Genomic DNA, 57671 nt, shown 5'->3' with positions numbered 1-57671 from the left:
ATTAGATAAGAAGTATGTATTACTGTCTTATTGAAATTATACTCTTTCAGCTTATCTTTAAAATTGTTAGCTTCTTTATCACTTATCTCTCTTCCCTTCCAGCCTCTGGGGTTGGTAGAGAAGATCTGAAAAGTTCCACAATCCAAATCAGCTGCTCTTTTGGGAGATTTATCTATTCCTCCAGCTATTGATACGTGAACTCCAAACTCCATACTATACCTCCTTTTGATTATGTGATATTAAAAAACATAAACCAGAAATAATCCAGCTTATGTCTTAAAGTTAATTCTTTATTTTTCTTCTTTGTCTGCTTTTGGTAAGGCATCCTTCCGTGATAGATTAATTCTACCTCTATCATCAATTTCAATAACCTTAACCATCACTTCATCTCCAACCTTAACTACATCTTCAACACTCTTAACGTGACCGTCAGCTAATTTAGAGATATGAACTAAACCATCCTTACCAGGCAAGACCTCAACAAAGGCACCAAAGTTCATTATTCTCTTAACTTCACCTAAATATATTTCACCAACTTCTACATCTTTAGTTAACTTTTCAATAATATCAACAGCTTGTTTTCCACTTTCTTGATCAGCAGCTGCAATAAAGATAGTACCATCGTCTTCAATATCGATCTGAACACCAGTTTCATCAACGATACTCTTGATAGTCTTACCACCCTTACCGATAACATCCTTTATCTTGTCTGGATCAATGCTCATACTTAAAATACTTGGAGCATAACTTGATAATTCTTCTCTAGGTTCAGAGATTACTTCTAACATTTTATCTAAGATATGAAGTCTACCAACCTTGGCTTGGTCTAAGGCTTCACCTAAAATTTTCTTAGAAACACCCTTAACTTTCATATCCATCTGTAAAGCAGTAATTCCTTCTTTAGTACCCGCTACTTTAAAGTCCATATCACCATTAAAATCTTCTAATCCTTGAATATCTGTTAGGACTGCTACATTATCATCCTCTTTCATTAATCCCATAGCAATACCTGCAACTGGAGCTTTAATAGGAACACCCGCATCCATTAAGGCTAGGGTACTTCCACAGATACTTGCTTGAGAAGTAGAACCATTTGATGATAAGACTTCAGAAACCAATCTTATTGTATAAGGAAATTCTTCTGCAGACGGTATCATAGGTCTAAGAGCTCTTTCTCCTAAAGTACCATGTCCAATCTCTCTTCTACCTGGCGAACGCATCGGACTAGTCTCTCCAACACTATAAGCAGGGAAATTATAATGATGCATATATCTTTTAGAGTCTTTTTTCTCTAAACCATCTAACATCTGCTCATCACCTGTAGCACCTAAAGTAGCAACAGTTAAAGCTTGAGTTTGACCTCGAGTAAATACTCCAGAACCATGAACTCTAGGCAAGATACCTACCTCAGACCAGATTTCTCTAACCTCATCTAGCTTTCTTCCATCAACTCTAATACCTTCGTTCAATACTAAATCTCTAATAGCTTTCTTAGTTAATTTATTTAATGTTTCACTAACTACATTCATAATATAATCTAAATCTTCACTATCTGCATATTTTTCTTTAAAGTGTTCTTTAACTTCATCTTTAACTCTATCACGATTATCTCCACGTTCATGCTTATCCTTAGTTTGCATAGCTTCAGATAGTCTATCTCCTACATACTCTGCAACCTCAGCTTCTAATTCTGGTTCATCAATTAATTCAAGTTCAACTTCAGCTTTCTCTTTACCAATAGCTTCAATTATCTTCTCTTGAAACTCTACAATCTTTTTAAGAGCTTGATGTCCAAAGTCAATTGCTTCAATCATATCCTCTTCTGATACTTCGTTAGAAGCTGCTTCAACCATCATAACAGCATCCTTGGTTCCAGCTACTGTTAAATCTAGATCACTTTCTTTGGATTGTTCACTAGTTGGATTAATAATAAATTCTCCATCTACCATACCAACGTTAACTCCAGCAATTGGCCCATCAAAAGGAATATCTGAAATTGCTAAAGCAGCAGAAGCACCAACCATAGCTGTAATATCAGGCGCATTATCTTGATCTAAAGATAATACTGTAGCAACTATCTGTACATCATTTCTAAAACCTTTTGGGAATAAAGGTCTTAAAGGACGATCAATCAAACGAGCTGCTAAAGTAGCTGCATCGCTAGGTCTCCCCTCCCTTTTAAGAAAACCTCCTGGTATCTTACCAGCTGCATATAATCTTTCCTCATAATTAATCATTAATGGGAAGTAGCTCATTCCAGGTCTTGGATCTGACATAGTTGCAGTTACCAATAATACTGTATCTCCATATCTTATTAATACTGATCCATTGGCAAGCTGAGCTAACTTTCCAGTTTCGATCGTTAACTCTCGACCTCCCCAATCAGTTGTCCATGTTTGTGTCATATTTTTTCTCCTTTCCTTGCTTTATTTATATTATGTACAAAACAAACCTATAAAAACAAATAATTTTTTACCTCAATTATACAATTATTAGCATCTACAGATTAAAATTTTTTATCCATCCTCTTAATCTATTTTAGAAAGAATAAATATAATATTAAGTAGTTTACTTTATGTAATTTTATATAAATAAAGCCTTACTTTTATTTTAGCCTTTTTAAAGGCTTTTAATTAATTCAACTAAAATTCTACCATAAAATCAATACTGTAAAACTTAAGAGCGGGAATCCCCGCTCTTAAGTTTATAGATCTTTATCGTCTAATTCCTAACTTAGCGATTAATTCACGATAATTTTCTATTTCATTATTCTTTAGGTATCTAAGCAACCTTCTTCTCTTACCAACCATTTTTAGAAGTCCACGTCTAGAGTTGTGATCCTTCTTATGAGTTTTAAGATGTTCAGTTAACTCTTTAATTCTCTCAGTTAAAAGAGCGATCTGTACCTGAGCAGAACCAGTATCACCTTCATTGATAGCATACTCATTGATAATCTCTTGCTTTCTTTCTTCGTTTAACATTAACATTCACCTCCTTATAATTTTAAAAACCCCTCTTACCAAGTTAAGCACCGGAGAAGAGCCAAACCTAGTAAAGGTTAGTCCATTTAATATTTTAGCATAATCATCTTTAAATGTAAACTCTATTTGGATAATTAATCAACAAATTAGGCTAAAGCCCGCTTTTAGTGTCGGTGTCGGTGTCAGTGTGAGTAAAACTTAAAATCAATTATTAAATAAAATTCAACAGACCAAAGCACTTAGTAATTAATTTATCAGATCTATCCTCTATTTTTTGCTCTTAAGGACTTAACTGTCAATTATCAATTATTAATTTTTAACTGTTCTTTAGCCACTCTAATATCCTCTTTTATCTTCTCTATCAACTCTTGGCTTGTAGAAAAGTTCTCCTCGCCTCTAATCCTTTCTACAAACTCTAGTTCAACTTTTTTTCCGTAGATATTTTGAGAAAAATCAAAGATATGAACCTCTATTGCAAACTCACCTTTGGCAAAAGTTGGTCTTAAACCTAAATGAACAACTCCAAGATAAGTATTATTATCTACTTTAACCCTACATGAATATACACCAGCAGGTGGAAGTACATAGTTAACAACAGGGTTTAAATTAGCTGTAGGAAAACCTAATTTTCTACCTCTCTTATCTCCTCCTACAACATGAGCTTCAATCATAAAATTTCTTCTTAATTTCTCTTTAGCCTCATTTAATTTACCCTTCTCTATTAGAGAACGAACTCTAGTGCTACTTATCTTCTTATTATTGCTCTTAAAAAAACCTACAACATTTACTCCAAAGCCTAATTTTTCACCTAATCTTTTTAATTTCTGAGGAGTACCTTGATTCCTATAACCATACCTAAAGTCTTTACCTATAATGATTTCCTTTGTTTTAAATCTCTTCAATATATAATTTAATATAAATTCCTCTGCCGGTATTCTAGAAAAATCTTTTGTGAATTTATTTAATATTATCTTATTCACACCAAACTTTTCGATTACTCTTCTCTTCTGAGACCAACTTGTTAAAGCTTTAGGGGCTTTTAAAGGAAAAAGGACATCTAAGGGGTGGGTATCAAAGGTAAATAAACCACTATCACACCCTAATTCTTTGGCCCTTTCTATTGTCAATTTTATAATCTCCTGATGACCTGAATGTACACCATCAAAGGTTCCTAAGGTCATTACTGTAGAATCACTCTTACTTTGATTATAATATATTCTCATATTAGAAAATCTCCTTCCAGAAGTAGAAACCTTTCTTAATATCAGACAAATACACGTTCTGGTTTAAATAACATCTTCTTCTCAGACCAACTATAAACTGCAATAAACTCCTCTTTAGAATTATAAATCCTAAAAGTTTTACCATCTACTAGATCTGCATCTATATCATCCTCAACCCCTTCTTCTTTTATAAAAACCCCATGAGTTAAAGGAATATCGTAGGCTGACTTAACTTTAATTGCAGGTAGATGAAACAAGCCCTTATCTAGATTAGATATTGCTTCTTCTATTCTATCCTCCTTAGATAACTGCTCTAGCTCTTCAAGGGTTAGAGATTTCTCTAAAGAAAATTCCCCCACCTGGGTTCTAACTAAAAATGACATATATGCCCCTACCCCTAAACTTTTACCTATATCTGAACATAACGTTCTTATGTAAGTTCCTTTAGAACATTCTACATCAACAAGTGCTTTATTCCCATTAAATTGAAGTAAATCTAAAGAAAATATTCTAACCTTCCTAGGATTACGCTTAATCTTCTTTCCTTGCCTTGCTAACTTATATAAAGGTTTCCCCTTATATTTAATAGCAGAATACATAGGAGGGATCTGCTCTATATCACCCTGAAAACCTTCTAAAACCTCTAAAAGATCTTCTTCTCTAATTTCAAAATCTTCTACTTTATTTGTAACTTCACCAAAAGCATCTAAGGTAGTAGTCTCTACCCCAAAGGTTATTTCAGCTCTATACTTTTTCTTAGTTTCAGTCAAAAAAGGAACCACCTTAGTGGCCCTTCCTAAACAAACAGTTAATACACCTGATGCACCTGGATCTAAAGTTCCAGCATGTCCAATCTTCTTTATACCAAAGATTCTCCTACAGATAGCAATTATATCAAAGGAAGTCATTCCTGTAGGTTTTAATACATTAACTATTCCCTTCACTTATATCACCAACCATTTCTCCTATGGCTTTAATCATTAACTTTTGAGCTTCTTCTAAACTTTCTTCAATACTACAACCTGCTGCTCGAGGATGTCCTCCCCCACCAAATTTATGGGCCAACTGATCAACTGGGAAGTATTCATTGGATCTCAAACTTACTCTAACCAAAGTTTCTTCAACCTCTTTAAAGATCAAAGCAACTTCAATCCCCTCTAAACTTCTAGGGTAATTAACCAATCCACCAGTATCATCTAATTTGGCTCCGGCCTCTTCTAATAAGCTTTGACTTATCTTTAGCCAAGCCACTTTAAGATCTCTATTAATCTCCATACTATCTAAGGCTTTGGCCCTTAACATTAGTTCCTCATACGAGTGGGTATCAAAGACCTCTTTGCATATCTTTGCTGTATCAACATCATACTCTAAAAGTTGCCCCATGATCCTATGAGTTTTAGCAGTTGTATTGGCATACTTAAAAGATCCTGTATCAGTTATCAATCCAGTAGCTAAGGCAGTAGCAATATTATTATTTACTTTAACTCCACCGATCTCCTCTATAAGATCATAAATAAGCTGAGCTGTTGCTGCTGCTTCCTCTACCAAGTTATAATCTCCAAAAGAAGGGTTATCTCCATGGTGATCAATATTAACCATTACTTTATCACCAATTAAACCTTCTACTTCTCCTACCCTTTTGATGTCACCAGCATCTAATATAAAAGCAGCATCAAATTCTAACTCCATACCCTCTTCATATCTTAGTACCTTATCAATATCAGGCAAAAAAGAGAAGGTCTTAGGGATAAGGTCATCAATAACAACTATCCCTTTCTTCCCCAAGCTCTCCAATATTAGCTTTAACCCTAAACTAGAGCCTAAGCTGTCACCATCTGGGCCAACATGGCTAGTAATTAAAAAGCTATCCTTCTCCTTAATAACTTTTATAATCTCTTCAAATTTATTACTCATCACTTTCATCTCTTTTAATATCTTCTAATATCTTAAAGACCCTAGTTCCAGTCTCAATAGAATTATCATGTCTAAAGATAATCTCAGGAGTATGACGTAACCTGATCCTTTGACCTATCTCTCTTCTAATAAACCCTGTAGAAGCCTCTAGACCATCCATAGTCTCCTCCTTATCACCATTTAAGATACTTACAAACACCTTAGCATGGCGAAGATCCCCTGAAACCTCTACATCGGTTACTGTAACAAAACCAATTCTTGGATCTTTGATATCCTTTTGCAATAAATCACTGACTTCTTTTTTTATGGACTCAGCCACACGCATAGCACGATGATTAGACATTATTTCCAACCCCCTATCAAATTATAGAGTTCTCTTGACCTCTTCAAAGTCAAAGACTTCCATAACATCTCCTTCTTTAATATCATTATATCCTTCAATTCCAATTCCACACTCATAACCTTCTCTTACTTCACGCACATCATCTTTAAACCTTTTTAGAGATGATATCTCACCCTCTTTAATAATCTTACCATCTCTTAACAGCCTTACTTGAGCATTACGACTAACCATTCCATTAGTTACATAAGCACCAGCAATCACACCTACTTTTGGTACTTTAAATGTATCTCTAACCTCAACTTGACCTAAGATAACCTCTTTATAATCAGGATCTAACAATCCTTCCATAGCATTCTTAATATCCTCAATAGCTTTATAAATTATTCGATAAGTTCTAATATCGACTTGTTCTTTCTCTGCCACCTTACGAGCATTAACACCAGGTCTTACATTAAATCCTATAATAATCGCCTTAGAAGCAGAAGCTAACATTACATCAGTTTCAGTAACTCCACCAACACCACCATGGACTATATTTACTTCAACTTCATCTGTGCTTAACTTCAATAATGACTCTTTAACAGCTTCTACTGAACCTTGTACATCAGCTTTAACAAGAATGTTTAATTCCTTAATGTCACCTTGCTGAATCTGACTAAATAGATCATCTAGATTTACTGTTGTATTTCCTGTTAATTGATCAGCACGCATCTTATTTTTACGCATCTGTGCAACATTTCTAGCGCTTTGATCATCCTCTAACACCTCTAGTAAATCTCCTGCATTAGGAACATCAGATAATCCTAAAACTTCAACAGGAGTGGCAGGTGGTGCTTCTTCTATTCTTTCACCTTTATCGTTGATCATAGCTCTAACTCTACCTGAAGCTAAACCAGCAACTATAGCATCTCCTACCCTTAATGTACCATTTTGAACTAAAACAGTAGCTACTGAACCTCGTCCCTTATCAAGCTCAGCCTCAATAATAATTCCATTTGCCGGGCGACTTGGGTTAGCCTTTAACTCTTCCATCTCAGCAGTTAATAAGATCATCTCTAATAATTCATCTAAATTCTCTTGCTGTAAAGCAGAAACAGGAACGGCAATAGTATCTCCACCCCACTCTTCTACTACTAATCCATGCTCAGTTAACTCCTGCTTTACTCTATCTGGTTGAGCATTTGGTCGGTCAATCTTATTTATCGCTATTATAATTGGAACCTGGGCAGCCTTAGCATGATTAATAGCTTCTATAGTTTGAGGCATTATACCATCATCTGCTGCTACTACTAAGATAGCTATATCAGTAGCTTGAGCACCACGAGCTCTCATAGAAGTAAAGGCCTCATGACCTGGAGTATCTAAGAAGGTAATTTTCTTCCCATCAACTTCAACCTGATAAGCACCTATATGCTGAGTAATTCCACCTGCTTCTCCTGCAGTTACTTCTGTTTTTCGTATCGCATCTAATAAAGTAGTCTTTCCGTGGTCAACGTGCCCCATTACAGTAATTACTGGGGGCCTTAATTCAAGATTTTCGTCTTTATCTTCAAAATCATTTACTAAACCATAAATATCTTCTTCCTCTTCTTCATTTTCAACCTCTTCTACCCCATAATCATATACCATAGCAACCTTCTCAACCTGCTCAAAATCTAACTCTTGGTTGATAGTAGCCATAATTCCTAAATTAATCAAATCAGCCATCAATGAATTAGGAGCAATATCTAAAGCCTCTGATAAATCCTTAACCGTCATCCCTTCTTCAAATTCAATTACATTTTCAAACCCTTCTTCTGCCTCTTCGTCTGCTCCAAGTATCACTTCTTTAACCAAGTCTGCCGTCTCCTCATCTACTGTACTCATATGACTGGTTACATCAATACCTAAGTCTTGTAACGTTTCAATTAATTCCTTATTTTCTATTCCCATATCTTCTGCTAATTTATAAATTCTTATACCCATTAACCAAGCACCTCCACAATTAATTTCTCAAAATTACCTAAATTCAAACCAACATTATATCCTAAACTACAATTAAATTCTTCTATTTCAAATATACAAATTAACCTTATTACTAAAAAACAGATTAATATGTACCTTTAAATCAAACCTGTGATTCACTCTTAATATCTATCTTCCACCCTGTCAATTTAGCAGCTAATCTAGCATTTTGACCTTCTTTACCTATAGCTAGAGATAACTGATAATCAGGTACGACAACTTGTGCTACATTATTCTCCTTATTACTCTCAACCTTTACCACCTCTGCTGGACTTAAAGCATTTGCCACAAAGACTTCAATATCTTCATTCCACTGAACAATATCTACCTTCTCGCCTTTAAGTTGATCTACAATAGCTCTAACTCTAGCACCATTTGGGCCAACACAAGCTCCTACTGCATCAACATCTTCATTATTAGAATAAACCGCTATCTTTGAACGATAACCGGCTTCTCGAGCTACCGATTTAATCTCAACAACACCATCATGAATTTCAGGCACTTCTAACTCAAATAACCTCTTTAATAAACCTGGGTGAGTTCTAGAAACTAATATGTTTGGCCCTTTAGATGTCTGATTAACTTCAACCACATATACCTTAATTCTATCGCCTGCTTCATAAAATTCACTTTCTATCTGCTCATGAGGGATTAAGACTGCTTCAGTCTTTCCTAAATCTATAATCACATTGTTTTTATGTCTTCTTTGTACAATCCCTGTCAAGATATCTCCTTCACGATTTACAAACTCTTCAAAGATTATATCTCTTTCGGCTTCACGAATTCTTTGGATAACAACTTGTTTAGCAGTTTGAGCAGCAATTCGTCCAAAGTTACCTGGAGTTACCTCTACCTCAACAATATCAGCAATCTCATAGTTTGGATTTATATCTAAAGCATCTTCTAAAGATATCTCTTGCTCATCATCAACAACTTCCTCTACTACATTTTTCTTAGCAAAGACATTTACTTCACCACTATTTTGATCTATCTGCACCTCGACATTTGATCCTGAACCAAAATCACGCCTATACGCCGACTTTAAAGCTGCTTCAATAGCATCAATCAATGTTTCTTTAGGGATCCCTTTACTCTTTTCTATATCCTCTAACGCCTGAATCAATTCCATATTCATAAGAACTCCTCCTTAAATAATCACTAAAACTCTACAGCTAACCTAGCCTGAGAAACCTTTTCCCTAGGTATGTTTAACTCTTCTCCATCTACAACTAACTTAATATTTCCTTCATCAATCCCCAACAACTCTCCATTCAACTTCTTTTCACCGTTAATTGGTGCATATGTAGATATATCTACCTTTCTACCACTAAATCTTATGAAATCTTCATCTTTCTTTAATGGACGATCAATTCCAGGGGATGATACCTCCAATAAATAAGTTTTATCTATAGGATCCTTCTTATCAAGGATATCACTTAACTCTCTACTCACACTTTGACAATCATCCAAAGAAACCCCTTCCTTCTTATCAATGAAGACTCTTAAAATCCAATCCTGCCCTTCTTTACTATACTCAATATCTACTAATTCTAGACCATTTCTATTGGCAATTGGCTCTACCAATACTTCAACAACCTCTTCTACCTTTCTTCCCATCTTACTGCCTCCTTTCTTTAATTCCTTTACTTTAATTTGCCGATAGCTTACTGATACTTATTCCACACTTTTCTCCAAGTGGAGAATAAGTATCAGTAAGCTTCTGGGCCAATTCTAACCAGTCCTAAATAAGAGATAACTTTCTTTAAGGTTTATTTCACCTTATCTTTTTAATATAAATTATCCCCAATTTTCTTATTTTTATCCTATACCTAATTCATCCTATATCAAAACTTCTATCGAATCAATAAATGATAAATACTTTGTAGACCTAATTAGCAAATTTATTAATCGCTGCCAATATATAAAGTAAAGAGTGGGCTTTAACCCACTCTTTTGACCAAATATCATTAATATGCTCATTATATTTTAGCATATTATAAAACCTTTTGCAACCTATTTAACCAAAGAGAGACAATTGATTGGTCTCGGGTAAACCATCTAAGGAACCATGCTCTTTCATAACCTCAATAACAGTCTTACTAAGAGAGGCTTGATTACTTAGATCTTCAATTGAAGTAAACTCTTTCCCTTTACGAACCTCAACTAGATTCTGTGCTGCACTATCACCTAAGCCTTGAAGGCTGATTAAAGGTGGTAACAACAGACCGTTTTCATCAATTTGAAACTCTTTAGCCTTAGACTTATATATATCCACCTTCGTAAATTCTATACCTCTTGCCATAGCTTCTAATACAATCTCCAAGACAGTTAAGGTATTCTTATCCTTTGCTGTTGCATCATTTCCTTTAGCTTTAATCTCACTTACCTTCTTTTCAATAAACTCTCTTCCATTTAATACAATCTGAGCATCAAAGTCAGAAGCCTTGATTGTAAAATAAGTATTATAAAAAGCCTTAGGGTGATGCACCTTGAAATAAGCAATTCTAAAAGCCATCATTACATAAGCAGCAGCATGGGCCTTTGGGAACATATATTTAATCCTCTTACAAGACTCAATGTACCAATCTGGAACCTTATTCTCTCTCATAAGCTCCTCTTCTTCTGCTGTTAGTCCTTTACCCTTACGAACATGCTCCATAATCCAAAAAGCCGTTGAAGGCTCTAACCCTTTATGGATTAAATAATTCATAATATCATCGCGTACCGAAATAACTTCAGATAACTCTGCTACCCCAGCCTTAATGAAATCTTGGGCATTGTTCAACCAAACATCGGTACCATGAGAGAGACCACTTATCCTTATCAACTCAGCTAATGTTGTAGGACGAGTTTCTCTTAACATTCCTCTTACAAAAGAGGTTCCAAACTCAGGTATACCTAAAGTCCCAAGCTTTACCCCAACCTCTTCTTCACTGATACCTAAAGGCTTTATGCTAGAGAATATCCCCATAGTATCAGAATCATCTAAAGGAATATCCTTTGGTTCGATTCCGGTTAAATCCTGAAGCATCCTAATACTGGTCGGATCATCATGCCCTAGTATATCAAGTTTTAAGAGATTATCATGGATTGAATGGAAATCAAAATGGGTTGTCAATGTCTCAGTCTTCATATCATTGGCTGGCTTTTGGATTGGAGTAAAATCATAAATCTCCATATCAGATGGAACAACAATCTGACCACCAGGATGCTGCCCAGTAGTTCTCTTAACACCAGTACATCCTCCAACCAACCTATTGACCTCTGCCTTTCTTAATACAAGACCATTATCCTCCATATGACCTTTAACGAAACCATAAGCAGTCCGATCAGCAATTGTGGATATGGTTCCTGCTCTATATACATAGTCTTTCCCAAAGAGAGTTTCTGTATACTTATGAACATTTGGTTGATACTCCCCAGAGAAGTTAAGGTCAATATCTGGAACCTTATCACCTTTAAATCCTAAGAAGACTTCAAAAGGAATATCAAAACCATCCTTTATCAATTCTTCTCCACATTCAGGACATTTCTTATCCTCCAAATCAACCCCTACCCCTACAGAACCATCAGTAATAAACTCTGAATATTTACAACTACACCTATAGTGTGGAGGAAGGGGGTTAACCTCTGTTATTTCTGTCATAGTAGCAGCAAAGGAAGACCCAACCGACCCTCTAGAACCTACCAAGTAGCCATCATCTAAAGATTTCTTAACCAACTTATGAGAGGTTAAGTAGATAACAGCATATCCATTACCTATAATTGAATTCAACTCTCTTTCTAAACGCTCCTCTACTAACTTTGGAAGATCATCTCCATACCATTGCCTAGCCTTTTCATAGGCCATCTTTCTAACTTCTTCATCTGCCCCATCTATAGTTGGAGTAAATAGTTTATCAGGAATTATTTCAACCTCTTCAATGCTATCTGCTATCTCCTTTGGTGTATCTATAACCAGCTCTTTAGCTACCTCTTCTCCAAAGTAAGAGAATTCATCTAACATCTCCTGAGTTGTTCTAAAGTAAAGAGGAGCCTGATCAGCAGCATCATCAAAGCCCTGCCCTTCCATTAAAACCTGACGATAAATACTATCTTCTGGATCAAGGAAATGAACATCTCCTGCTGCAACAACAGGTTTTCCTAACTTCTTCCCTAATTGATATATCTTTTTATTTATATCCCTAAGTTCTTCAAGAGAATTGACCTCTCCCTTCTCTAACAAGAACTTATTGTTTCCAATAGGTTGAATCTCTAAATAGTCATAAAACTTGGCCAATTTCTCAAGTTCGTTATCAGGCTTTCCTTTTAAAACTTCTTTATATAGTTGGCCCGCCTCACAAGCTGATCCAATCATTAACCCTTCTTTATGGGCCAACAGATCACTTTTTAGTATTCTAGGCACTCGATGGAAATTATCAATATGAGCTTTAGAGACCAACTTATATAAATTCTTTAACCCTATCTGATTCTTAACTAACAAGGTTGTATGATAAGGATAGACCCTCTTATAATCTATCTCACTAGTTAGCCTATTGATCTCCTTTAAGTTAAGCACCTTCTCTTCTTCCATTAATGAAATCAGCTCTAAGAATATCTCTCCAGTTACCTTGGCATCATCGATGGCTCGATGATGATTTTCTAAATTCTTATTAAACCTTTTAACCAACTTATTTAATTTATAACTCTTCATCTGGGGAAGTAATGCCCTAGATAAACTCAAAGTATCCAAGGCAGGGTTAGAAGCTTTATTCTTTCCTAACTTTAAAAGCTTATCATCAATAAAACCTAAATCAAAGGGCAGATTATGAGCTACCAAAGTAGCATCTCCTGAAAATTCCATAAACTCTTCCATAACTTCATCTATCGAAGGTGCTCCTTGGACCATACTATCCTTTATACCTGTTAATTCAATAATCTTATTAGGAATCTTCCTCTTTGGATCGACAAAGGTCTGATATTCATCAATTATCTTTCCACCTTTAATCTTAACAGCCCCAACCTCTATAATTTCATTCTTATGGGGGTTAAAACCGGTAGTCTCTAGATCAAAGACAACAAAGGTCTCTTCTTCTATCTTCTTATCTACTGAATTTAAGATTATAGGTTCACCATCATCAACAAGATAAGCTTCCACTCCATAAATAACCTTGATATCCTTACCCTTAGAAGCATTATAAGCATCTGGAAAGGCCTGTACAACACCATGGTCTGTAATAGCAATTGCAGGATGTCCCCATTCTTCTGCTCTATTAATTACATCTTTAACCTCTAAGACAGAATCCATAGCACTCATCTTTGTATGAAGATGAAGCTCAATTCTCTTCTCTTGGGCTTCATCTTCCTTCTTCTCTACTTTAACAGGCATAATATCATTTGCCATCATCGATAATTCTTGATCATATTTGTCATATTGTACTCTTCCTCTAACCCTTACATCTAAGCCTTTTTTGAGATTAGAAGCCAGGTCTCCTCCTTGTTTCTCAAAGACCTTAATAGTTATAGAATCGTCTCTGTCTGTTATTGAAAAGATAACTAAGTTCCTACCACTTTTTAACTCTCTAATATCAACATCAAAGATCCTACCTTCTATAGTTACATTATTATCTTCACCTACTATCTCCTTTATAGAAGTAGGTTCATTAGTAATCTTCTTCCCTAACCATATACCCGAAGAATTAGAATTACCTTTTATAGCCCCTCCTGAAGATTCTCTTTTCGAATAAGAAGCAATAAGACTATCCATATAATCACTATCTTCTTTGGCCCTCTCAGATTCAATCTTATCTAGCTCTTCTTTAAAATTCCCAACCTTAAAATCAACCTTAACTCTTTTATTATATTCCTCTTCTATTATCCTTTGGAATATAGTATTACAACCCTTTTTCTCTAATGCCTCAATAGCAACTTTATTCTTAACTTCAACTAATAATTTATTATCAACCAAGCTCCATCGAGATAACGATAACCAACCATTAGTTTGAGGAACTTCCTTTCTTACTCTACTTATTATATCTTCCCAATCTTCTTTTAAACCACCTTCTAAAGGCACTTTTGAATCATAATATTTTATCTTATACTCAAAACTATTAGATGAGAATACCTCTTTTCCTAAAGCATCAAGATCCTTTTCTATACTCAAACCTTTAGGACATTTTACACCAATCTTTAATTCATTTTTATCAACATCTACCTCTATCTGATTAAATCTAATCAACTTAGTTAAATGAGGTAAATCTGTTAGTCTATTTAGCAGTTTGTCTTTAAATAGATTATTATCTTTAGGCTTGATTATAGCCTTTGACATAAGCAATCGCTCCTTCAATCTACCTCTCTAATTTGTACTTCCTTTATACCCTCAACTTCATTTAATATCGAAAATAAATTGTTAACTTTAGCATCTCGAGGCTTCTTTACCTTGAAATTAATATAAATACTTGGATCATCATAACAGTGCTCTATACTAATATCTCTAATACTTATATTATAATCTCCAAAGATAGATCCTACCTTACCTAAGACCCCAGACCGATCAAGAGTTTTTATTCTAAATAAATATACCTTATTTATATTCATTATATTATTTTCAACTCTTGCTAATAAAGTTAATGTAAGGATCACCAATATAGTAGCAGTTATAGCACTAAGGTAAAACCCAGCTCCCAAAGCCAATCCAATACCTGAAACAGCCCATAAACCAGCAGCAGTCGTTAAGCCCTTTACAGAAAAACCTTCTCGAATAATAGTACCTGCACCTAAAAAACCAACCCCAGTCACAACTTGAGCTGCAATTCTTCCAGGATCAGCCCGACCAGTATCAAAAATTAAAGCTACATTTAACGAAACAATCATCATCAGAGTAGAACCTATAGATACTAAAATATTAGTTCTAAAGCCCGCTGGCCGCGAACTTCTTTCTCTCTCTAAACCAATTAAACCACCTAATAAACAAGATAAAACCAATCTTAACACTATTTCTTTATCATCCATAGGCTCTCCCCCCTAAAAATTATACTGTTACCCTTAAGGATAACAGTATAATTTTATCTTACCTTCTCTCTTCTTGGTATCTCCTTTAATATATCCCAATACATTTTAAGTCTTGCAGAAAAACCTTTGACTAAGCCTAATTTCTCCTCTTTCATTACATGGGATAAATCTTTCAACCTTACCTTCTCATATTTAATATCATTATTATTTATATATCTAGTTAAAGCAACCTCTACACCAAAATCTGTCATCTCTAAGTGAGGAATTTGATCTACTAAATTACGCTTTACTGCCCTTTGTCCCGATAAAAAAGGTGCTATCTTCTGAGCTAAGTCTGTTAGAATTCTTCCATCATCAAAGATACCTATACTCATCTGAATATCATCATCAAGTAAAGGAAGGATCAAAGAGTTAATATGCTCCTCTTGTAAACCTAATAGATCAGCATCTAAAAATAAGATTATATCTCCTTTAGACCTATCAACTCCAATCCTCATAGCTGCTCCTTTACCTCTATTTTCTTTTAACGCTATCACCTGGGCACCTGCTTGAGAAGCTATCTGAGCAGTATCATCGATAGACCCATCACTTACTACAATCACCTTATCTATAAGTTTGTGATTCCCAACTTGATTTACAACACCCTCAATAGTATCCTCTTCATTATAGGCTGGAATCACAGCAGTAATTTGCATTTTAGCTCAACTCCCTAATTTTAATTTAGGCCTTTTATTATCTTCTTAATTGATGACAAACAATTTTCAAGATCAATCTCTAACTCTTCCCCTGTCTGTCTAAGCTTAACTTCTAACTTACCTGCTTTCAAAGAACGTGCTCCTAAAGTTATACGAATAGGACATCCAATTAGATCAGCATCATTAAACTTAACACCAGCTCGTTCTTTTCTATCATCTAAGAGAGTATCTATGCCTGATTCCTTTAGCTCTTCATATACCCTTTCTCCTTCTTCTAAGACTTCATCATTTTTACCCATAAGTAATATTTCTACCATATATGGGGCCAACGCCTTAGGCCACTTAATTCCATATTCATCACTATTTTGTTCAATTGTGGCTGCAATAGTCCTAGTAATACCAATTCCATAACATCCCATAACCATAGTTTGAGCTTTACCGTTTTCATCTAAGAAGGTAGCTCCTAGTGGCTCACTATACTTCTTACCTAACTTAAAGACCTGACCAACCTCAATACCAGGTGTTAATTTAAGCTCACCTTCACAGTGTAAGCACTGATCACCCTCTCTAACCTCTCTAATATCTCCTACCAATTCAACTTCAAAATCACGCTCAGGATTAACATTTAAATAGTGCTTATCTTCTTTGTTACCTCCTGAAGCCCCATTTACTATATCCATTACAAGTTCATCTGCTATAACTTTAACTTCCTTAATACCTATAGGTCCAGTAAAGCCTTTAACAGTATTTAAACCATCATAATCTTCTTCACTAGCCAACTCTAAATTGTTTAGGTCTAATAAATTCGTTAATTTAATCTCATTAACCTCATAGTCACCCCTTACCAAGGCCAAGATCAATTCATCTTCACCTTTGAATAAAAGAGCTTTAATCATCTTATGGGCTGGAAGATCTAAAGATTCAACCAACTCCTCTATTGTAGAAGCTTCTGGTGTATCAACTAATTCCAACTCTAAAGAGTCTTCATTAAATCCATTAGCTTCTACTTTAGCTTTAGCCAACTCTAAATTAGCTGCATAATCGCACTCTTCACAATAAACTACTATATCCTCTCCTGCATCAGCTAAAACCATAAATTCATGAGACCCCTCTCCTCCTATCGAACCAGTGTCAGCCTCTACAGGTCTAAAGTCTAAGCCACATCTTGAGAAGATTTTGGTATATGCATCATACATAGTTTGGTAGCTTTCTTCTAAAGCAGCTTCATCTACATCAAAGCTATAAGCATCCTTCATTATAAATTCTCTTCCTCTTAAAACTCCAAAACGCGGTCTAATCTCATCTCTATATTTGCTTTGTATCTGATATAAATTTAAGGGAAGATCCTTATATGATCTAACTTCATCTCTAACAAGATCGGTGATAACCTCCTCATGTGTTGGCCCTAAAGCAAAGTCACGATTATGTCTATCCTTTAACCTCATCAATTCCGGACCATAATTTTGTAGCCTACCTGACTCATCCCATAACTCTACAGGCTGTAGAGCTGGTAATAAGACCTCTAAAGCCCCTGAATTATTCATCTCTTCTCTGACTATCTCTTCAAACTTTCTAATAACCTTATATCCTAATGGTAAGTATGTATATACCCCCGACCCTAACCTTCTCATCATCCCAGCCCTTAGCATAAGCTTATGACTTATAACCTCAGCATCAGCTGGAGTTTCTTTTAAAGTTGGTATGTACATCTTTGACATTTTCATAAGATAAATCCTCCTTCGTATATTTACATACTTAAATTTATAGTAATAAAGCGTAGCTTTATTACTGGTGATGAGTAATCAGTAATGAGTAATGGGTAAAACCTTAAGAAAACAGAAACCCCTTTGTTCCCTAAGACTTATAAGAGGTTTTGAGATTTTGACTTTACTCATTACTCTTCACTCATTACCCATTACTAGTGGCACGAAAGTGCCACTTTATTACTATATTTATTCATCATATCATCAATAGCTTTTAAATTTTATCAACTCTAGCCTACTATGTCAATCTAAGAAGAATATAAGATAAAACTAAAACTTCTCTATCTCGTTTAATAACTCTTCTACTAAATTTTCGCCGGCTACTTTTTTGAGAATCTCACCTTTTTTGAATAAAAGACCCATATTCTTACCACCAGCAATTCCTAAGTCAGCCTCCCTAGCTTCACCAGGGCCATTTACCACACAACCCATAATAGCTACCTCTATATCTTTATCTAAATCAACAATCTTAGCTTCAACTCGATTAGCTACACTCACTAAGTCAATCTCGCATCTTCCACAGGTAGGACAAGAAATGATTTCTACTCCACCCTTCCTTAGACCTAATGACTTAAGTATCTCCTTAGCAACATAAATCTCTTCAACTGGATCACCTGTTAAAGAAACTCTAATTGTATCACCTAGACCTTGGGCCAAAATTGCTCCTATCCCAACTGCTGATTTGATAGTCCCAGACTTAAGAGTTCCTGCTTCAGTTATGCCTACATGTAATGGGTAATCAATCTTCTTGCTAATCAACTTATAAGCTTTTAAAGTAGTAGAGACTTTAGATGCTTTTAGAGAAATGATTATATCCTTAAAATCAAACTTCTCTAAAAGATTGATATGACGTAAAGCACTCTCTACCATAGCTTCTGCACTAGGGTGTCCATACTTCTCTAACAATTCTCTTTCCAAAGAACCTGCATTAACCCCCACCCTAATAGGAACCCCTTTTTCTAAAGCTTTCTGGGCCACTACCTTTACTTTTTGATCACTCCCTATGTTACCAGGGTTTATTCTCAAACCATCTATTCCCCTATCTAAAACCTCTAAAGCCAAACGATAATCAAAATGAATATCAGCAATCAAAGGAATGTCTATTCCTTTTTTGATTTGATCAACTTTATAAGCAGCTTTCATATCAGGTATTGCTACTCTTACCAACTCACATCCAACCTCTTCTAGACTTTTAATCTGTTCTATAGTCTCTTCTATATTTCTAGTATCTGTATTTGTCATAGATTGAATAGAAATAGGTGATTCTCCACCTATCTTTACATCACCCATCTCTACACTCTTAGTCCATCTTCTCTTCATTATCACTAATCACCTACTTTTGATTACATTCTTCACAATCATCTTTGCACCCTTGCAATTGTTGGCAAACTAACATATCTAAACGCCTTACCCTTTGTAGAGCTTTACTAAAAGATATCTCTACATTATGGTGAGCCCCACCAGCTTGTTTATCCATATCATCTGCATCAGAGGTCAATTCCTGTAAAGGGGTTAATTTAACATTCTTACTAACTGGACTTGAATGGCTATGAAATAAAATAGCTAAAGCTATCTCTCGAGCCTTGCCAAAATTTTCACCCTTAAGAATCAATAATTCATGGGCTCTTTCAGCACCTTTAATTGTATGAATATCAAAGTCATTATAAGACTTATAGTCCCATTCACCTTGACTTTCCCAATTAGTATGTCCTATGTCATGCAAAAGACCAGCCTTTGTAGCCAGGTCTGGACAGACATTTCTCTTTATAGCTAATTCAAAAGCATTCTCAGCAGTGGTTACAGCATGATTATATCCAGCCTTAGGAAGGTGTTTTTTGGCTACACTATCAGTTAATATAGTCTCTAAAGTTACATATTCATCCAAGCTAATTCACCCCCTATCTACCCGCGCATTCATCACATAACCCATCATTTCTCTTCACCTGAGCTTGGGCTTCCTTTCCACAACGCCTACAATCTGTACCTATTAACTCAAAACAACTCTCACAAAAACTATGTTTCTTAACAAACTTAGGGTCAGGCCTCCCACAAGCTTTACAGGTGCAACCTTTACAATAACCCTTGTTTTCTTGCACCTGTTTTGGAGCAACCTTTCCACATCCTTTACAGGAATATACACCATCCTTCTTCTTCTTTAACTCTTCTACACAATTTTCACATAAGTTTTCATGCTTTAAAATTCTAACTTCTGTAGCTAGAGTACCACAACGCTGACAATACCTCTCTGCCTTTCTCCCGCTAACCTTATTAGGATCTAACCACTTGCTTCCTTTTCTCTTCTTTTGTTTTGCCATCATTATCACCCCTAATAAATTCAGAGGATAGAGTACAAGGGATAAGGGACTAGTTAAAACCATAAAAGCAAAGTTATTTTGCTTCTTGAACTTAAGCTTTTTATCCTCTAACACCTATACTCTATGCTCCCTACTATATTATATATTACTTATTCTTCCTACTCTATTATCTATTAATTCCAGTTTTTAAAGACCAAAAAACTCTTCGTGGGCAGAGCTACCATTTCTTTTTTTAACTCGATACTGCTTTTGCTGCCCCTCTATCCCTTATCCCTTGCTCCTAACTGCTCTTAAATAATCCCTCTTATATCATTAACCATAATTACTACAAATAAAACCATTAATAATACAAATCCTACCAAGTGTACCATACCTTCCTTCTCAGGATCAACCGGTTTTCCACTTATAGCTTCATACCCTAAAAAGACTAAGCGACCACCATCTAAAGCTGGAATAGGAAGCAAATTCATAATTCCTAAATTAATACTGATCAAGGCCGAAAACTCAAATAATCTTATAATACCTGATCTAGCTGCATCACCTATAAACTGAGCGATTCTAACAGGACCACTTAAATCACCTGCAATTTGGCCCGTTAGCATCCCCCATAAACCAATTATAATACCATATATCATCATTCCAGTTTGTTCAATTCCAAGCCATATAGCTTTAAAAACATTGACATCTTCTCTATTCAAAACTGGAATTATACCAATAACACCCCTATCTTGATTTTGATCAAACTCTGGAACTACTGTCGTATCAAAGGCTTGCTCTCCTCTTTGAACCTTAAATTCAAGTTCCTCACCAACATTCTCTCCAATGATTGCCGATAATTGATCCCAATTCTCCACACTTTCTCCATTAATGGCCAAAACTTTATCTCCATCCCTTAACCCAGCTCTATAAGCAGGACCTTCAGGCATAACTTGACCAAGCAATGATGTTGGTGACGTTGAAGTAGGAACGCCAAAGATGATAAATATAAGAGAGAATAAAAGAGCTGCTAAGAAAAAATTCATCAAAGGGCCCATTATAATAACCCAAAACCTCTCCCAGACACTCTTTTGGAATAAACACTTCTGCTTATCCAGAGCCTCCTTATAAGCTTTAATGTCTTCACTATCTGCCTCTTCATTATCAATAGGCATCTCTCCAGTCATAGCACAAAAACCACCTAAAGGAAAAGCTCTAATAGAGTATAACGTTTCACCATACCTTTTCCAAATTAATTTAGGCCCCATACCGATGGCAAACTCTTCAACTTGAACACCAACCTTCTTAGCTATCATAAAATGACCTAATTCATGGAAAAAGACCAATATACCCAAAACAACTATAAAAGAGATAATAGTAACTAACAAAGTTTTTCACCCTCTCTCTTAGCCTGTTCTCTAGCCCATCTATCTGCTTCTAATATTTGGTCTAAACTAGGACTATCAACTAAATGATGAACAGACATTACTTTACTAATAACTCGAGGAATATCAAGAAACTTTATCCCCCCATTTAAAAACATATCGACAGCAATTTCATTTCCAGCGTTTAAAACCGCTGGCATAGTCCCCCCAATTCTTCCAGCTTCATAAGCATATTCTAAACAAGGAAAAAGGTCTCGTTTTGGTTCTTCAAAGGTCAATCTTGCTACCTTTGCCAAGTCTAAACTATCCAAGGAGTTCTCTACTCTATCTGGATATGTTAAAGCATACTGTATTGGAACTCGCATATCAGGTAACCCTAATTCTGCTAATACAGAGCTATCATTAAATTCAACTAAAGAGTGTACTATACTCTGAGGATGTACAACTACATCAATTCTATCGTAATCTATATCAAATAACCACCTTGCTTCGATAACCTCTAAACCTTTATTCATTAATGTGGCAGAATCTATGGTAATCTTTCCTCCCATATCCCAATTAGGATGATTCAAAGCTTCTTTTACAGTAACTTTCTTTAAGTCATCTTTACTCCACTCTCTAAAAGGTCCACCCGAAGCTGTTAAGATAATCCTTTTCACATCTCTATCTCTTTCTCCTCTAAGCGCTTGAAAGATAGCATTATGTTCACTATCTATAGGCAGTATCTTAACTCCCTTTTTCTTAGCTTCTTTAGTTACAATTGCCCCTGCTGTAACTAATGTTTCTTTATTGGCTAGACCTATATCATTACCCGCTCTAATAGCTTCTAAAGTAGGTCTTACACCAATAGAACCTACTAAAGAATTTATTACCATATCAACCTCTTCTAAAGTAGCGACTTTGATTAGACCATCTAACCCACTTAGTATTCGGGTCTCTGAATGCTTCAACTTGTATTTTAACTCATTTATTAACTCCCCATTCATCAAAACTCCATATTTAGGTTTAAATTTATTAATCTGATCTGCTAAAAGATCAATACTACTATTTGCTGTTAAAGCAACTACACTAATCTCTCCACCAAGCTCCTCAACAACCTCTAAAGTTTGTGTCCCTATTGATCCTGTAGAGCCTAATATACTAATCTTTTTCATTATATACCTCCTGCCATAATTACCGAAAATTCTCTATTTTGTACTAAAATTAGGAACAAGGAATCTGAAATCAGTAAAATTACAAAGCCAAAAAATCTTAAAATATTTATCTACATTTTTTTACATTTATCTGCTTTCGAGTTTTAAGGTTTTGTTTTACTGATTCCCTATTCCAGATTCTTGATTCCTAGTAATAAAGCTATGCTTTATTACCACATAAACACAACTTATATAACAAATGAAATTATTCCAGATTGAAAGACCGCTTTAACCACTATCAAAATTAGCGGGCCAAGAATAAAACCCATAATCCCAAAGATTTGTACACCTACATATATAGCCACTAAACTAGCTAAAGGGTGTACACCAATATTATTACCAATAATCTTAGCCTCTGCAGACTGTCTTATTAGAGTAATTACTATATAAATAACTAAAAGGGATACTCCTAAGCTAAGATCACCAAAAATCAGATTATATAATATCCAAGGAGTAAAAATAAGACCAGGTCCAATAACTGGAATTAAATCTAAAACCCCACAAAGAATCCCGACTACTATTGCATATTCACTCCTTATAATCAAAAGACCAATTATAGCTATTATCATCGTTATAGTAATCAATATAATCTGAGCTCTTAAAAAACCAACAATATCATCAAACATCTCCATCTGCATCTTTTTAATTCTTAACCTTAATTCTTGTGGTAAAGGCTTTAAAAATGCATCCATTATAACTTCTTTATCTTTACTAATAAAGAAAGTTGATATTAAGCTAATAAATAATATAGTAATAATCCTTGGGAACTTTTTAGCACCCTCCAATAAAGAAATAAAAGTAGCTTCAATAAACAATCGTCCACTTTTATATAATTGTTGTAAGTTATTACCTATTGTACCACTTAGCCTCTCCGAGATCTCTAACTCTTGAAATATAAAACCTATATTTTCATTCTGATCTAAAAACCACCCTATCCTTTTGCCAATACTATGATAATCAGGCAAATTAACGGCAAGCCTTTCTAACTCAATAAAGATTCTAGACAAAGCTATTGTAAAAATCAAAATTATTAAAAAAAGAATAAGAAGTAATATAATAGCTACCGAAAGACCACGCGAAAACTGACCTTCTTCTTCTAAAAACTTAACAACTGGTTCAATTAAACTAGCAAGAATTACTGCAATAATAAAGGGAATAATGTAGCCTAGAATATAATTTAAAAAAATAAAACTCAAAAAAAACGCCAAAAGACCTCCTAAACCTAACTTCTGAATTCTCCTCATTACCACCTCTCCATTACTTGAAAATTATAAACTGAATATAATAATAAGCAATAGGTAAAGCAAATAAGAGGCTATCTATCCTATCTAAAATTCCACCATGACCAGGTATTATATCACCTGAATCTTTTATCTGAGCATCCCTTTTGAATATAGACTCACAAAGGTCACCTAATTGTCCAAAGACTCCAATTAAAACTCCTAGTATAATTCCATGCCAATAATCAAATCCCAAATAGGTAATTATTGCTGTTGTAACTAAAAGGCCTGCAGCTAAACCACCTAAAGATCCTTCTATTGTCTTCTTAGGACTTATCTTAGGGGCCAAAGGCCTTTTACCAAAGTTCATACCTGTAAAATAAGCACCTGTATCATTGGCCCAGGTAGCTAAAATTGGTAACCAAAGCAAGATAGAACCAAATTGTCTTTGATGCTGCAAATTAAATAATCTAAGTAAATAACTAAATAGTCCTCCTACATATAAGACACCAAAGATAGTAATTGCCGTAGTTAATATAGGAGAATCATCCTTAGATATAAGAACCTGTTTTAATTGTACAATTAAAACAGCCATAAATAAAAAGTGATAAATAACCTCTAGACTACTATTTAAATATGTTAATAAAAGAAGAATTAGACCTAGAAGAATAGCTAAAAATCTATTAGCATTTACGCCTTTTCCTTCTGTAAACTTAAAATACTCCCCTATACCTAAATAAACAACTCCCATATTTAGTAATAAAAAAGCTAATCCACCAATTCGAAAAATAATTATCAATAAAGGAATTCCTACTACTGCACTTAAAACTCTCTTGACTAACATCTATTCACCACCACTCCCTTTAAGGCCACCAAAACGGCGTTCTCTTTGCTGAAATTCATAGACTGCACTTAATAATTCATTTTTTTTAAAGTTGGGCCAATAAACATCAGAGAAGTAAACTTCAGAATAAGCCAATTGCCATAATAGAAAATTACTAATCCTCTTCTCCCCACCTGGTCTAATTAAAAGATCAGGATCTGGTTGGTCTTTAGTATATAAACTACCCCCTATTAAGTCTTCATCAACATCTGTTAAGTCAAGCTCTCCATCTAACAACTTCTGAGCAATTTCCTTGACGACATTAACTAATTCAAAACGACCACCATAATCCAAAGCAACATTGACAACTATTCTACTATTACCCTTAGTTACATCCATAACTTCTTCTACTCTTTTTTTAACTGCAGAAGGGAGCCTATTTTTATTACCTATAATATTCACTTTAACCCCTTCTCTATTAAAATGTTCAACCTCTTCTAAAAATACTTTTTCAAAGAGATCCATCAAAAAATCAACTTCCTTTTCTGGTCGCTTCCAATTCTCTGTAGAGAAAGCATATGTAGTTATATATTCAACACCCAATTGAGTTGCAACCCTTATAAATTCCTTTAATCTAGCTACACCTTTTTGGTGACCAGCAGTCCTAGGCAACCCTCTTGTTTTAGCCCAACGTCCATTCCCATCCATAATAACTGCTATATGCCTTGGTATTGGCCCTTCCTTTATCTTATCTATATCCAAAGCAGCTCTATTATTAATATTACCTTTATTAAAACTTATCAATCCTAATGCTTTCTTTATAATACTCACGCCATTAATCCTCCTAATTTATAAAATAACCCCCTCATTAAAGAGAGGGGGGTTATAATTGGGGCAGATACCAATACACCTACCTATAATCTTCATGGCCTACTATAAGCTCTACAAGAGTATCATCAATCTTTCTTTGACCAATAACCCTTAATTGGCCCAAACCAACCAACTGCTTAGGCGGTCTACTATACCTGAATTGAACCTGATAATTGCTTTTTTCTAAAATCTCTTTAGCAGTATTATACTCTAATGCCACTAAATTATTCATAGCTATACTTCCATTATATCCGCTATCTTCTTCTCAAGCAGTTCATCTATCTTAGCTATATACTGATCAGTAATATCTTGAATATTATCTAAACCTCTTCGATAGTTATCTTCAGATATATCTCCATCCTTTTCAAAAGCTTCTAGTTCACTATTAGCTTGACGACGAATACTCCTAATAGCAATCTTACCTTCTTCTGCTTTTTTATTAACTACCTTAGCTAAGTCTTTTCTTCTCTCTTCAGTTAATTGTGGTATATTAATTCTGATTACATCACCATCATTGTTAGGATTTAATCCTAAATCAGACTTTAAAATTGCCTTTTCAATATCATCAATTACACTTTTATCAAAAGGGCTAACCAATAATTGTCTTGGTTCAGGAGCAGATACCTTAGCCATTTGATTAATAGGTGTTAAAGCACCATAATATTCAGCTTTGACACTATCAAGCAAAGAAGCTTTGGCCCTACCAGTTTGCACTTTAGCAAACTCATTTTTAGTCTTTTCAATCACATTATCCATCTCTTTTTTAGTATTACTTGCAACTTCCTTAATCATCTTATATCCTCCTTTTATGTAAAAAATCTATTTGACATAAGTTCCAATCTCTTCACCTAATACAACACGTTTAATATTCCCCATTTCTCTCATTCCAAATACTATTAAAGGAATCTTGTTATCCATACATAATGATACTGCAGTAGAATCCATAACGCCTAAACCTTTATTTAAAAGATCAATATAATCAAGTTCCTTAAGCTTAACTGCATTTGGATTTTCAACTGGGTCAGAATCATAAACCCCATCTACATTTTTAGCCATTAAGATAGCATCAGCATTAATTTCTGCTGCTCTTAAAGCGGCAGTTGTATCAGTAGAGAAGAATGGGTTTCCTGTACCAGCAGCAAAAATAACAATTCTCCCCTTCTCTAAGTGACGCATAGCTCTCCTTCTAATATAAGGTTCAGCAATCTGTCTCATTTCAATAGCAGTTTGTACTCGAGTATCAATATCTAACTTCTCTAAAGCATCCTGCAAGGCCAACGAATTCATAACAGTTGCTAACATCCCCATATAATCAGCAGTTCCTCTATCCATCCCCTTAGCGCTTCCAGCAATACCTCTAAAGATATTTCCTCCTCCAACGACAATAGCTATCTCCACACCAGTCTCTGATACACCCTTTATCTCCTCAGCTATAGAACTTATAAACTGCGGATCTATACCATAATCTTGATTCCCTGCAAGTGCAGCACCACTTAACTTTATAATTACCCTTGAGAACTTTTTTCTTGCCACTTAACTCAACTCCCATTACTTATTTTATATTTCTATAATATATCCTAAATTCCTCTTTATAATTAGAAAATATTACTTCAAAAAAAGAGAACACACCAGTGTCCTCTTTTTTATCTTTACTTGTTGACTTCGCTCATTACTTCTTTAGCGAAATCTTCTTCTTCAACTTCGATTCCTTCTCCAACTTCATAACGTACGAAGGCTTTAAGTTGAGCTTCTTTCTCTTCAAGCAATTCTCCAACAGTCATATCAGTATCTCTAACATATTCTTGTTCAATAAGGCAGTTTAAAGAATAGAACTTATCAATTCTACCTTCAACAATCTTTTCAACAATATGCTCAGGCTTACCTTCACCTAAAGCTTGGTTTTTAAGTACTTCTTTCTCTTTTTCAATATCTTCACTTGGTACTTCATCTCTATTTAGATATGATGGATTTGCTGCAGCAATATGCATAGCAATATTCTTTGCACTTTCTTCATCTCCACCTTCAAGTAGAGTCAATACACCAATATTCCCTCCCATATGCAAGTATGTACCAAATACATCTCCATCTTCTTTTTCAAAGATTTCAAAACGTCTAAGGGAGATATTCTCACCAATCTTAGCAATAGATTCCTTTAAGTACTCTTGAACCTTCTTCCCTTCACCTAATAAAGGTTGTTCAAGGGCTGATTCAACACTCTCTGGTCTTTGTGATAAGATATGATTAGCAATATTATCAACAACTTCTTTAAAATTGTCATTTTTAGCAACAAAGTCAGTTTCAGAGTTCACCTCTACAACAACAGCTAGATTACCCTCTTCTTTAAATGATACTAGACCTTGAGCAGCAGTTCTTCCAGCTTTCTTTTCAGCAGAAGCTATACCTTTCTCTCTTAAGTATTCAACTGCTTTATCCATATCACCATCTGTCTCTTGTAAAGCTTTTTTACAGTCTAAAATTCCGGCATTAGTCATTCCTCTTAACTTCTTAATATCAGCAGTAGAAATTGCCATCATCAAACCTCCTTTTTTATTAAAGAACTTCCTATTTAAAAAAGGCGCTTCATAAGGACGATTAACATCCTTACTACACGCCCTTTATTATTACTCTACATCATTGCTTTCTTCTTCAACAGCCTCTGCTTCTTCAAGTTGTTCTCCTTGATTAGCTTCTACAACTGCATTAGCAATAACTCCAGTTAGTAATTTAACGGCTCTAATAGCGTCATCATTACCTGGAATTACATAATCAATAAGATCAGGATCACAGTTAGTATCTACAATAGCTACAACTGGGATACCTAACTTTTTAGCTTCAGCTACTGCAATCTCCTCTCTACGAGGATCTGCAACGAATAAAGCATCAGGAACACCATTCATATCTCTAATTCCACCTAAGAAACGTTGTAATTTATTTCTTTCCTTTTCCAAGGTCATTACTTCTTTCTTAGGAAGAACTTCAAATATTCCATCTTCTTCCATCTGCTCTAACTCTTCTAGACGCTTTATACGCTTACGAATTGTTTTGTAGTTAGTTAACATACCACCTAACCATCTTTCATTCACGTAAGGCATTCCACATCTTTCAGCTTCTTGCTTTATAGTATCTTTAGCTTGCTTTTTAGTTCCTACGAACATAATATTCTTACCTTCGCTTGCTAATTCATGAACAAAATTATAAGATTTTTCAGCTAACTTAACTGTTTGTTGTAAGTCAACTATGTAGATACCATTTCTTTCAGTGAATATATACCTATCCATCTTAGGATTCCACCTTTTAGTCTGATGACCAAAGTGAACTCCTGATTCTAATAATTGCTTCATTGTAATTACGCTCATTACTGGCACCTCCTCTCGGTTTTTAATCCTCCACCCCCTTCTTCCCTTCGTAAGACCTCTAAGAGGCACCTTCACGAAAGTCCAAGGGTGTGCGTTTTGGGTGCATATATCTCTCACACCATTAGATAGTATAACACACCTTAATTTTTTTATCAATAGTTATTATAATTTTTTTGCACTAATTTATTAGTTGTTAGCCTCTAGCTATTGGATTTTAGCTAAAGAACCTTAAACCCTACTTTAGCACTGCAGGTTTGGCTAATAGATAGCAACTAGCAGCAAATAGCTAGTTGAACTACAGTACAGCTATATTACTAATAGAAAAACCACCCAAATACTCACAAAGAAGAGTAAGAATCAAGTGGTTAGGATGCCTTGGAAATATTCTATTTTGCTGTCATCTCTAATAATACTCTCAATGGAGAAATACCTTTTTCAAAAATATAGTCCCCCGCCATTATCTTGCTATCTACCCCTAATTTATCTGACAACAAAATAAAATCCATTCTATCTTCTATGAGACCATTCGCATATAAGATGGTAGCAATATCCCTACCTGCAATTCCTTCTGGGATTGTAATAGAGATTTCAAATTCTTTATCACTTTCTAACTCTACCTTCTCTTCTACATTATCATCAACAAAAACCATACCTAATTCTTTAGCTTTATTGATTATAGTTTCTTCTTCTATATTTTTTTCTTCTGCAACTGTTTTATCTTCTTTCTCTTGCTGACCTTCAAAACCTAAGAAAGCTTCTTCTAAGCTCACCCTAGACTCTAAGTTAATACCTCTTCTATACTCTTCACCAGGAAAGGTCATCCCTATGCCTTTGGCCCTCTGTATTATATAATCTTCAGTAATAACCTTCTCTCGACTCTCTTCTCCGTCTTCTGCAATCATAAATAAAGATGTAAATACCATTGTAATTCCTATTATTAATAAGACCTTCTTTCCCATCAGCCTCCCCTCCGCGAGTTAAGCTTACAGATAAGTTCCACTTCACGAGTACCCATATCTAAACTTTTCGCAACTTCAGGTAAGCTTAAGCCATCTTCTAAAAGCTCTTTTATCTTATAATACTCTTCACTTGCTTTATTGCTTTGACTAGATTCTCTACTTTTTTTATTAAAGAGTTTAGTCTCAAAAGAAGATTTCTTCTCTACCTTCTCCTCCAAAGAGTTCAATTTCCTTAATACCTCTTCATTCTTGCGGGCCAACACCCCTAAACTCTTTTTGACCTCAAGAACTTCATCTATAATACCCTGCTTAGAAACCTTCTTGTTAAGCAAACTTGAAAAGTCCTCCTGTTTAACTTCACCTTTATTGATCTCTTTCTTCAAAGCTCTTATCTCTGCTAAAACTTCATTTTCAAAATAATAATCATCTCTATTGTCTTTGGCCCTGAAGGTTAAGATCAGTGATAAAACTATTATAAAAGCACCTGCTACAAATAATAGATACTCCAAATTTATTACCCCCAATTAAACTTTTATATCTATATATACCCCTTTGTCATCCAATTCTAATTTTTCCTCTTCTCGCTCATCATTATCCTCTTTACCATTAGAAGATTCACCTTCACTATTGCCTTCATCCTTCTCTTTAGCAACCTTCTTACCTTCAGATTTTTCTGCATAAATTACTTTATTTTGATTATTTATACTCTTTTTTTGAAAGTCCTGGGCCAATTGATTATGATTAATATCTTCTTTTAAATACCTATTTTGTTCCACTTCGCTAACCTTCAACGATCGTGGGTAAGTAGTCTTAGGCGTAATAGGCTCAGTCAATTATAACACCACCTTATGAATAGGGTTTTGACTTTACATTCTCATCCTTAAGATAATACTGTACATAACTAGCATCCTCACTTACTCTATGAATGCTTGTTCCAATAGTCAATATCGCCCCTGAATAAAGAGTATCTTTGACTTTTATATTACCGTTTTTCCCCTCTTCTAATCTATCAGCCAATTCATTTCTCTCTTGCTTTAGCTCTTCAATCTCTTTTACAATACTAAATCGTTGTCTAATAAGTTGATTTAAAAGTTGTTGCCTCTTTTCTGATAACCTTCCATCCTGCTCTTCTCTCTTCTTCTTTAACATCCTAATATTTTTAATTGCTTGATCAAGCTTATCTTGTTTATCCTTAAATTGTATATCTACCTCTCTAAAGGAATCTCTTAGCTCAGGTGTTACACCTACAGATATTTCAGTTGGAGTAGCCAAATTAGAACCGATAATCTTAGCATCTATCTCTTGGGCTGCTCTAACTTCCCCTCCTACAATCAAGCCCTTACCACTTATAACAACCACCTTACCACCAGCATTTACTGTACTATGCATAATTGCATCTTTTACTACTAAATCACCGTCAGTATCTACTGTAGCATTTTCTATAAACTTAACCTCAACATCACCCTTAGAAGAGACTTTACCTTTATTAGACCCTATCAAACCCTTTTCGATAACAATCTGTCCTTCAGCCTCTAGACAAGCTCCATAAACACTTCCTTTTATTAATATATTACCATTAGCTTTAACTTCCATCCCATCAGTAATATTTCCATTAACTATTACACTACCGCTAAAGTCAACATTACCAGTAGATAGATTAACATCACCATTGACTGTATACACATCAAGAACACTTATCTTACTCTTGTTATAAACTGCTTGACCTTCCATAGCTGCTTTTAAGGTCATCCCATCTTCACTTAGATTCACATTCTCACCTACAGGAATATCTACCTCTTTAACAGGCTTTGGTTCTATATCTTCACCTAGAACATTATTGCCTGATTCACCTTCTTTAGGAAGTATCTTAGTAGCCAGTAAATCATCAGGTTTAACATTGACTATTCTATCTAAGTTACGAAAGTCAGCACTACCATCTTCTAAGAGATTTACCTTTCTTTCATGGCTATCAAGATCAAAATTGAATTTAACTCTCCCATCTTCACCTGGAGTTGGTTCTTCTCCCTTGGCTATTAAAAAAGATTCTAAAGGTTCTTCAGGGTCAAATACCTCTACTAACTCTTCTTTCCTCAAACCAAAGACTACACCCGATTCTTTTATCTTTTCAATTACTTCCTCTAGTTCAAGAGTTTTACCTCCTAGGGGAGGGGTATAATCTAAGTAAGCCTCCATTTTATCTTTACTAACACTAACCTCAATTTTAGCATCACGATCAAGTTCATACTTTCTTTGGGCAATCTTAACCTCTTCACCATCTAAGGTTAAACCTTCACTTAAAGCTTCATAATCAACTTCAACAATCTCTTTGTTATCCAAGACCTCCTCAATCATATCCATCTTAATCTCTCTACCCTTACCTTTAGGTTGTTTAACCAATAAGAATATACCTTTATCTCTTACACTAACCTTAAACTCTCCATCTTCATTAACTATCTTATCCTTAATCTCAAGTGTACATTGATAAACTTTATTTTTACCAATAAGACCTAAAAAACCTTTTTTCTCCTCCAGTAAATCTAAAGTTATATCCTCCTCTTTGAAATCATCATCTACCATCTGCGAAAAAACCTTATAAGCTTGCTTTAAAACATTCTTCTCCTTCTTGCCCTCCACTTTTATCTTTTCAATTCTAGCCATAATTTAATACCTCCTTTCTATATGTTAGATGACAAAAATCAATTTGTTATACCTATTTCATTTGAAATAAACAAGAAGTGAAAATCTATATAATCAATGAATCTTTCTTCCTACCTAAAGATCCCCTTAACCTAAATATAGCTTTAGTATGAAGTTGTGATATTCTTGCAGTGCTTAAATCCATTACCTTTCCTATTTCAGTCAAGGTCAGATCTTCATAGTAATATAAAGCAAGAACCAACTTCTCCTTCTTAGGCAAATTATCTATAGCCTCACCTAAGATTTTTTTCATCTCTTTATAAAGAAATAGTTGATCAGGACCATCCTCCAAATCCTTAATCAACGACTTTAGCTGAACCTCTTTATCACCATAAGGAATAAGTACCTTTTCTAAAGATGTATTTCGAGGTATATTTGCTTCATTTAATAATTTATTGAATGATTGCTTATCTAAACCTAAACTTTTTCTTACCTCTTCATCATTAGGTGTTCTACCTAATTTCATCTCTAAATCTCTATAGACCCTAGACAAGTCCTTAGCCTTCTTCCTTACTCCTTGAGGAACCCAATCCAACCTTCTTAATTCATCATAAATTGCCCCTTTAATTCTTGGTACTGCATAGGTAGAAAACTTAAATCCTTTAGAAGGATCAAATCTATCTATAGCATCTATTAATCCTAAGACACCATAACTTAATAAATCATCAAATTCAAATCTATCACCTAAATTTATCAATAACTTTCCTATAATATGTTTTACAAGTGGGACATAACTCAAAACCAACTCTTCTTTAGCCTTCTTAGAGCCCTCTTCTTTATAACTTTTCCATAAAAGACTTTCCTTCTTATTGTCTTTTTCTTTCACCTAAGGTGCCCCCTCAATTCTCATCATTGATACTATTTTTTATCAACTCTGCCATCTTATTAGGATCCTCATTTATAACCCTATTATTACCATTATTAACCTTAGCAAAGGTCAATGGTTCAATATCTTCCTCTTCACTACCTTTAGCTTTTAAATCATCATTTGCCGCAATCTCTGCTTTAGCATATTTTACTTCTTTATTATTAGAAGAAGTTACACTAGTATCTATAAGTTGACCAATTATACCACCTAATAAAGCAAATACTAATCCTCCTAAGAAAACCCTTTGTAATATAACAACTAAGCTTAAACCTACAAATAATGATATAGTTAAAACCACAACTATAGCTATTAAGGAAAATAAAATCATCAATTTTTTAGATAGCCAGCTCACCATTCACAACTCCTTCTAAATTAAAATAACCACCTCTTAAAACTAGTTATGATCTATCAACCTACTAATATTTTTTATACCCCTTTAGTTAAGCGCATTGAAGGTGTTAATTATAATTTTCATTCTATATATTATTAATTAACCATTTAATATTAAAATCCCTTCAAGCATTATATATTTTATCATTATTAAAGTATCTTATTTATATTACTATATCATCATACTTGACTGTCTTTATAAGAACATCTCCACTGTTAAGATGTAATTCCATAGTTCTACCGTAATTCTTGCCAACTTCAGAATTGATTAAAGGTATCTTTAAACTCTTTAATATCTCCTTTGTAGCCTCAATATTTCGATCTCCAATCCTTATTCTATTATCTATATTGGAAAAATTAAACATTTGTGCTCCACCAGCCATCTTTGCCTCTAAATTTTTAGTGTTGGCCCCTTTATCTCGTAACTTTTTTATGAGGGTCTCTATTGCTGTATCAGCGTATTTTGCTAATTTAGCGTTCTTTTTTCCCACAGGGAATTCCGGTAGCATTATGTGAGCCATACCACCAACCTTAGAATTAGAATCATATAAAGTTAAGCCTACACAAGACCCTAGCCCAGATGTTATTATTATACCATCATCTCTACCAACCTTAAGATCCGCCATCCTCACACGAATTTTATTAACCATTAATAGAAACACCTAGCCCATCTAGCATAAACTCTAATGATTCTGAATCCGGAATCAAAAAAAACTGCCCACTAATCTCTTCGGCTACATCTCCTAGAACCTCTGTTTCTATTACTAAAGCATAGTCTCCTATGTGGCCTAGTTCCATAAAAGCAACCTGCAATATTGCTCCCGCCATATCATAAGCCAAAGCTGGAACATCTGGCATTATACTTATATCTAAAATTTGAGAAAAAGAATTTAAGTTTGAACCAGTCAATATATTAGCAATTTCCTTTAAAGCTGATTCTTCAATCTCTCCCATCTTCTTTTCGATATCTATTTTTTCTCCAATTAATAATTCTAACAATTGATTGGCACTTTGAGTATCAAGAGTAAATAAAACTCCACCTCCTATATCTCCCTTAGTCCTAACTAAAACAGCTACAATTAAATCTTCTGCCCCTCCCATAATTTCAGGCACCTGATGTATAGGAAGAACATTCACTTGAGGAACCTTCATTCTTATCTTCTTATCCAATATTTCAGAAAGAGATGTAGCAGCATTTCCGGCACCAATACTGGCTACCTCCTTTAAAGCATCTAGTTGTATTGGCCCTATCTTAGCTAGCTTATCATCAATATCTCCAATCATTCTCTTCACCCTCCAATCAATTATCAAGCTTCATTGTCTTGTTCTTAAATTACTTTAGAAAACCTTACAAATCACAAATGTTTAAACTTAATAAATTAACCTATTAAAAAATTACATCAAACCTTTCTGTCTTAAATCTCTTTGTTTAGCAAATACCCATTCAATAATCTCTTCTCTCGACTTATCAGTAATATCAATGAATTTTACTCCTACTATATAACTGCTAAATTGCCCATTATCTTTCTCTACTCCCTGCATCCTAACTATCTCCCCATTAAAAGTATCACAAGAGAGGTTTAACCCTTTAATTTTTAGTTCTAAAAAACCTCCTACTTTAATACCTTTTATATCTTCAACGGACATCATTAATCCTCCGCCACTAATATCAATTCCTTTTCCTTCTTTAAATTCGCTACCTTTATCATTATTTAGTACACACTTACCTATGTTCTGATATTCAACTTCTCTGTAATCTATGTAACCTTTCAAAGAAACTCTAACATATTTTCTTCTTTGTATTCTCTTCTCATCACCATCTTTAGTAACTATTAAACCTGCAATCCCTCTTTTAACCTTCTTAAGTACTTTAACTCGAACTGTGTATATGGCGTTAGAACCTTCTAAAGAAAGTATTAAAGGATTCTTCTTTTTAAGATCAACCTCTTCACCTTCATAGGTGGGTAGGGCCAACTTTATCTTCCCCTTACTAACATCAATAATCTTAGATTTATACTCTCCTTCATTTGGACCAGATTCTACTATTATCTTAATACTTTCATTTACAGTAAATCGAGATTTTTTCTTGTACATGGTCTAGCCCCCCATAACTCTAATCTTTAAAGAAGACCTTTTCTCCTCAATTCTCTTTGCTTAGCAAATAACCACTCCATCAACTTATCCTTATCATTTTCATTACTATGAACAAACTCAACACCAAGACTATACCTCTTTAGATCTTTATTAAAGACCTCACTCACTCTTACAACCTTTCCTAAAATCCTATTTAAATCTACATTAATAGAAGAAAAATCTATCTCAATAACTTCACCTTCAGACAATACTCTATCTTGCATAAAAATCTGCAATCCTGTAGCACTTATATCTTTAATTATTCCTTTGTAATTTACTATATCTTCTTTATCATCTATAGCATCTAGTGTTCTATCACAAGAATCCACCTGCTTAAATTCTATCTCCTGATAGATATCTAACCTAAAGAATTCTCGCTCCTGAACCCTATTTACCTCACCTATTAATTTAAAAACCCATAGGGGGGTGGTGTCTACCTTTTTATTTATTAATTTTACTGGAAGGTCATATAGACCATTTTTATCTCTTACAATAATATTTACTCTACTTCCGTACCCTAAATTTACAGGTAAACCTTCAGAGAATGGAGCATTGACTATAAAAGTCTCCTCATCTAGCAAGTCTACAACTTGAGAAGAATAACTTTCTTCTTTTTCACCAAAACTATATTTTATATCTACTTTCTGATTAATTTCTAATCTTCTTTCAACATTAAACTTTCTAACTTTAGAAAAATTTCTTTTCAAATTTTAAACCTCCTATCTTCTACCAATCCCTAATAAGTTAGAGAAGAATCCCTTTATCCCCTTTGGACTACCATTTTCTACCTCTTGATCTAAAACTTTATTAGCAATAACTCTAATTTCTTTACTTACTCTAGCTTTGGGAAACTCTACCAAAAATGGCCTTCTACTTTTAACTGATTTCACCACAGAATCATCCTTGGGTAGAACACCTAACAAACTTACTTCCAACTCTAAGAAGTCATTAGCTGTAGTAATCAACCTTTTACTCACAATTTCTCCCTCTCTATGATTTTCGACCTGATTGATAAGAAGGTTGATATTAATTCTCTTATCATACCTTGAAATAGTCTTTAAAACGCCATAGGCATCTGTTATAGAAGTTGGCTCTGGTGTAGAAACAAGAATCACCTCATCAGAACCTAAAATAAAATCAACCACATTATTTCCTAACCCTGCTCCTGTATCTACTAAAATTATATCATATTCTTTTCCTATTCTAACAAAAGAGCTTATCAAATTATTTATCTGTATCTGTGATAAATTAGCTAACTCTTGCATTCCCGACCCTCCGGGAATTAAAGCAATTCCATTAGGTCCACTTACAATTATCTCTTCTAAGGACTTTAAACCATTTACAACATGTTTTAAATTATAACTAGGGGTTACACCTAATATGACATCCAAATTTGCCATACCTAAATCAGCATCAAAAATTATAACCCGCTTTCCTTTTTCTTGCAGGGCCAAAGCTAAATTAGCTGTACAATTTGACTTACCAACCCCTCCTTTTCCGCTGGTTATTGTATACAAATGAGCTTTATTTAAATCATCATTATTCTGATTATCTCCCTGGTTATTACTCATGCTCTTTACAAGACTTCTTAATTTATGTGCTTGATCATTCATAGCTCCAACCTCTCTACTATGTTATCAGCCAAAACTTCAACTTTAGGCATATCAATATCCTCTGGTACCCCTTGACCTAAGGTCAAATAAGACAAAGGAAGTTCAGATTTAACTACAGCTTCAAATATCGTTCCATAGGAATCAGTCTCATCAATTTTAGTAACTATAAGCTTATCTAAATTTGCCTCTTTATAAACATCAATAATTTTTAACAAATCAATAGTTTTAGTTGTAGCACTTAAGACCAAGCAAATTTCATCAATACTAGCTTTAGCAAGAAAACCTTTCAATTCAGATATATGAAGTTGATTATTCTGACTCCTGCCTGCTGTATCAACCAAGACCAAATCGTAACCTTTATACTCTTCAATAGCTTGGTTGAGTTCTTGTGGAGTAAAAGCAACCTTAATTGGTAAGTTAATTATCTCACTATAGGTCTTTAATTGATCTACAGCTGCAATTCTATAGGTATCAGCAGTAACAAGTCCGACCTTCTTTCCTTTAAATAGAGAAAAATCTGCTGCTAATTTGGCTAAGGTAGTAGTCTTGCCTACTCCAGTTGGCCCAACAAAGGCTATCACTTTAGTCTTGCCTTCCTCCAACTCAATACCTTTTATACTCCCAAGTTCTCCTATTAATTCATCTCTTAATATCTCTTCAACCTCATCAACATCCAGTTGTGGACTCTTTAAATTTCTAACTATCTTATCAGCAAGATCTCTAGATGTACTACGACTCATACCAACCTCCCAAAGAGCTTCATATAACTTATTAAAACTTGGGTTATTTACCTGAAGTTGATTAGACTTACTCTCCTTTATCTCTCCCATCAAATTATTCATCATCTCTCTCATAACCTTTAATTCACTTTTGAGATTATTATTATTACCATTATTATCTATTTGAGGGCTCTTTTCTTCAACTGTTGCAATAACCTCTACCATAGTTTTAGCAAAAAAACCTAAAAAACCACCTTTTTTAAATTTACGTGTATTAAGTATAATAGCATTTGATCCCAAATCAGACTTAACCTTCAAAATAGTCTCTTGCATATTCTCACCTTGATACTTCTTTACCTTCATCTATATCTTCACCATCCCTACTGTTTGAACATTTAGATAAGATTCTATCTCATTAAAGGATAATACAGTTAAATTAGGGGCTGCCTGTTCAGTTAACCTCTTAAAATGATACCTAATAATAGGTGAAGTAACTACAATCGGATCAATCCCTCTATTCAATACATTATTAACCTCAGCAGATAGATTATTAAATATCTTCTGTACTAGATTAGGATTTAAGGTTATATAAGATCCTCTATCTGTATGCTCTATAGAATTTGAGATCTTCTCCTCCAAATCTGGAGCTAAGGTGATCACATAAATATTATCAGCATCATCCTTAAACTTCTTAGATATCTGTCTTGATAAAGCTTCTTGCCTTACATACTCAGTCAATATATCTGTATCTTGTGTATTTCTTCCTTGGTCAGCTAAAACCTCTAAGATCGATACAAGATCCCTAATTGATATTCCTTCCTTTAATAAATTTTGAAGGACTTTTTGTACTTGACCAATTGTTAAAAGCTCTGGAATCAACTCATTTACTACAGCAGAGTAATCCTCCTTTATATTATCAATCAATTCCTTAACCTCTTGTCTACCTAATAACTCATAGGCATGTGACTTAACCAATTCTGTTAAATGTGTTGCCATTACAGAAGGTGAATCTACGACTGTATAACCAAGTATCTCAGCTCTATCCTTCTCTTTCTCATCAATCCATAAAGCTGGCAATCCAAAGGCTGGCTCCTTAGTCTCTATACCATCTATATCCTCACTAGCCATTCCAGAATCCATAGCCATATACCTATCCACCTTAATCTCATAACTTGCAATCTCAATTCCTTTTAAATTCACCCTATAATGATTAGGTTCTAACTGCATATTATCTCTAATTCTAATAGGAGGTATTACCATCCCTAGTTCTAAAGCACACTGCCTTCTAATCATAGATACACGGTCTAATAGATCCCCTCCTTGTTCAGGAACTACTAAAGGAATTAAGTTATAACCTACTTCGACCTCCATAGGATCAACCTGTAATAATTGAGCTATATTTTCAGGTTCTCTATATTCTTCAACTTCTTCTTCCTCTTCACTAACAGCGATCTCATCTTCAATATCCTGAGCACTTTGGAAGAGGACATAAGAAAACCCTCCTATAAGTAATGATAAAATCAAAAAGGGAGAAGTAGGTAAAGGTGTAAAGACTCCAAGTATAAATAATACACCAGAAACCATAATTAAAGACTTAGGCTGGGCCAACAACTGCTTACTAAAGTCTTGACCAAGGTTACCCTCTGAAGCTGCTCTAGTAACAACAATACCGGTTGCAGTAGATATCAATAGTGCTGGAATCTGACTTACCAACCCATCACCTACTGTTAATAATGTATATGTCTGCATAGCATCACCCATACCCATACCACCTTGAATAACCCCAATAATAAGTCCACCTATAACATTAATTAAAGTAATTATAATACCTGCTATAGCGTCACCCTTAACAAACTTACTAGCTCCATCCATAGCACCATAAAAGTCAGCCTCTTGTCTAATCTCTTCACGCCTCTTTCTTGCTTCTGCTTCAGTCATAAGACCAGAATTCAAATCAGCATCTATACTCATCTGCTTTCCTGGCATAGCATCTAAAGTAAATCGTGCTGCTACTTCAGCAACCCTTTCAGAACCTTTAGTAATAACTATAAATTGAATAGCTACTAATATAACGAATATAACAAATCCAACTACATAATTTCCTCCGACAACAAAGCTACCAAAGGCACTGATTACCCTTCCTGCATCTGCCTCTCCCAAAATCAACCTTGTTGTAGAAACATTCAAGGCTAGCCTAAATAAAGTTGCTATTAAAAGAAGAGAGGGAAAGACAGAAAGTTCTAAAGGATTTATTAAATACATAGATACCAATAAGATAGTTAAACCCAAGCTTATATTTAAGGTTAGTAAAATATCTAATAACGTCTTCGGTAATGGAATTATAAACATTATAACGACCATAATCACAGCCATTGCAAAGATTACGTCTGTATATCTACTTAAACCATCTCTTTCTATTCCCCTTACTGGTGTTGCCATTACTAGAACCTCCTTTCCTTATCTGTTTGATAAATATAAGCTAAAATTTCCGCAATAGCTTGGTAAAACTCCATTGGAATCTCATCTCCAACATCTACTATTTTATATAATGCTCTAGCTAAAGGCTTCTCTTCTACAACTTCGACATCATTCTCTTTAGCTATCTCTTTAATCCGTTGAGCAACCTCATCTTGTCCCTTTGCTACAACAAGAGGTACATCCATCTCGTCCATATTAAATTTAACTGCAATTGCAATATGAGTCGGGTTGGTTATAACAACAGTAGCATCTGGAACATCCTGCATCATTCTACTCATAGCCATCTCTTGTTGCTTTTGCCTACGCTTAGATTTTATTTCAGGACTACCTTCTACCTGCTTTCTTTCCTCTTTAACCTCTTGTTTGGTCATCTTAAGATCCTCTTCATGCTGCCATTTCTGATAGATAAAGTCTGCAATACCTACTACTATAAAGACCATACTAACCCTCATAGCCAATGAAAAGGATATGTTTCCAATAATATTTAAAGCATTACTTAAACCTGTATTCAATAAGAGTATTATATCATCTACATACCCCATAATCACCAGATAAGCCGTATAACCAACGACAGTTATTTTTATCATCGACTTTAGAAACTCTACAAGGGTTCTTTTAGAAAAAAGCCTCTTAAATCCACTTATAGGATTTATTTTGCTTAGCTTAGGTTGTATAACCTTGGGTGTAAATAAGACTCCAACCTGCAAAAGAGAGACCATTACTCCAACAAAAGCAACGCCTATCATAACCGGAAGGAGTAGTCTCAAAGAAAAGAAGCCTATCTCTATTATTAAATTATGAAAATTACGAATGGATAATTGCATATCAAAGTAATGAACAAGAACCTTAGTTGTAAAGTCTATCATCTCTTTTAATATATAAGACATTAAAAAGTACATTATTAAAAAAACAGTCAACAAGGTAAAGGCACTGTTAAGCTCTTTACTACTGGCTACCTGTCCTTCTTCGCGGGCTTCTTTCTTCTTCTTGGGGGTTGCCTTTTCCGTCTTTTCTCCTGATGATCCTGATGGCATTTTATCCCCTCTCTTCTCAAATTAATTCTAAATCAACTCAACTATAGAGTAGATTCTCTCAATAATATCCATAAAGATCCCTTCTAGGGAAGTTAAATAATTGGATAAAATGATAGCTAAAAAGGTCAAAGCAACAAATATCTTTACCGGCATACCTACAATAAAGATATTTAACTGAGGAACTGTTCTAGCAACTAAACCAAAACCTAGATTAACTATAAATAATACAGCCATAACTGGAAGGGCCAACCTAAAGGCTAAAGGAAAGAAATCTCCTATCACCCTTAATGTAGCAAGCACAAAATCAGATGAAGAAGAAAACTGATTAATCTCTACTATATAAAAGCTATCAGCCAATAGTCTCAACAAATAATGGTGACCATCTATGGACAAAAAGAGTAAGGTAGCTAATATATTCTTAAATTGACCAATCAAAGGGGCTTGAATTCCACTTTGAGGATCCATCACATTAGCCATAGCAAAGCCCATCATCACATCAATAAATTGCCCTCCTACTTGAACAGCGTTAAATATTAACATTAGTATAAACCCCATAGTTAAACCAAGAAATAACTCAACACTTATCTGTATTGAAATTAGTAGGATTGGCCCTGGAAGTTGAATACCTCCACTTGGAATTATTGGCATTAAAAGAAGTGCCAATATAAAGGCTAAGCCTATCTTTATTCTATGTGGTAGGGCTTGGCTACCAAATATAGGAGCTACCAAGAAGAGTCCAGCAACCCTAGCCAATACCAAAAGTAGGATATATATATTTAACAATAACTCTTGTTCAGTCATATTTATCCCCTTTATCACCCGATATAGTTAGGTATATTTGTGAAAAGTTCAATAATAAAATCTATTAATACATTAAGCATCCATGGTCCAAAGATCATAATTGCAAATAAAACTGCTAATATCTTAGGAATAAAAGCTAAAGTCTGTTCCTGAATTTGAGTTGTAGCTTGAAATATGCTGATAATCAACCCTGCTGCCATCCCTAATCCAAGCATAGGGGCTGCTACCTTAATTACTGTTAAAAGTGCATTTCGACCTATCTCTATAATCAAAAGCTGATTCAATTAACTCACACCCCCTACTAAAAAGTCTCAACAAGAGACTTAATTACCAGATACCAACCATCCACTAAAACAAACAAAAGTATCTTAAAAGGTAATGATATCATTACTGGCGGTAGCATCATCATACCCATAGCCATCAAAGTACTAGCCACAATCATATCAATAACTATAAAAGGAATGAATATTATAAATCCAATTTGAAAGGCTGTCTTAAGTTCACTCAAAACAAAGGCTGGTATAAGGATATAAGTAGCTATATCCTCTCGGCTATTTGGCCTATCACCTTCAGACATATTGATAAATAAAGCAATATCCTTCTCCCTGGTGTGCCTGAACATAAATTCTCTTAATGGTTCTACCCCCCTATCAATAGCATCTTCCTGCCCTATCTCTTCATTTAAATAAGGTTGTAGCGCCTCTTGATTAATCTCGCCCCATACCGGCGACATTATATAGATAGTTAGAAAGATTGATAATCCTATTAAAACCTGATTAGGAGGCATTGTCTGAGTTGCCAAAGCCCTTCTTATCATTGAAAGAACTATAGCAATTCTTGTAAAGGAAGTTAGTAGTATTAAGATAGCAGGAGCTAAGGACAATACTGTTAATAGGATTAAAATTCTAAGAGAAGTTTCTAACTCTCCTACTTCATTTCCTTCAACCCCATCACCAATTTGAAGCTGTATATTAGGTATATTGAATCTAGTCTCTGCAAATGCTGCGCTTTGTACTAATATCAGTAATAGCAACACCAAAATAGTAACTTTTATAGCCTTATTGCCCATTATATTACTCCTTACCTTTCTTGAATATAGTAAAAACATCTGGTCTTTCTAAACTATCTCCCAACTCTACCTTATCTAAATCTACCTCTTCAATAAACTCAACCTTATCTTTAACCGAAGAGAGAAGCCACACCTTGTCTGCTACTTTAACTAAATAAAGCACCTTACCATTGTCTAAATAACATCTTTCTATGAGCCTTATATTCTTACTCGAACTAAAGAGGTTATTACCCCTTTTAAATAACTTAACTAATAAAAAGAATATGCTTAAAATAGCTATTAACGAAAGAATCATCTTAATGATCTCTAAAGTATAATTCATACTATCATCCTTGCTTTATAGATTCTTTAACCTTTCCTCAGAACTTACTATATCAGTAACTCTAAATCCAAAGTTCTCATCAATAACCACAACTTCTCCCTTAGCAATCAACTTTCCATTAACCAATAGATCTACTGCCTCACCAGCCAATCTATCCAATTCAATAACTGATCCTGGACTCAATTCTAAAACATCTCTAATTGACATTCTTGTCTTGCCTAGCCTAACAGTTAGCTCTAAAGGCACATCATAAATCAATCTAATATCATTATTAATCCCACTTATTCCAGTAGATCCTAACTGATTAAATTCAACCTGTTGGACCTCAACATTTTGTTGTTGTCTAGGCTGCTGTTGCCTTGGTTGCTGATACATTCCTTGCTGATACATTCCTTGTTGTGGCATTCCTTGTTGTGACATTCCTTGTTGTGACATTCCTTGTTGTGACATTCCTTGTTGTGACATTCCTTGTTGCTGCTGGGCAGGTTGTTCTTTCTTCTTAGGCTCTTTTGCTTCTTCTCCACCTAGTCCACCCATAATTCCTTCAGCCATCTTCTTAGCAAATTCCACAGTCATCACCTGAATAATTTGACTATCTATTAGATCACCAATATTAATATCAAAGATGACCTGTACAATTTCATCTTCAGGAGAAGAACTTTCTAAATTAAAAGCTTCACTATTAAGTTCTAATAATTCTGCCTTTGGAGGTGATATATTAATCTTATCACCCTCAAAAAAGTCTGACATAGATGTCGAAGCAGACCCCATCATCTGGTTCATAGCTTCACCTACTGCACTTATATGCAAGTCTTCCAGATCTTCTGGAGGGTTTGTTCCATCTCCTCCCATCATTAGATCAGTTATGATAGCTGCATCCTCCTTCTCTAAGATGAGCTGATTACTCCCTTTTAGACCCTCTACATATTGAACATCTACCACAATACATGGCCTTGTATAACTATCAACTAACTCTTGAACACTACTAAAACCTACCCTTGGAGTCGTAATCTCTACTTTCTGACCAAGAAGCCCATATAAGGCTGTAGCTGCAGACCCCATAGATATATTAGCCACCTCACCTAAGGCATCTTTCTCTAATTCAGTTAATAATTCTTCAGTATTTGAATCTTGCTCATCATCATTTTCACCATTTAATAATGCATTAATCTCTTCTTGTGATAAGGCATCACTCATTGTCTTCCTCCTCCCACTCCTCTTCAGAAATAGCCGAAGTAATTTCTACTGCTAGCTTACTTCCCTTTTTCCCTGGTTTAACTAAAAATTTACTTTTATTATTGATATATAAGTTCAAATCATCATCGTTCTTCTTATCTAACTTTATTACATCACCTACGGCCAATTCTAGTAATTGTCCTACGCTTATATTAGCGTTACCTAAATAAGCTTCTATTGGCAATTTGGCCTTACCTAGCCTCTTCTTTAATTTATTCAAACTCTCCGCCGCAGAGTCTCCCCTAGTAGTAGAGAACCAATATTGAGCACTCAACTTAGATACTATAGGCTCTAACACGATATAAGGTATACTAATATTAATTAGACCATCAACCTCTCCAACTCCTGTCTCAAAAGTAGCCAAGATTACCATATCATTATTAGGAACTATTTGTGTAAATTGAGGGTTAGACTCTAATTCCTTGAGTCTAGGTCTTAAGTCTACAACATTCTCCCAAGCTTCACTAAAACTACCTAGAATTAGTTTGTTGATCTTTTTTAAGACAACCTCTTCAATATCTGTAAACTCTCTTACTACTCCAATAGAATTTACAGAATCACCACCAAAAAGTCTTTCAATAATAGCATATCCTATCTTAGGGTTAATCTCAATAATAAATTCTCCATGTAAAGGATAGAAATCACATACAGACATTATCGTTGGTTGTGGTAAAGAGCTAGTAAACTCTTCATAAGATAACTGCTCAATTGATTTAAGCTCAACCTTTACTACACTCCTTAACTGAGTTGAGATAGCAGTACTTAAAAGTCTAGCAAAGCCTTCATATACCATCCTTAAAGTCCTTAACTGATCTTTGGATAATTTATTAGGATGCTTAAAATCATAAACCTCTACTACCCCTTCGCTTTCACTCTGTAATTCATCAGCCTCTAACTTCCCTGATGTTAGATCATCTAGCAAAGAGTCTATTTCATTTTGAGATAAAACTCTATTTGATGACATATTATGCCCCCTGCCTAATTTAAAGAAAAAATAATTCAATCTACTAATAATTATATATTATTTATTCAAATTTTTAAACTTTTACTGAATTACAAATTCTGTGAAAAATACATTTGTTATCTGACCTTCGATTAACCTCTCGTTAATCTTATTCATAATTTCTGTTCTTAAGGTTCTACTTCCACCTTCAGTAATAACCTCATCGTGACTCTTACTCCTTAAAACAGAAATAATTAAATCTCTAATCTGTGGGGTTCTCTCATCTACCTCTCTAGTAACCCTGCTATTATTAACTTCTAAAACCATACTAACTCTAACAAACCTTCTTCCCCCATCTAGGTTAACTAAAAAATCACCTATATCTGTAGTTGGCCCCAACTCTCTATTTTCACTATTTACATTAGTTGTACCTGCATTATCTGTATCCACTAATCGGCTAAACATAAAATATGATGATCCAGTTGCCAATAAAACAGATAAAACTACTGCTATTATTATCGTAAGGTTCAAATTACCTTTTTCACCACTCATTATAATAATCCTCCTCTTCATCCATTCTTAGAACAATAACATCGACTCGACGATTTAAAGCCCTATTTTGAGATGTATCGTTGGCCCTGATTGGTCTATACTCAGAATATCCTGCGGCAGATAACCTACTTGGATTAATATTGTTCTCTTCAATAAAATATCTAACTACATTCGTTGCTCTAGCTGTCGATAACTCCCAATTTGATGGGTACCTAGAACTGTTTATCGGCCAATTATCTGTATGACCTTCAACTGCTACATCATTTGGAAGACTCTTTATAAGACCAGATATCATACTTAATACCGGTTTAGCATTATCTTTAATTTGGGAACTTCCTAAACCAAATAACACCTTCCCGCTAAAGCGAATTACTAAACCTTTATCATCCTCTTCTACAGAAATCTGTTCTTCTAAACCTTCTAATTCTATATATTGATTTATTTTATTATTAAGTTCATTAAACTGTCTATTACTAGGGCTGCTAGAGTCAAGACCCATCTCAATCAGCTCAGCTCTAGTTACAGTCCTTCCTCCAGGTAAAACACCTAACTTACCTTGCAAACCATCCATTACCATTTGAAACTTACTTGCATCTATACTTGAAAAAGAATAAAGAAGGACAAAAAAGGCTAATAATAGAGTCATCATATCTCCATAGGTAGTCATCCAATCAGCATTGCTTCCTTCGTCTTTCTTCTTCTTTCTATCCCGCGACATCTCTTGCCACCGCCCCTCCTTCTTCACTTACCTCACTTCTTGAACTAGGAGATAGGAAGGCTTTTAGTTTCTCTTCTACAATCCTTGGATTTTCTCCTGCCTGAATGGATAAAATCCCTTCTATCATTACCTCCTTACTCAATATCTCTTCTTCACTCTTTATCCTTAATTTTTCTGCTAAAGGTATGAACACAACATTGGCCAACAAAGCACCATAAAGAGTTGTAATCAAAGCAGTTGACATTCCTCCCCCTAACTGTGTTGGATCATCTAATTGGGCCAACATACCTATCAAACCAATCAAAGTACCAATCATACCAAAGGCTGGTGCTAATTCTGCACCTTTTGAAAATACCCCTCTATTAAGAGAATGACGCTCTTCTAAGAAGGTCAATTCTGTCTCTAGGATACTCTTAACCAATTGAGGGTCGGTACCATCTACTACTAACTGAACACCCTTCTTTAAAAACTCATCATCTAGATCATATGCTTCTTCCTCTAAAGCTAAGAGACCTTCTCTTCTTGCTTTTTCTGCAAAGCTTACTAATATAGAAATAATATCCCCGGCCTCATCATTTGTCTGAGAAAATATTATCTTCAAACCTTTAATAGCACTCCGTAACTGCTTAAAAGAATAAGCTAATATTACCCCCCCTAAGGTTCCCCCTAACACAATAAAAATAGAGGGTACATCTAGGAACATCAAAATATTCCCTTGCATAAACATTCCCATAATAACTAATGTAATTCCTAAAAAGAGACCAACAATCGATGCTAAATCCATTATATCACCCCACTTTTATTCTAAATTAAAACCTATATTTTTCTTATATTCTATAACCTTTCTAATAACCTCTTCTACATCCTCTTGAACAACTAACCTTCTCTTAGAAGTTAGTTGTATAACAGTATCAGGAGTAGCCTCAATGGTCTCTATTAAATCTGCATTAACAACAAACTCTGGGCCATTAAACCGAGTTACCTTTATAATAGCAACCACTTCCTAACCTTTAATTTTAAGTATAATATTCTATAAATCCTATATTTAAAGTTATGTTAACTAAGGAGAGGAATTCCTCCCCTTAGTTTAGTTAATTACCTCTTTAAATTAACCAACTCTTGTAAAAGCTCATCAGAAGTAGAGATAGTTCGAGAATTCCCCTGGAAACCACGTTGAGTTGTAATCATTTCAGTAAATTCAGCTGCCATATCTACATTTGACATCTCTAAAGTACCAGCCATTAAAACTCCACGCCCTCCTGCCCCTGGTCCATCAATATTTGCTATCCCAGAGTTGTTAGACTCTCTAAACAGGGTATCTCCCACTTCTGAAAGACCACCAGGATTATTAAAAGAAGCAATTGCTACTCTTCCTAAAGTCTGCCTTTGACCATTATCGTAATAACCTGTAATGATACCTGAGTTATCCACATCAAAACTCTGGAATGACCCTGCCTGATAGCCGTTTAGAGTATCTACCTTGACACTATTTACACCAGCAAATTGAGTTATACTGCTAAAATCCAACTCAATAGATAAATCATCTACCCCCTCTATCTCCTGATTCAATGTAAAGGTATCGCCACTCTCAATAATGCCATCTTCGTTAAATTGAACTTCATTTGCCTCTTCATAATCCCCGTCTTCAAACTTAGTAAATGTCTGCCATTCATTTGTTCCTGTCTTTACAAATGCTACATTGATATTATGTCTTTTACCTTGAGAATCATAAACATCGATGGTCGTATTATGAATAGAATTTTGAAAGTCTCTCATAATCTCATTATATTCATCATCTGCATCCTGGTTGCCTTCTTCTCCTAGTTCATGATTCAGTAACTCATCAATATTATTAGTATCAAATTCATCCCACTCATCTAAATTTACAACTTGACTATCAGCGCTCAAATTAGCATCATAATTAACCTCATCAGTAGCTAGAGCTTCCATAGATTGCCGCAAAGTTATATCCTCTAAAGATCCATTGGTATCAATATTGCCATTATCATCAGCTACCCAGCCTTTCATTCTATATCCATTACTTGTATTGACCATGTATCCATCTCTATCAAAACCTGTAGAACCTGCTCTAGTATAAACTTGCTCAGTTCCACTATTTACAACAAAAAATCCATTTCCGTCTATTGCTAAATCAGTATTTATACCAGTAGATTGTGGAGCACCTTGAGTCATATTCTTATCTACACTTCCTAAAGAAACACCTAAACCAACCTGTTGTGGATTAGTACCTCCTCTTCCATCTTGGGGCGCAGAAGCTCCTTGCATTGTTTGACTTAACGTAGTCTTAAAGGTAGCACGGCTTCCTTTAAATCCTGTTGTATTTACATTGGCAATATTGTTACTGATTACATCCATTTTATCCATATGAGATCTCATGCCTGAAACACCAGTAAACATTGAACGTAACATATATAATAAACCTCCTCGTATTTTAATTGATAATTGATAGTTGATAATTGATAGTTAAAGTCTAAATAAATATGAGCTTTTTATAACTGTCAATTCTCAATTTTCAACTGTAAACTGCTCTTTAGTCGCTTCTGTCATTTAGCGACTTGTAACCCCCCTTACGGGTCCAGTTACTTAATTATAATAGCACTATCTATATTAGTAAATAGGTTATCTTCCATACTACCTTTACCCATAGCTGTAATTACAGTTTGATTCTTAACACTTACAATATAAGCATTATTGTTCAATAAAACTAGAGACTCTTTTACCCCTTTACCCTTAGCTTTATTTACAGCTTCTTCTAATTTCTTGAGATCGTCTTCTTTAAAATCTATATCCCTAGACTCTAAACGCTTAGAAGCGTGCTTGGAGAACTTCAAAGTATCTTTATCTTTCATCTTCTCTTTTAAGGTTTCTTCAAAGTTTGGTATTTTCCCTTTTTTAATCGTTTTTCCTTTATTAATCCCCTGGGGTGGGTTTAATATTCGATTAGAGTATATCCTATTCATGTCAAACACCCCCTTTTAAATCAACTCAATACCTCCTGAATATTAATTAGTGGATACTCCTCACCTTCTACAACAACCTTATGACCTTCATCAGACACTATAACCCTTTCTACCTCTCCAACTACATTTTCCCCTGTACTAGAGTTTAAAACAGCAACCTCTTTGCCGACAAAATTACTTACCTGAGATAAACTTTGATATCTTACAAAGTCACTCATTGTCGAATTTAGGTTCTGCATCTGTTCTAAAGAACTAAATTGAGCCATCTGTGCAATAAACTCTTTATCATCCATAGGCTCTAAAGGATCTTGGTATTTCAATTGAGTCATCAATAGTTTTAAAAACTCATCTTTACCCATTGCATCATTGGACTTATTAACTTTATTTTCATTATTATTAGTACTTGAACTAGCACCAATACTGTCAGTACCATTCATCTTTTAACCCCCTTTTATACAACATAATCGACCTGTTCTAAACTTTGGTCATCCCGTCTTATATCTTCTTCTACTTTTTCTTCCTCAAGTTGTGCTTGAATTTCATCCAAGCTTAAAGCAAAATCTCTCTTTTTATTACTTCCTTCTCCATTACTGAAAAAGGGACTATTTCTCCTTTGATCAAAACCATCGGCAAAGGCTCCACCTTCAAAATCAAGATTAACCTCAATATCATCAACTTGAAGTCCAGTACGGGCCAAAGATTCTCTTAGTCTATTTGAATTCAACTCAAGAAGATCTTTAATCTGACCACTTTCAGCTAATATCCTAGTAGTTATATTCCCATCATCAATGCCAATCTTAATTCTTAATTTACCTAAATTCTCTGGTTCTAGCTGTAAAAGAACTTCTTTGCCATTCTTTGCTGCTAAGATTTCTTCATTACTTACTATCTGCTCCATCACATCTTTGAAATTAACTTGTTGCAGAACTTCAAACTCATCATTATTAGAGATTGAAGAGATATCTTGCATATTCTGTGAGAAGAATTCATTAGTTAACTCGCCCTCCGACTCACTTTCTAAGGCTTCTACCTTTAAAGTTTCAGAGGAAACTTCTTCATCTAAAAGCATACCTTCTGTTATCTTAGCGTCTAACTCTACAACCTTCTGACTATCCTTTAAGTCTATATCATTCTCTACTTTATTCTTATTCTCCCTGCTAAGTCTGGCTATATCACTTTGGTTGATTGCTCTTTGATAAAGGTCTCTATGATTATTTAAATGTTTATCACCAAGAGATTCCATCTCCCCTTTAACCTCAGCAAGTAGCTCTTTAACTTTTAAAAATCCTTCATCTTCTTCGTTATAAATTTGATTAAGCTTATTGAGATCAGCATCATTTATTGTTTCTCCTACGGAAGATTCTATAAGAGTTAACTTTTCTTCCAAACTCTCTAAGCCTTCACTTAAAGCTTTCAGATAGTCATCACCAATACCTTCTTCTATACGAAGTAACACCTCAGCTAATTGATTTTTCTCTTTACCCTCGCCTGCTTCTCCATTTTCTAGTAAAGCTAAAGCTTCTTCCAACGCTCCTAAAAATGCTCCTAATAACTGCATTAACTCGGCTAATTCTTCATCATTTAGCTCTAATAGATCTTTATTAATCAATTCCTCTAATCTCTCTACATCTTTAAGCTCCACCTTTTCACCATCATTATCATTAGATCTGACCTTATTGTTCATACTGCTTTCTAATGATGAAATGAAGTTATTATCCTTAGATTTGAATCCATTTTCCTTCTTTGACACCTCAAAGGAATCATTTCTTTGAATCAGATCTAAACCATTAAACCCACTTATCATCTTTTCACCTCCTTTCTAATTTGATAATCGAGTAGAAATACGGGCAGCAACATCTGTTTCCATAGCTTCTAATATATTAGCTACATCCCTTTCACGCATCCTCGCCAATATATCAATTGCTAAATCCATCTCTAACTCAGTTAGAATACTTGCAGCCCTCTCCTCGTCCATCTCCCTATAAACTTGCGATAATCTACTAACTTTAGTCTCATAATCTTCTCTATCTGTTAAAACTTGGCTTAAATCCCCCTCTAAAGCTTCAAGAGTGTCCTGATATTCTAGAACCTGCCTATTCTTTATCTCAACCTCTCTAAGTAATTCTTCATTTTGGTCTTGGATTTTTTCTAGATAATTTTGAAGTTCAATCACTTCATTTTCTAATCTATTATTTTCATCCATAGTGACTAGATAATTCTCTAATACGGGAATGTCTTTGGCCCTAGATATGGATATATCTTTAAGGTCTTGTGTAGTAAATATATCTAAATGATTTAAAATAAGAAAGGTTATAACTGCTAATAAGATTAGGGTTGACATTACCACAATTATCTTCTTCTTCATCGAGCTTCCCCCTAAATTATAAATTTGAAGAAATATTTTTACGAATGTATTTATTATTTGCTAACTCATCATTTAACTTCTGTTCCTTGGCCCGATACTCTTTCCAATACTGTTCATTCTTCTTCTCTTTAAGCTTAAGAAATGATTTTTTCTCCTTGGTTTTTTCTAATAGTCTTTCTTTGCATTTACTTATTTCTTTCTTCCAGTAGTCTAATTGCATAGTCAACTCTTCTATTTCACCATTTAAATATTCAATATACTCTCGAGATCTAAGGGCCAACTTTAAATCAATCCTCTTACCTTCATCTTCTTCTATCTTTTGTTGTAACTTTCTTTTTTCTTCCTTAAATTGATTAAGTTGATCCACTACCTTGCTTTTTTCTTTTTTCAACCTAATTAAATCCTTCTGTATAAGGTCTTCTTCTCTTTTCTTTAAATCTAAGATAGTCTGTAATCTGAATTTAAACTTTTTCAATTATCCATCACTCCCCAGCAAAGATATTAATCAAAGCTTCAACAGTCTCATTATAATCACTGCTCTCATTAACCCCTTGCCGCAAGAAATCATTGACCATATCTAATTTAGATAAGGCATAATCCAATTTAGGATCATTACCAACCTCATAAGCTCCAATAGATACTAAATCTTTTGCTTCTTGGTAGGTAGCTAAGACCTCTCTTAGTTTGGCTGCTGCCCTTTGATGTTCATCACTTACAATCTCATTCATAACCCTGCTAGCACTCTCTAAGATATCTATAGCTGGATAATGGTTCATAGAAGCTAAGTCCCTTGAAAGTACTATATGACCATCTAAGATACCTCTTACAGCATCAGCAATAGGTTCATTCATATCGTCACCCTCTACCAAAACTGTATATAGACCTGTTATTGTCCCTTTAGCATCAGTTCCTGCCCTCTCCATCAACTTAGGTAATAGAGCAAAGACCGAAGGAGTATACCCTCTTGTAGCAGGAGGCTCACCAACAGCCAACCCTACTTCCCTTTGGGCCATAGCAAACCTAGTTACTGAATCCATCATAAGGTTAACATCTTTTCCTTTATCTCTAAAGTATTCTGCTATAGTCGTTGCTACTAATGCTCCCTTTAGCCTAACTAAAGCCGGTTGGTCTGAGGTAGCAACTACAACTACAGACTTCTTTAACCCTTCTTCACCTAAGTCCCTTTCGATAAAATCTCTTACCTCTCTACCCCTCTCTCCAATTAAAGCGATGACATTAACATCTGCATCTGTATTGCGGGCAATCATACCTAAAGTAGTACTCTTCCCCACACCACTTCCGGCAAAGATTCCTAAACGTTGGCCCTTTCCACAAGTTAAAATACCATCTAAACTTCTAATTCCTAAAGAGATTGGTTCAGTAATCCTTCTTCTCTTTAATGGGTCAGGAGGATCATTATAAATGGAATATTCTTTCCCATTCCCTTTAAAGCTAAAATCAGACATTGGATTACCTAAACCATCTAGGACTTGTCCAAGCAGGTCATCACTAACCTTGACCATCAAAGGGTTATTTGTAGCAAAGACCTTGCAACCTGGGCCAACTCCACTCATATCACCCAAAGGCATTAAAAGAACACTATTATCTTTAAACCCTACAACCTCTGCCTTAATCTTCTCTTTGTTAGAAGAGGTTTCAATTAAGCAGACCTCTCCTACATTAACATTTGGCCCCTGGGATTCAATGATCAAACCTACAACTCTTCTGATCTTACCAAAGAACTTTATTCTTTGGATATTATCCAACTCTCCAACTAGAGAATTTAAGTTTATATTAAAGTTACTCATCATTTATCACTTCTAGCAACCTATTTTCAACTTCCTCTAACTGAGAGCTTACTGTAGCATCAAGACCACCAAAGTCACTCTCAATTAAAGTGCCTCCTACCCTTACGCCTTCATCTCCAACTATCTTTACACTTTCAAGACCATTATTACCTTCTAAAAGATCTTCTTTAAACCCAGCCAAAGACTCTAAATCCCTTGGATTCACTTTTATCTTTATCTCTTCTTCACCATCTAATAATTTAATGGTATCGTTGATAATCTCCTTAACTATATCTTTATCAACTAAGAGTTCCTTAGCAATTATCTTTTCGCTAATAGCAATTGAGAGTCTTACTATATCTTGCTTTAACGACTCCTCTCTTCCATTTAGCTCGTCTTTAAACTCAGCTACCTCTGTTGCCAAATTATTAAGAAGATCTTTGAAATTATCTAAGACCTGCTTCTCCCCTTGAACTAGCCCGGTATTAAAACCTTGATTAAAGCCCTCTTCTTGAGCTGCTTTCAACACCTGATCTTTCTCAGCTTCAAGGGATACTTGAGCTTTCTTTTTTATATCTAAGGCTTCCTTTTGGGCCTGAGCAACTATCTTTTGAGCTTGGGCTTTGGCCCTTTCTACGATCTCTTTCTTCTCCCTTTCACTTGAAGTTAAAACTTCCTTTTCTTCTTCACTAATCGTTTCACTTTGAGAGTCAATGCTTTTTATCTTTTTACCTTCAGATTTATCGGCCAGTTTAAAGACATTCCCCGACTTGATAAAACCCGACTTTATTATATTAGACAACAACCTCATCCTCTCCACCACGATTAACAATGATCTCTCCTGCATCTTCTAGCTTTCTAATTTCATTAACGATCTTCTGCTGTGCTTCCTCTACATCACTAATTCTAACTGGACCTAAGAACTCTATATCCTCTTTAAGCATCTCAGCTGCACGCTTTGATTGATTATTAAATATCTTATCTGCAACTTCATCGCTAACAGTCTTTAAAGCTAAAGATAAATCATCAGTATCAACTTGCCTTAATAGAATCTGAATATCTCGATCTGCTAACAGAGTAATATCCTCAAAGACGAACATCTTCTGCCTAATTGTTTCAGCCAATTCTGGATCTCCTTCATCTAGATCCTCCAATATTTTCTTCTCAGTAGCTCTATCGGCTAAATTCAAAATATCTACAATTGAGTCTATTCCTCCAGCTACAGTATACTCATTTGTCATTAAAGAAGATAATTTCTGCTCTAAGACCCTTTCTACCTCTTTTATAATATCTGGAGTAGTTCTCTCCATAGTAGCAATACGTTTAGCTACTTCTGTCTGTTTGTCATATGGCAAAGCAGATAATATCAATGCTGATTGTTCAGAATCTAAATATGCTAAGATCAAAGCAATAGTCTGCGGATGCTCGTTTTGGATAAAGTTTAAGATTTGACTAGGGTCAGTCTTTCTTAATTGATCAAAAGGTCTTACTTGTAATGAAGCCGTTAACCTATCAATAATATTGTTTGCTTTACTAGCCCCTAAAGCCTTCTCTAAAACTTCTTTAGCATAATCCATACCACCATGACTAATATAATCATAAGCCACACACATCTGATGAAACTCATTTAAAACTTCATCTTTAACCTCCGTTGAAACCTTATCAAGATTTGCAATTTCTAAGGTCAGATCTTCAATCTCTTCATCACTTAAATGTTTAAAGACCTCTGCTGATGCATCAGGACCCAGGGAGACTAACAAGATGGCTGCTTTCTCTTTACCTGTTAAAGCAGACATTTTTCCACCTCCTATTAATCTTCAGCCAACCAACTCTTAACTAATCCTGCAATTTCTTCTGGTTGATCTTCAATTATTTTCCTTAAATTATTTTGTAATTTCTGTCTTTGGCTCTCTTCTTCACTTAATCCATTAATTGCAGCAAATTCATCTTCTGCTTCGTCAATTATATAATCTATATTCTGACCTGTTTGAACCTCTTTATCAGTGGCTCTTCCTTTATATAAAATAATTAATAAAATCAAAATACCTAAAGCCACTATAGCTACTGCTGCTATAAGAATGTTTCTTCTCCTTGCTTGGTCTGCCAAGATATCTTGGTCAACCATTTGAGCCAAACTATCATCAAACTCCATACCTGTAACTGTAATTTGATCACCTCTATTGGCATTATATCCAACAGCAGTTGAGATAGCTTGAGTAATAGATTCCCTTCTCTGCTCATCAAGGTCTTGATTAACTATTAATGATACCGATATTCTTTCCACAGCACCAGGAGCTTGTACATACCTTTCTATCTCTTCATTGATTTCATAATTTATAATTCTATCTTCTTTTCTATAATCGCTCTCTTCTTCATTTGTAGTCCGATATTGAGGGATATTAGATGTAGTCCCTGGAACACCCTCAGGAGTTGTTGTAGTTCCTCTCTGCCTCTCTTCTTGGGTCTGTTCACTCCTAACAATACCACTATCACCTACAACAGGTTCATACCTCTTTCTCTCAATATTTCTCTCATCAAAATTAAGATCAGCATTTACTGTAACTACAAAATTGTTAACCCCAAAGACTCTAGTTAACATCATATTTAAATCTCTTTCTAGCTTCTTCTCAACATCGCGTTTTAGTTCTAATTGCCTTGACCCAAATTCATTTTCACTATCTCTATCTAGCACAGCTGACAATAAATTTCCAGCTGTATCGACAATAGTTACGTCTTCAGGGGCCAACCCACTAACACCACTAGCAACTAAATTTGCAATTGCTTCAACCTCATTTTTAGAAGGATTAGCACGACCTCTTAACTTTAAGAAGACCGAAGCTTCAGCAGGTTCATCCATATCCCTGTATATACTTCTCTGTCTTGGACTCACCTGAACTCTAGCGTGTTCAACGCTATCAAGTTGTCCAATTGTACGTGTTAATTCTCCTTGTAAAG

General features: G+C 34.8%; 61 protein-coding genes (2 of these 61 only partly in view). All 61 read right to left on the bottom strand.

Annotated elements, in window-relative coordinates; genetic code table 11:
* Nucleotides 1-212, bottom strand: the 5' portion of a protein-coding gene (locus HALSAC_RS0101255; RefSeq protein ID WP_027338747.1) for a deoxyribonuclease IV. It extends 628 nt beyond the left edge of the window; 212 of the gene's 840 nt are visible here — the first part of the coding sequence; the start codon lies at nucleotides 210-212; the stop codon falls past the left edge of the window.
* Between the two features lie 78 nt (nucleotides 213-290).
* Nucleotides 291-2405 (bottom strand): polyribonucleotide nucleotidyltransferase, encoded by a 2115-nt coding sequence (pnp, locus tag HALSAC_RS0101250; RefSeq protein ID WP_027338746.1) that lies wholly within the window; start codon nucleotides 2403-2405, stop codon nucleotides 291-293.
* 309 nt (nucleotides 2406-2714) lie between these two features.
* Nucleotides 2715-2981 carry a 30S ribosomal protein S15 gene (rpsO, locus tag HALSAC_RS0101245; protein WP_027338745.1) on the bottom strand — a complete coding sequence of 89 codons (267 nt, stop codon included), beginning with the start codon at nucleotides 2979-2981 and terminating at the stop codon, nucleotides 2715-2717.
* Nucleotides 2982-3283: 302 nt separating this feature from the next.
* Nucleotides 3284-4204 carry a bifunctional riboflavin kinase/FAD synthetase gene (locus HALSAC_RS0101240; protein ID WP_027338744.1) on the bottom strand — a complete coding sequence of 307 codons (921 nt, stop codon included), beginning with the start codon at nucleotides 4202-4204 and terminating at the stop codon, nucleotides 3284-3286.
* A 41-nt stretch (nucleotides 4205-4245) separates the two neighbouring features.
* Nucleotides 4246-5148 carry a tRNA pseudouridine(55) synthase TruB gene (gene truB / locus HALSAC_RS0101235; protein WP_027338743.1) on the bottom strand — a complete coding sequence of 301 codons (903 nt, stop codon included), beginning with the start codon at nucleotides 5146-5148 and terminating at the stop codon, nucleotides 4246-4248.
* Nucleotides 5132-6118, bottom strand: coding sequence for a DHH family phosphoesterase (locus HALSAC_RS0101230; RefSeq protein WP_245579409.1), 987 nt, complete (start codon nucleotides 6116-6118; stop codon nucleotides 5132-5134). The genes truB and HALSAC_RS0101230 overlap by 17 nt, the downstream gene beginning before the upstream one ends.
* The gene (gene rbfA / locus HALSAC_RS0101225) at nucleotides 6111-6461 is read right to left on the bottom strand and encodes a 30S ribosome-binding factor RbfA (protein WP_027338741.1); all 351 of its coding nucleotides are present in this window, start codon (nucleotides 6459-6461) and stop codon (nucleotides 6111-6113) included. Before rbfA ends, HALSAC_RS0101230 begins: the two co-directional genes overlap by 8 nt.
* Nucleotides 6462-6482: 21 nt before the next feature.
* Nucleotides 6483-8426 carry a translation initiation factor IF-2 gene (gene infB / locus HALSAC_RS0101220; protein WP_027338740.1) on the bottom strand — a complete coding sequence of 648 codons (1944 nt, stop codon included), beginning with the start codon at nucleotides 8424-8426 and terminating at the stop codon, nucleotides 6483-6485.
* Nucleotides 8427-8568: 142 nt separating this feature from the next.
* Nucleotides 8569-9600, bottom strand: a complete 1032-nt coding sequence (gene nusA / locus HALSAC_RS0101215) for a transcription termination factor NusA (RefSeq protein WP_027338739.1) — start codon at nucleotides 9598-9600, stop codon at nucleotides 8569-8571.
* A 23-nt stretch (nucleotides 9601-9623) separates the two neighbouring features.
* Nucleotides 9624-10082, bottom strand: a complete 459-nt coding sequence (gene rimP / locus HALSAC_RS0101210; protein WP_027338738.1) for a ribosome maturation factor RimP — start codon at nucleotides 10080-10082, stop codon at nucleotides 9624-9626.
* A gap of 400 nt (nucleotides 10083-10482) precedes the next feature.
* Complete coding sequence (locus HALSAC_RS0101200; RefSeq protein WP_027338737.1) at nucleotides 10483-14772, bottom strand: PolC-type DNA polymerase III; 4290 nt, start codon at nucleotides 14770-14772, stop codon at nucleotides 10483-10485.
* 14 nt (nucleotides 14773-14786) lie between these two features.
* The gene (locus tag HALSAC_RS0101195) at nucleotides 14787-15455 is read right to left on the bottom strand and encodes an MgtC/SapB family protein (protein WP_027338736.1); all 669 of its coding nucleotides are present in this window, start codon (nucleotides 15453-15455) and stop codon (nucleotides 14787-14789) included.
* 53 nt (nucleotides 15456-15508) lie between these two features.
* Nucleotides 15509-16150: a glycosyltransferase family 2 protein gene (locus HALSAC_RS0101190; protein ID WP_027338735.1), complete on the bottom strand. Its 642-nt coding sequence runs from the start codon at nucleotides 16148-16150 to the stop codon at nucleotides 15509-15511.
* A gap of 20 nt (nucleotides 16151-16170) precedes the next feature.
* On the bottom strand, nucleotides 16171-17874 hold the full coding sequence (locus HALSAC_RS0101185) for a proline--tRNA ligase (protein ID WP_027338734.1): 1704 nt from the start codon (nucleotides 17872-17874) through the stop codon (nucleotides 16171-16173).
* Nucleotides 17875-18183: 309 nt separating this feature from the next.
* Complete coding sequence (gene ispG, locus HALSAC_RS0101180) at nucleotides 18184-19233, bottom strand: flavodoxin-dependent (E)-4-hydroxy-3-methylbut-2-enyl-diphosphate synthase (RefSeq protein ID WP_027338733.1); 1050 nt, start codon at nucleotides 19231-19233, stop codon at nucleotides 18184-18186.
* A 13-nt stretch (nucleotides 19234-19246) separates the two neighbouring features.
* Nucleotides 19247-19798: an HD domain-containing protein gene (locus tag HALSAC_RS0101175; protein ID WP_035571033.1), complete on the bottom strand. Its 552-nt coding sequence runs from the start codon at nucleotides 19796-19798 to the stop codon at nucleotides 19247-19249.
* Between the two features lie 13 nt (nucleotides 19799-19811).
* Nucleotides 19812-20228 (bottom strand): hypothetical protein, encoded by a 417-nt coding sequence (locus tag HALSAC_RS0101170; protein ID WP_027338731.1) that lies wholly within the window; start codon nucleotides 20226-20228, stop codon nucleotides 19812-19814.
* Between the two features lie 290 nt (nucleotides 20229-20518).
* Nucleotides 20519-21592 (bottom strand): RIP metalloprotease RseP, encoded by a 1074-nt coding sequence (rseP, locus tag HALSAC_RS0101165; RefSeq protein ID WP_027338730.1) that lies wholly within the window; start codon nucleotides 21590-21592, stop codon nucleotides 20519-20521.
* Nucleotides 21586-22743, bottom strand: coding sequence for a 1-deoxy-D-xylulose-5-phosphate reductoisomerase (locus HALSAC_RS0101160; RefSeq protein WP_027338729.1), 1158 nt, complete (start codon nucleotides 22741-22743; stop codon nucleotides 21586-21588). Before HALSAC_RS0101160 ends, rseP begins: the two co-directional genes overlap by 7 nt.
* A gap of 227 nt (nucleotides 22744-22970) precedes the next feature.
* Complete coding sequence (gene ytvI / locus HALSAC_RS0101155) at nucleotides 22971-24026, bottom strand: sporulation integral membrane protein YtvI (protein WP_027338728.1); 1056 nt, start codon at nucleotides 24024-24026, stop codon at nucleotides 22971-22973.
* 13 nt (nucleotides 24027-24039) lie between these two features.
* Nucleotides 24040-24846 (bottom strand): phosphatidate cytidylyltransferase, encoded by an 807-nt coding sequence (locus HALSAC_RS0101150; protein ID WP_027338727.1) that lies wholly within the window; start codon nucleotides 24844-24846, stop codon nucleotides 24040-24042.
* Entirely contained in the window at nucleotides 24847-25605 is a 759-nt protein-coding gene (locus HALSAC_RS0101145; RefSeq protein WP_027338726.1) for an undecaprenyl pyrophosphate synthase, read from the bottom strand. It lies immediately after the preceding gene.
* 130 nt (nucleotides 25606-25735) lie between these two features.
* Nucleotides 25736-25927, bottom strand: coding sequence for a hypothetical protein (locus tag HALSAC_RS0101140; RefSeq protein WP_027338725.1), 192 nt, complete (start codon nucleotides 25925-25927; stop codon nucleotides 25736-25738).
* Between the two features lie 2 nt (nucleotides 25928-25929).
* The gene (gene frr / locus HALSAC_RS0101135) at nucleotides 25930-26487 is read right to left on the bottom strand and encodes a ribosome recycling factor (protein ID WP_027338724.1); all 558 of its coding nucleotides are present in this window, start codon (nucleotides 26485-26487) and stop codon (nucleotides 25930-25932) included.
* Nucleotides 26488-26514: 27 nt separating this feature from the next.
* Complete coding sequence (pyrH, locus tag HALSAC_RS0101130; protein ID WP_027338723.1) at nucleotides 26515-27228, bottom strand: UMP kinase; 714 nt, start codon at nucleotides 27226-27228, stop codon at nucleotides 26515-26517.
* 116 nt (nucleotides 27229-27344) lie between these two features.
* Complete coding sequence (tsf, locus tag HALSAC_RS0101125) at nucleotides 27345-28226, bottom strand: translation elongation factor Ts (RefSeq protein WP_027338722.1); 882 nt, start codon at nucleotides 28224-28226, stop codon at nucleotides 27345-27347.
* Between the two features lie 90 nt (nucleotides 28227-28316).
* On the bottom strand, nucleotides 28317-29051 hold the full coding sequence (gene rpsB, locus HALSAC_RS0101120; RefSeq protein WP_027338721.1) for a 30S ribosomal protein S2: 735 nt from the start codon (nucleotides 29049-29051) through the stop codon (nucleotides 28317-28319).
* Between the two features lie 386 nt (nucleotides 29052-29437).
* Nucleotides 29438-30010, bottom strand: a complete 573-nt coding sequence (locus HALSAC_RS0101115; RefSeq protein WP_027338720.1) for an MltG/YceG/YrrL family protein — start codon at nucleotides 30008-30010, stop codon at nucleotides 29438-29440.
* A complete protein-coding gene (locus HALSAC_RS0101110; RefSeq protein ID WP_027338719.1) occupies nucleotides 30010-30519 on the bottom strand; it encodes a DUF6115 domain-containing protein in 510 nt (169 codons plus the stop codon). The genes HALSAC_RS0101115 and HALSAC_RS0101110 overlap by 1 nt, the downstream gene beginning before the upstream one ends.
* Before the next feature lie 15 nt (nucleotides 30520-30534).
* Nucleotides 30535-30843, bottom strand: a complete 309-nt coding sequence (locus HALSAC_RS0101105) for a hypothetical protein (RefSeq protein WP_027338718.1) — start codon at nucleotides 30841-30843, stop codon at nucleotides 30535-30537.
* 13 nt (nucleotides 30844-30856) lie between these two features.
* The gene (locus HALSAC_RS0101100; protein WP_027338717.1) at nucleotides 30857-32668 is read right to left on the bottom strand and encodes a FapA family protein; all 1812 of its coding nucleotides are present in this window, start codon (nucleotides 32666-32668) and stop codon (nucleotides 30857-30859) included.
* Nucleotides 32669-32753: 85 nt separating this feature from the next.
* Entirely contained in the window at nucleotides 32754-33533 is a 780-nt protein-coding gene (locus HALSAC_RS0101095; RefSeq protein WP_027338716.1) for a FliA/WhiG family RNA polymerase sigma factor, read from the bottom strand.
* A gap of 13 nt (nucleotides 33534-33546) precedes the next feature.
* The gene (locus HALSAC_RS0101090; protein WP_211231276.1) at nucleotides 33547-33903 is read right to left on the bottom strand and encodes a hypothetical protein; all 357 of its coding nucleotides are present in this window, start codon (nucleotides 33901-33903) and stop codon (nucleotides 33547-33549) included.
* A 226-nt stretch (nucleotides 33904-34129) separates the two neighbouring features.
* A complete protein-coding gene (locus HALSAC_RS0101085; RefSeq protein ID WP_027338714.1) occupies nucleotides 34130-34615 on the bottom strand; it encodes a chemotaxis protein CheD in 486 nt (161 codons plus the stop codon).
* Complete coding sequence (locus HALSAC_RS0101080; protein WP_035571030.1) at nucleotides 34608-35249, bottom strand: chemotaxis protein CheC; 642 nt, start codon at nucleotides 35247-35249, stop codon at nucleotides 34608-34610. Before HALSAC_RS0101080 ends, HALSAC_RS0101085 begins: the two co-directional genes overlap by 8 nt.
* A gap of 111 nt (nucleotides 35250-35360) precedes the next feature.
* A complete protein-coding gene (locus HALSAC_RS0101075) occupies nucleotides 35361-36059 on the bottom strand; it encodes a flagellar brake protein (protein WP_027338712.1) in 699 nt (232 codons plus the stop codon).
* A 26-nt stretch (nucleotides 36060-36085) separates the two neighbouring features.
* The gene (locus HALSAC_RS0101070) at nucleotides 36086-36805 is read right to left on the bottom strand and encodes a flagellar brake protein (protein ID WP_027338711.1); all 720 of its coding nucleotides are present in this window, start codon (nucleotides 36803-36805) and stop codon (nucleotides 36086-36088) included.
* 12 nt (nucleotides 36806-36817) lie between these two features.
* On the bottom strand, nucleotides 36818-37711 hold the full coding sequence (locus tag HALSAC_RS0101065) for a MinD/ParA family protein (protein ID WP_027338710.1): 894 nt from the start codon (nucleotides 37709-37711) through the stop codon (nucleotides 36818-36820).
* Nucleotides 37708-38793, bottom strand: a complete 1086-nt coding sequence (flhF, locus tag HALSAC_RS0101060; RefSeq protein WP_027338709.1) for a flagellar biosynthesis GTPase FlhF — start codon at nucleotides 38791-38793, stop codon at nucleotides 37708-37710. Before flhF ends, HALSAC_RS0101065 begins: the two co-directional genes overlap by 4 nt.
* Nucleotides 38794-40869 carry a flagellar biosynthesis protein FlhA gene (gene flhA / locus HALSAC_RS0101055; protein ID WP_027338708.1) on the bottom strand — a complete coding sequence of 692 codons (2076 nt, stop codon included), beginning with the start codon at nucleotides 40867-40869 and terminating at the stop codon, nucleotides 38794-38796.
* 2 nt (nucleotides 40870-40871) lie between these two features.
* Nucleotides 40872-41942, bottom strand: coding sequence for a flagellar biosynthesis protein FlhB (flhB, locus tag HALSAC_RS0101050; RefSeq protein WP_027338707.1), 1071 nt, complete (start codon nucleotides 41940-41942; stop codon nucleotides 40872-40874).
* 27 nt (nucleotides 41943-41969) lie between these two features.
* Complete coding sequence (gene fliR, locus HALSAC_RS0101045) at nucleotides 41970-42743, bottom strand: flagellar biosynthetic protein FliR (protein ID WP_027338706.1); 774 nt, start codon at nucleotides 42741-42743, stop codon at nucleotides 41970-41972.
* A 14-nt stretch (nucleotides 42744-42757) separates the two neighbouring features.
* On the bottom strand, nucleotides 42758-43027 hold the full coding sequence (fliQ, locus tag HALSAC_RS0101040) for a flagellar biosynthesis protein FliQ (RefSeq protein ID WP_027338705.1): 270 nt from the start codon (nucleotides 43025-43027) through the stop codon (nucleotides 42758-42760).
* Between the two features lie 17 nt (nucleotides 43028-43044).
* Nucleotides 43045-43812 carry a flagellar type III secretion system pore protein FliP gene (gene fliP, locus HALSAC_RS0101035; RefSeq protein ID WP_027338704.1) on the bottom strand — a complete coding sequence of 256 codons (768 nt, stop codon included), beginning with the start codon at nucleotides 43810-43812 and terminating at the stop codon, nucleotides 43045-43047.
* A gap of 4 nt (nucleotides 43813-43816) precedes the next feature.
* On the bottom strand, nucleotides 43817-44134 hold the full coding sequence (locus HALSAC_RS14670) for a FliO/MopB family protein (protein ID WP_027338703.1): 318 nt from the start codon (nucleotides 44132-44134) through the stop codon (nucleotides 43817-43819).
* A 15-nt stretch (nucleotides 44135-44149) separates the two neighbouring features.
* The gene (fliY, locus tag HALSAC_RS0101025) at nucleotides 44150-45331 is read right to left on the bottom strand and encodes a flagellar motor switch phosphatase FliY (RefSeq protein WP_027338702.1); all 1182 of its coding nucleotides are present in this window, start codon (nucleotides 45329-45331) and stop codon (nucleotides 44150-44152) included.
* Nucleotides 45324-46334, bottom strand: coding sequence for a flagellar motor switch protein FliM (fliM, locus tag HALSAC_RS0101020; protein WP_027338701.1), 1011 nt, complete (start codon nucleotides 46332-46334; stop codon nucleotides 45324-45326). The genes fliY and fliM overlap by 8 nt, the downstream gene beginning before the upstream one ends.
* An 81-nt stretch (nucleotides 46335-46415) precedes the next feature.
* Nucleotides 46416-46865 carry a flagellar basal body-associated FliL family protein gene (locus tag HALSAC_RS0101015; RefSeq protein ID WP_027338700.1) on the bottom strand — a complete coding sequence of 150 codons (450 nt, stop codon included), beginning with the start codon at nucleotides 46863-46865 and terminating at the stop codon, nucleotides 46416-46418.
* Nucleotides 46855-47583 (bottom strand): flagellar motor protein MotB, encoded by a 729-nt coding sequence (locus HALSAC_RS0101010; RefSeq protein ID WP_027338699.1) that lies wholly within the window; start codon nucleotides 47581-47583, stop codon nucleotides 46855-46857. The genes HALSAC_RS0101015 and HALSAC_RS0101010 overlap by 11 nt, the downstream gene beginning before the upstream one ends.
* The gene (locus tag HALSAC_RS0101005) at nucleotides 47570-48367 is read right to left on the bottom strand and encodes a motility protein A (protein WP_027338698.1); all 798 of its coding nucleotides are present in this window, start codon (nucleotides 48365-48367) and stop codon (nucleotides 47570-47572) included. The genes HALSAC_RS0101010 and HALSAC_RS0101005 overlap by 14 nt, the downstream gene beginning before the upstream one ends.
* A gap of 15 nt (nucleotides 48368-48382) precedes the next feature.
* Entirely contained in the window at nucleotides 48383-48583 is a 201-nt protein-coding gene (locus HALSAC_RS0101000; RefSeq protein ID WP_245579407.1) for a flagellar FlbD family protein, read from the bottom strand.
* Between the two features lie 95 nt (nucleotides 48584-48678).
* Nucleotides 48679-50013 (bottom strand): flagellar hook protein FlgE, encoded by a 1335-nt coding sequence (locus HALSAC_RS0100995; protein ID WP_027338696.1) that lies wholly within the window; start codon nucleotides 50011-50013, stop codon nucleotides 48679-48681.
* A 170-nt stretch (nucleotides 50014-50183) separates the two neighbouring features.
* Nucleotides 50184-50564, bottom strand: a complete 381-nt coding sequence (locus HALSAC_RS0100990; RefSeq protein WP_027338695.1) for a TIGR02530 family flagellar biosynthesis protein — start codon at nucleotides 50562-50564, stop codon at nucleotides 50184-50186.
* Nucleotides 50565-50584: 20 nt separating this feature from the next.
* The gene (gene flgD / locus HALSAC_RS0100985; protein ID WP_027338694.1) at nucleotides 50585-51001 is read right to left on the bottom strand and encodes a flagellar hook assembly protein FlgD; all 417 of its coding nucleotides are present in this window, start codon (nucleotides 50999-51001) and stop codon (nucleotides 50585-50587) included.
* 14 nt (nucleotides 51002-51015) lie between these two features.
* Complete coding sequence (locus HALSAC_RS0100980) at nucleotides 51016-52368, bottom strand: flagellar hook-length control protein FliK (protein WP_027338693.1); 1353 nt, start codon at nucleotides 52366-52368, stop codon at nucleotides 51016-51018.
* Nucleotides 52369-52383: 15 nt separating this feature from the next.
* Entirely contained in the window at nucleotides 52384-52929 is a 546-nt protein-coding gene (locus HALSAC_RS0100975) for a MotE family protein (protein WP_027338692.1), read from the bottom strand.
* Between the two features lie 16 nt (nucleotides 52930-52945).
* Entirely contained in the window at nucleotides 52946-53404 is a 459-nt protein-coding gene (gene fliJ / locus HALSAC_RS16215) for a flagellar export protein FliJ (protein ID WP_027338691.1), read from the bottom strand.
* A gap of 7 nt (nucleotides 53405-53411) precedes the next feature.
* Nucleotides 53412-54737 (bottom strand): flagellar protein export ATPase FliI, encoded by a 1326-nt coding sequence (fliI, locus tag HALSAC_RS0100965; RefSeq protein ID WP_027338690.1) that lies wholly within the window; start codon nucleotides 54735-54737, stop codon nucleotides 53412-53414.
* Entirely contained in the window at nucleotides 54730-55518 is a 789-nt protein-coding gene (locus HALSAC_RS0100960) for a FliH/SctL family protein (RefSeq protein ID WP_027338689.1), read from the bottom strand. Before HALSAC_RS0100960 ends, fliI begins: the two co-directional genes overlap by 8 nt.
* Nucleotides 55511-56512, bottom strand: a complete 1002-nt coding sequence (fliG, locus tag HALSAC_RS0100955) for a flagellar motor switch protein FliG (RefSeq protein WP_027338688.1) — start codon at nucleotides 56510-56512, stop codon at nucleotides 55511-55513. The genes HALSAC_RS0100960 and fliG overlap by 8 nt, the downstream gene beginning before the upstream one ends.
* Before the next feature lie 14 nt (nucleotides 56513-56526).
* On the bottom strand, nucleotides 56527-57671 hold the 3' portion of the coding sequence (gene fliF / locus HALSAC_RS0100950) for a flagellar basal-body MS-ring/collar protein FliF (protein WP_027338687.1). It continues 400 nt past the right edge of the window; only the last 1145 of its 1545 coding nucleotides appear in the window; its start codon lies off the right edge, out of view; it ends in the stop codon at nucleotides 56527-56529.

Source organism: Halonatronum saccharophilum DSM 13868 (assembly GCF_000517025.1).
Taxonomy (GTDB): Bacteria; Bacillota; Halanaerobiia; order Halobacteroidales; family Halobacteroidaceae; genus Halonatronum; species Halonatronum saccharophilum.
Note: the sequence above shows the minus strand (reverse complement) of the source record. Positions and strands in the feature narration are given on the sequence as shown.

What these genes read in the sequence shown, in the direction of transcription:
- HALSAC_RS0101160 (WP_027338729.1), bottom strand. Translation starts at nt 22,743, where the DNA reads ATGAAAAAGATTAGTATATTAGGCTCTACAGGATCAATAGGGACACAA.
- ispG (WP_027338733.1), bottom strand. Translation starts at nt 19,233, where the DNA reads ATGAAGAGAAGATGGACTAAGAGTGTAGAGATGGGTGATGTAAAGATA.
- HALSAC_RS0101200 (WP_027338737.1), bottom strand. Translation starts at nt 14,772, where the DNA reads ATGTCAAAGGCTATAATCAAGCCTAAAGATAATAATCTATTTAAAGAC.
- HALSAC_RS0100990 (WP_027338695.1), bottom strand. Translation starts at nt 50,564, where the DNA reads ATGAATAGGATATACTCTAATCGAATATTAAACCCACCCCAGGGGATT.
- flhF (WP_027338709.1), bottom strand. Translation starts at nt 38,793, where the DNA reads ATGAAGGTAAAGAAGTATCAAGGTGAGAATATGCAAGAGACTATTTTG.
- rpsO (WP_027338745.1), bottom strand. Translation starts at nt 2,981, where the DNA reads ATGTTAAACGAAGAAAGAAAGCAAGAGATTATCAATGAGTATGCTATC.
- fliG (WP_027338688.1), bottom strand. Translation starts at nt 56,512, where the DNA reads ATGTCTGCTTTAACAGGTAAAGAGAAAGCAGCCATCTTGTTAGTCTCC.
- HALSAC_RS0101230 (WP_245579409.1), bottom strand. Translation starts at nt 6,118, where the DNA reads ATGAGTAATAAATTTGAAGAGATTATAAAAGTTATTAAGGAGAAGGAT.
- HALSAC_RS0100995 (WP_027338696.1), bottom strand. Translation starts at nt 50,013, where the DNA reads ATGTTACGTTCAATGTTTACTGGTGTTTCAGGCATGAGATCTCATATG.
- flgD (WP_027338694.1), bottom strand. Translation starts at nt 51,001, where the DNA reads ATGAATGGTACTGACAGTATTGGTGCTAGTTCAAGTACTAATAATAAT.
- HALSAC_RS0101195 (WP_027338736.1), bottom strand. Translation starts at nt 15,455, where the DNA reads ATGGATGATAAAGAAATAGTGTTAAGATTGGTTTTATCTTGTTTATTA.
- HALSAC_RS0101075 (WP_027338712.1), bottom strand. Translation starts at nt 36,059, where the DNA reads ATGTACAAGAAAAAATCTCGATTTACTGTAAATGAAAGTATTAAGATA.
- HALSAC_RS0101065 (WP_027338710.1), bottom strand. Translation starts at nt 37,711, where the DNA reads ATGAATGATCAAGCACATAAATTAAGAAGTCTTGTAAAGAGCATGAGT.
- nusA (WP_027338739.1), bottom strand. Translation starts at nt 9,600, where the DNA reads ATGAATATGGAATTGATTCAGGCGTTAGAGGATATAGAAAAGAGTAAA.
- HALSAC_RS0101100 (WP_027338717.1), bottom strand. Translation starts at nt 32,668, where the DNA reads ATGGCTAGAATTGAAAAGATAAAAGTGGAGGGCAAGAAGGAGAAGAAT.
- flhA (WP_027338708.1), bottom strand. Translation starts at nt 40,869, where the DNA reads ATGGCAACACCAGTAAGGGGAATAGAAAGAGATGGTTTAAGTAGATAT.
- rimP (WP_027338738.1), bottom strand. Translation starts at nt 10,082, where the DNA reads ATGGGAAGAAAGGTAGAAGAGGTTGTTGAAGTATTGGTAGAGCCAATT.
- frr (WP_027338724.1), bottom strand. Translation starts at nt 26,487, where the DNA reads ATGATTAAGGAAGTTGCAAGTAATACTAAAAAAGAGATGGATAATGTG.
- fliI (WP_027338690.1), bottom strand. Translation starts at nt 54,737, where the DNA reads ATGAGTAACTTTAATATAAACTTAAATTCTCTAGTTGGAGAGTTGGAT.
- rpsB (WP_027338721.1), bottom strand. Translation starts at nt 29,051, where the DNA reads ATGAGCGTAATTACAATGAAGCAATTATTAGAATCAGGAGTTCACTTT.
- HALSAC_RS0101010 (WP_027338699.1), bottom strand. Translation starts at nt 47,583, where the DNA reads ATGTCGCGGGATAGAAAGAAGAAGAAAGACGAAGGAAGCAATGCTGAT.
- HALSAC_RS0101005 (WP_027338698.1), bottom strand. Translation starts at nt 48,367, where the DNA reads ATGGATTTAGCATCGATTGTTGGTCTCTTTTTAGGAATTACATTAGTT.
- tsf (WP_027338722.1), bottom strand. Translation starts at nt 28,226, where the DNA reads ATGGCAATTTCTACTGCTGATATTAAGAAGTTAAGAGGAATGACTAAT.
- HALSAC_RS14670 (WP_027338703.1), bottom strand. Translation starts at nt 44,134, where the DNA reads ATGAATTATACTTTAGAGATCATTAAGATGATTCTTTCGTTAATAGCT.
- HALSAC_RS0101085 (WP_027338714.1), bottom strand. Translation starts at nt 34,615, where the DNA reads ATGGTTAATAAAATTCGTGTGAGGATGGCGGATCTTAAGGTTGGTAGA.
- HALSAC_RS0101190 (WP_027338735.1), bottom strand. Translation starts at nt 16,150, where the DNA reads ATGCAAATTACTGCTGTGATTCCAGCCTATAATGAAGAGGATACTATT.
- rbfA (WP_027338741.1), bottom strand. Translation starts at nt 6,461, where the DNA reads ATGTCTAATCATCGTGCTATGCGTGTGGCTGAGTCCATAAAAAAAGAA.
- fliP (WP_027338704.1), bottom strand. Translation starts at nt 43,812, where the DNA reads ATGGGCAATAAGGCTATAAAAGTTACTATTTTGGTGTTGCTATTACTG.
- infB (WP_027338740.1), bottom strand. Translation starts at nt 8,426, where the DNA reads ATGGGTATAAGAATTTATAAATTAGCAGAAGATATGGGAATAGAAAAT.
- flhB (WP_027338707.1), bottom strand. Translation starts at nt 41,942, where the DNA reads ATGCCATCAGGATCATCAGGAGAAAAGACGGAAAAGGCAACCCCCAAG.
- HALSAC_RS0101240 (WP_027338744.1), bottom strand. Translation starts at nt 4,204, where the DNA reads ATGAGAATATATTATAATCAAAGTAAGAGTGATTCTACAGTAATGACC.
- HALSAC_RS0100975 (WP_027338692.1), bottom strand. Translation starts at nt 52,929, where the DNA reads ATGAAGAAGAAGATAATTGTGGTAATGTCAACCCTAATCTTATTAGCA.
- HALSAC_RS0101170 (WP_027338731.1), bottom strand. Translation starts at nt 20,228, where the DNA reads ATGGCAAAACAAAAGAAGAGAAAAGGAAGCAAGTGGTTAGATCCTAAT.
- fliR (WP_027338706.1), bottom strand. Translation starts at nt 42,743, where the DNA reads ATGACTGAACAAGAGTTATTGTTAAATATATATATCCTACTTTTGGTA.
- HALSAC_RS0101185 (WP_027338734.1), bottom strand. Translation starts at nt 17,874, where the DNA reads ATGAAAATGTCAAAGATGTACATACCAACTTTAAAAGAAACTCCAGCT.
- HALSAC_RS0101140 (WP_027338725.1), bottom strand. Translation starts at nt 25,927, where the DNA reads ATGAATAATTTAGTGGCATTAGAGTATAATACTGCTAAAGAGATTTTA.
- pnp (WP_027338746.1), bottom strand. Translation starts at nt 2,405, where the DNA reads ATGACACAAACATGGACAACTGATTGGGGAGGTCGAGAGTTAACGATC.
- HALSAC_RS0101090 (WP_211231276.1), bottom strand. Translation starts at nt 33,903, where the DNA reads ATGATTTTATTTTCCTTAATAGCTATAGTTGTGGTTTTAACTATATCA.
- HALSAC_RS0101150 (WP_027338727.1), bottom strand. Translation starts at nt 24,846, where the DNA reads ATGTTAGTCAAGAGAGTTTTAAGTGCAGTAGTAGGAATTCCTTTATTG.
- HALSAC_RS0101015 (WP_027338700.1), bottom strand. Translation starts at nt 46,865, where the DNA reads ATGAGTGGTGAAAAAGGTAATTTGAACCTTACGATAATAATAGCAGTA.
- fliY (WP_027338702.1), bottom strand. Translation starts at nt 45,331, where the DNA reads ATGAGTGATGCCTTATCACAAGAAGAGATTAATGCATTATTAAATGGT.
- HALSAC_RS0100980 (WP_027338693.1), bottom strand. Translation starts at nt 52,368, where the DNA reads ATGATAAGTGGGTTTAATGGTTTAGATCTGATTCAAAGAAATGATTCC.
- ytvI (WP_027338728.1), bottom strand. Translation starts at nt 24,026, where the DNA reads ATGAGGAGAATTCAGAAGTTAGGTTTAGGAGGTCTTTTGGCGTTTTTT.
- HALSAC_RS0101080 (WP_035571030.1), bottom strand. Translation starts at nt 35,249, where the DNA reads ATGATTGGAGATATTGATGATAAGCTAGCTAAGATAGGGCCAATACAA.
- HALSAC_RS0101115 (WP_027338720.1), bottom strand. Translation starts at nt 30,010, where the DNA reads ATGGGAAAGAAGGTCTTATTAATAATAGGAATTACAATGGTATTTACA.
- fliM (WP_027338701.1), bottom strand. Translation starts at nt 46,334, where the DNA reads ATGTCATCAAATAGAGTTTTATCTCAAAATGAAATAGACTCTTTGCTA.